This window comes from Bradyrhizobium sp. WSM4874, assembly GCF_055811835.1.
Window position 1 is genome coordinate 52,959 of the sequence record NZ_JBVVPR010000004.1, and the last position, 56,420, is coordinate 109,378.

54 protein-coding genes and 1 pseudogene (2 of these 55 cut by a window edge) are annotated in these 56,420 nt (G+C 63.4%); 25 read left to right on the forward strand and 30 right to left on the reverse strand.

The genetic code is table 11. The features are described from left to right. Both AC0L3P_RS05520 and AC0L3P_RS05525 read right to left on the reverse strand, forming a co-directional pair. On the reverse strand, positions 1-1,040 hold the 5' portion of the coding sequence (locus AC0L3P_RS05520; RefSeq protein WP_473301222.1) for a CaiB/BaiF CoA transferase family protein. It extends 220 nt beyond the left edge of the window; only the first 1,040 of its 1,260 coding nucleotides appear in the window; it begins with the start codon at positions 1,038-1,040; the stop codon falls past the left edge of the window. 9 nt (positions 1,041-1,049) lie between these two features. Beyond that, positions 1,050-1,844, reverse strand: coding sequence for an enoyl-CoA hydratase/isomerase family protein (locus AC0L3P_RS05525; protein WP_473301223.1), 795 nt, complete (start codon positions 1,842-1,844; stop codon positions 1,050-1,052). Between the two features lie 117 nt (positions 1,845-1,961). Between AC0L3P_RS05525 and AC0L3P_RS05530 the strand changes: the two genes are divergently transcribed. From AC0L3P_RS05530 to AC0L3P_RS05555, 6 genes are all read left to right on the forward strand, one after another. Continuing rightward, entirely contained in the window at positions 1,962-2,627 is a 666-nt protein-coding gene (locus tag AC0L3P_RS05530) for a GntR family transcriptional regulator (protein WP_354129773.1), read from the forward strand. A 186-nt stretch (positions 2,628-2,813) separates the two neighbouring features. Beyond that, positions 2,814-3,785, forward strand: coding sequence for an MBL fold metallo-hydrolase (locus AC0L3P_RS05535; protein ID WP_473301224.1), 972 nt, complete (start codon positions 2,814-2,816; stop codon positions 3,783-3,785). 209 nt (positions 3,786-3,994) lie between these two features. After that, positions 3,995-5,410, forward strand: a complete 1,416-nt coding sequence (locus tag AC0L3P_RS05540; RefSeq protein WP_473301225.1) for an L-lactate MFS transporter — start codon at positions 3,995-3,997, stop codon at positions 5,408-5,410. 26 nt (positions 5,411-5,436) lie between these two features. Further along, positions 5,437-5,592, forward strand: coding sequence for a hypothetical protein (locus tag AC0L3P_RS05545; RefSeq protein WP_473301226.1), 156 nt, complete (start codon positions 5,437-5,439; stop codon positions 5,590-5,592). A 7-nt stretch (positions 5,593-5,599) separates the two neighbouring features. Continuing rightward, positions 5,600-5,725 (forward strand): MFS transporter small subunit, encoded by a 126-nt coding sequence (locus AC0L3P_RS05550; RefSeq protein WP_275171964.1) that lies wholly within the window; start codon positions 5,600-5,602, stop codon positions 5,723-5,725. 10 nt (positions 5,726-5,735) lie between these two features. Then, complete coding sequence (locus tag AC0L3P_RS05555; RefSeq protein ID WP_275171963.1) at positions 5,736-5,945, forward strand: hypothetical protein; 210 nt, start codon at positions 5,736-5,738, stop codon at positions 5,943-5,945. 27 nt (positions 5,946-5,972) lie between these two features. On the opposite strand, the gene AC0L3P_RS05560 is transcribed toward AC0L3P_RS05555, so the two are convergent. The 4 genes and pseudogenes from AC0L3P_RS05560 to AC0L3P_RS05575 form a co-directional block, all read right to left on the reverse strand. Then, positions 5,973-6,866, reverse strand: coding sequence for a LysR family transcriptional regulator (locus tag AC0L3P_RS05560; RefSeq protein ID WP_473301227.1), 894 nt, complete (start codon positions 6,864-6,866; stop codon positions 5,973-5,975). 74 nt (positions 6,867-6,940) lie between these two features. Then, positions 6,941-7,096: pseudogene (locus AC0L3P_RS05565) on the reverse strand (haloacid dehalogenase type II); the annotation flags it as partial. 52 nt (positions 7,097-7,148) lie between these two features. Further along, a complete protein-coding gene (locus tag AC0L3P_RS05570; RefSeq protein ID WP_473301228.1) occupies positions 7,149-10,298 on the reverse strand; it encodes an ATP-binding protein in 3,150 nt (1,049 codons plus the stop codon). Positions 10,299-10,468: 170 nt separating this feature from the next. Next, positions 10,469-11,833, reverse strand: coding sequence for an FAD-binding protein (locus AC0L3P_RS05575; protein WP_473301229.1), 1,365 nt, complete (start codon positions 11,831-11,833; stop codon positions 10,469-10,471). A 328-nt stretch (positions 11,834-12,161) separates the two neighbouring features. Between AC0L3P_RS05575 and AC0L3P_RS05580 the strand changes: the two genes are divergently transcribed. Both AC0L3P_RS05580 and AC0L3P_RS05585 read left to right on the forward strand, forming a co-directional pair. Continuing rightward, positions 12,162-13,982, forward strand: a complete 1,821-nt coding sequence (locus tag AC0L3P_RS05580; protein WP_275171959.1) for a peroxidase family protein — start codon at positions 12,162-12,164, stop codon at positions 13,980-13,982. Positions 13,983-13,984: 2 nt separating this feature from the next. After that, the gene (locus AC0L3P_RS05585) at positions 13,985-14,929 is read left to right on the forward strand and encodes a hypothetical protein (protein WP_473301230.1); all 945 of its coding nucleotides are present in this window, start codon (positions 13,985-13,987) and stop codon (positions 14,927-14,929) included. Here the strand turns inward: AC0L3P_RS05585 and AC0L3P_RS05590 are convergent. Continuing rightward, positions 14,926-15,654 carry a haloacid dehalogenase type II gene (locus tag AC0L3P_RS05590; protein WP_473301231.1) on the reverse strand — a complete coding sequence of 243 codons (729 nt, stop codon included), beginning with the start codon at positions 15,652-15,654 and terminating at the stop codon, positions 14,926-14,928. The two genes, AC0L3P_RS05585 and AC0L3P_RS05590, sit on opposite strands and share 4 nt — an antisense overlap. A 116-nt stretch (positions 15,655-15,770) precedes the next feature. Between AC0L3P_RS05590 and AC0L3P_RS05595 the strand changes: the two genes are divergently transcribed. After that, a complete protein-coding gene (locus AC0L3P_RS05595; RefSeq protein ID WP_473301232.1) occupies positions 15,771-16,115 on the forward strand; it encodes a hypothetical protein in 345 nt (114 codons plus the stop codon). After that, positions 16,112-17,011, forward strand: coding sequence for a hypothetical protein (locus AC0L3P_RS05600; protein WP_473301233.1), 900 nt, complete (start codon positions 16,112-16,114; stop codon positions 17,009-17,011). Before AC0L3P_RS05595 ends, AC0L3P_RS05600 begins: the two co-directional genes overlap by 4 nt. A 92-nt stretch (positions 17,012-17,103) precedes the next feature. Here AC0L3P_RS05600 and glpX read toward each other — a convergent pair whose 3' ends face one another. The 4 genes from glpX to AC0L3P_RS05620 form a co-directional block, all read right to left on the reverse strand. Further along, the gene (gene glpX, locus AC0L3P_RS05605) at positions 17,104-18,105 is read right to left on the reverse strand and encodes a class II fructose-bisphosphatase (protein ID WP_473301234.1); all 1,002 of its coding nucleotides are present in this window, start codon (positions 18,103-18,105) and stop codon (positions 17,104-17,106) included. 139 nt (positions 18,106-18,244) lie between these two features. After that, positions 18,245-19,561 carry a homoserine dehydrogenase gene (locus tag AC0L3P_RS05610; protein WP_275171953.1) on the reverse strand — a complete coding sequence of 439 codons (1,317 nt, stop codon included), beginning with the start codon at positions 19,559-19,561 and terminating at the stop codon, positions 18,245-18,247. A 29-nt stretch (positions 19,562-19,590) separates the two neighbouring features. Next, entirely contained in the window at positions 19,591-20,811 is a 1,221-nt protein-coding gene (locus AC0L3P_RS05615; RefSeq protein WP_275171952.1) for an LL-diaminopimelate aminotransferase, read from the reverse strand. Between the two features lie 215 nt (positions 20,812-21,026). Continuing rightward, positions 21,027-21,302 (reverse strand): hypothetical protein, encoded by a 276-nt coding sequence (locus AC0L3P_RS05620; RefSeq protein WP_473301235.1) that lies wholly within the window; start codon positions 21,300-21,302, stop codon positions 21,027-21,029. Between the two features lie 255 nt (positions 21,303-21,557). Here AC0L3P_RS05620 and AC0L3P_RS05625 point away from each other — a divergent pair, with 255 nt between their 5' ends. The 3 genes from AC0L3P_RS05625 to AC0L3P_RS05635 all read left to right on the forward strand — a co-directional run bounded on the left by AC0L3P_RS05625 (position 21,558) and on the right by AC0L3P_RS05635 (position 24,777). Continuing rightward, entirely contained in the window at positions 21,558-23,366 is a 1,809-nt protein-coding gene (locus tag AC0L3P_RS05625; RefSeq protein ID WP_473301236.1) for a PHA/PHB synthase family protein, read from the forward strand. Between the two features lie 64 nt (positions 23,367-23,430). Continuing rightward, positions 23,431-23,829, forward strand: a complete 399-nt coding sequence (locus tag AC0L3P_RS05630) for an MAPEG family protein (RefSeq protein ID WP_354054769.1) — start codon at positions 23,431-23,433, stop codon at positions 23,827-23,829. A gap of 180 nt (positions 23,830-24,009) precedes the next feature. Then, on the forward strand, positions 24,010-24,777 hold the full coding sequence (locus AC0L3P_RS05635; protein ID WP_473301237.1) for an outer membrane protein: 768 nt from the start codon (positions 24,010-24,012) through the stop codon (positions 24,775-24,777). A 282-nt stretch (positions 24,778-25,059) separates the two neighbouring features. Here the strand turns inward: AC0L3P_RS05635 and AC0L3P_RS05640 are convergent, their stop codons facing one another. The 5 genes from AC0L3P_RS05640 to AC0L3P_RS05660 all read right to left on the reverse strand — a co-directional run bounded on the left by AC0L3P_RS05640 (position 25,060) and on the right by AC0L3P_RS05660 (position 28,966). Further along, the gene (locus AC0L3P_RS05640) at positions 25,060-25,401 is read right to left on the reverse strand and encodes a class I SAM-dependent methyltransferase (RefSeq protein WP_473301238.1); all 342 of its coding nucleotides are present in this window, start codon (positions 25,399-25,401) and stop codon (positions 25,060-25,062) included. A gap of 14 nt (positions 25,402-25,415) precedes the next feature. After that, positions 25,416-26,462 (reverse strand): N-acetyl-gamma-glutamyl-phosphate reductase, encoded by a 1,047-nt coding sequence (gene argC, locus AC0L3P_RS05645; protein ID WP_473301239.1) that lies wholly within the window; start codon positions 26,460-26,462, stop codon positions 25,416-25,418. A 99-nt stretch (positions 26,463-26,561) separates the two neighbouring features. Further along, entirely contained in the window at positions 26,562-27,545 is a 984-nt protein-coding gene (gene argC, locus AC0L3P_RS05650) for an N-acetyl-gamma-glutamyl-phosphate reductase (protein WP_473301241.1), read from the reverse strand. Next, positions 27,542-28,210 (reverse strand): FMN-binding negative transcriptional regulator, encoded by a 669-nt coding sequence (locus AC0L3P_RS05655; protein WP_473301242.1) that lies wholly within the window; start codon positions 28,208-28,210, stop codon positions 27,542-27,544. Before AC0L3P_RS05655 ends, argC (AC0L3P_RS05650) begins: the two co-directional genes overlap by 4 nt. A gap of 225 nt (positions 28,211-28,435) precedes the next feature. Further along, the gene (locus AC0L3P_RS05660) at positions 28,436-28,966 is read right to left on the reverse strand and encodes a DedA family protein (protein WP_275171944.1); all 531 of its coding nucleotides are present in this window, start codon (positions 28,964-28,966) and stop codon (positions 28,436-28,438) included. Positions 28,967-29,238: 272 nt separating this feature from the next. Between AC0L3P_RS05660 and parE the strand changes: the two genes are divergently transcribed. From parE to AC0L3P_RS05680, 4 genes are all read left to right on the forward strand, one after another. Further along, complete coding sequence (gene parE / locus AC0L3P_RS05665; RefSeq protein WP_473301243.1) at positions 29,239-31,281, forward strand: DNA topoisomerase IV subunit B; 2,043 nt, start codon at positions 29,239-29,241, stop codon at positions 31,279-31,281. A gap of 434 nt (positions 31,282-31,715) precedes the next feature. Continuing rightward, the gene (locus AC0L3P_RS05670) at positions 31,716-32,498 is read left to right on the forward strand and encodes an outer membrane protein (RefSeq protein ID WP_275171942.1); all 783 of its coding nucleotides are present in this window, start codon (positions 31,716-31,718) and stop codon (positions 32,496-32,498) included. A gap of 273 nt (positions 32,499-32,771) precedes the next feature. Beyond that, positions 32,772-32,957, forward strand: coding sequence for a hypothetical protein (locus tag AC0L3P_RS05675; protein ID WP_007591540.1), 186 nt, complete (start codon positions 32,772-32,774; stop codon positions 32,955-32,957). 21 nt (positions 32,958-32,978) lie between these two features. Beyond that, entirely contained in the window at positions 32,979-33,749 is a 771-nt protein-coding gene (locus tag AC0L3P_RS05680) for an SDR family NAD(P)-dependent oxidoreductase (RefSeq protein ID WP_275171940.1), read from the forward strand. 109 nt (positions 33,750-33,858) lie between these two features. Here AC0L3P_RS05680 and AC0L3P_RS05685 read toward each other — a convergent pair whose 3' ends face one another. Beyond that, entirely contained in the window at positions 33,859-34,635 is a 777-nt protein-coding gene (locus tag AC0L3P_RS05685; protein WP_473301244.1) for an outer membrane protein, read from the reverse strand. A gap of 179 nt (positions 34,636-34,814) precedes the next feature. After that, the gene (locus AC0L3P_RS05690; RefSeq protein WP_473301245.1) at positions 34,815-36,071 is read right to left on the reverse strand and encodes an FAD-dependent oxidoreductase; all 1,257 of its coding nucleotides are present in this window, start codon (positions 36,069-36,071) and stop codon (positions 34,815-34,817) included. 119 nt (positions 36,072-36,190) lie between these two features. On the opposite strand from AC0L3P_RS05690, the gene AC0L3P_RS05695 reads away from it, so the two are divergent. Next, a complete protein-coding gene (locus tag AC0L3P_RS05695) occupies positions 36,191-36,325 on the forward strand; it encodes a hypothetical protein (protein ID WP_275171937.1) in 135 nt (44 codons plus the stop codon). Between the two features lie 134 nt (positions 36,326-36,459). Here AC0L3P_RS05695 and AC0L3P_RS05700 read toward each other — a convergent pair whose 3' ends face one another. Further along, a complete protein-coding gene (locus AC0L3P_RS05700) occupies positions 36,460-37,974 on the reverse strand; it encodes a caspase family protein (RefSeq protein WP_473301246.1) in 1,515 nt (504 codons plus the stop codon). A gap of 211 nt (positions 37,975-38,185) precedes the next feature. On the opposite strand from AC0L3P_RS05700, the gene AC0L3P_RS05705 reads away from it, so the two are divergent. The 4 genes from AC0L3P_RS05705 to fabA all read left to right on the forward strand — a co-directional run bounded on the left by AC0L3P_RS05705 (position 38,186) and on the right by fabA (position 42,891). Further along, positions 38,186-39,151, forward strand: coding sequence for a helix-turn-helix transcriptional regulator (locus AC0L3P_RS05705; protein WP_473301247.1), 966 nt, complete (start codon positions 38,186-38,188; stop codon positions 39,149-39,151). Between the two features lie 298 nt (positions 39,152-39,449). Beyond that, the gene (locus AC0L3P_RS05710; RefSeq protein WP_354054797.1) at positions 39,450-41,018 is read left to right on the forward strand and encodes a DEAD/DEAH box helicase; all 1,569 of its coding nucleotides are present in this window, start codon (positions 39,450-39,452) and stop codon (positions 41,016-41,018) included. Between the two features lie 166 nt (positions 41,019-41,184). After that, positions 41,185-42,252 carry a GGDEF domain-containing protein gene (locus AC0L3P_RS05715; protein WP_473301248.1) on the forward strand — a complete coding sequence of 356 codons (1,068 nt, stop codon included), beginning with the start codon at positions 41,185-41,187 and terminating at the stop codon, positions 42,250-42,252. 108 nt (positions 42,253-42,360) lie between these two features. Continuing rightward, entirely contained in the window at positions 42,361-42,891 is a 531-nt protein-coding gene (gene fabA / locus AC0L3P_RS05720; protein WP_275171932.1) for a bifunctional 3-hydroxydecanoyl-ACP dehydratase/trans-2-decenoyl-ACP isomerase, read from the forward strand. Between the two features lie 2 nt (positions 42,892-42,893). Here fabA and AC0L3P_RS05725 read toward each other — a convergent pair whose 3' ends face one another. From AC0L3P_RS05725 to AC0L3P_RS05760, 8 genes are all read right to left on the reverse strand, one after another. Beyond that, positions 42,894-43,349, reverse strand: a complete 456-nt coding sequence (locus AC0L3P_RS05725; RefSeq protein WP_473301250.1) for a TfoX/Sxy family protein — start codon at positions 43,347-43,349, stop codon at positions 42,894-42,896. Between the two features lie 135 nt (positions 43,350-43,484). Then, positions 43,485-43,895: a HesB/IscA family protein gene (locus AC0L3P_RS05730; RefSeq protein ID WP_081747958.1), complete on the reverse strand. Its 411-nt coding sequence runs from the start codon at positions 43,893-43,895 to the stop codon at positions 43,485-43,487. An 85-nt stretch (positions 43,896-43,980) separates the two neighbouring features. Next, positions 43,981-44,352, reverse strand: a complete 372-nt coding sequence (locus tag AC0L3P_RS05735; RefSeq protein WP_007591551.1) for an SUF system Fe-S cluster assembly protein — start codon at positions 44,350-44,352, stop codon at positions 43,981-43,983. After that, positions 44,349-45,596, reverse strand: coding sequence for a cysteine desulfurase (locus tag AC0L3P_RS05740; RefSeq protein ID WP_473301251.1), 1,248 nt, complete (start codon positions 45,594-45,596; stop codon positions 44,349-44,351). Before AC0L3P_RS05740 ends, AC0L3P_RS05735 begins: the two co-directional genes overlap by 4 nt. Next, a complete protein-coding gene (gene sufD / locus AC0L3P_RS05745) occupies positions 45,593-46,897 on the reverse strand; it encodes a Fe-S cluster assembly protein SufD (RefSeq protein WP_473301252.1) in 1,305 nt (434 codons plus the stop codon). The genes AC0L3P_RS05740 and sufD overlap by 4 nt, the downstream gene beginning before the upstream one ends. Before the next feature lie 12 nt (positions 46,898-46,909). After that, complete coding sequence (gene sufC / locus AC0L3P_RS05750) at positions 46,910-47,662, reverse strand: Fe-S cluster assembly ATPase SufC (RefSeq protein WP_354054809.1); 753 nt, start codon at positions 47,660-47,662, stop codon at positions 46,910-46,912. A gap of 62 nt (positions 47,663-47,724) precedes the next feature. Further along, a complete protein-coding gene (gene sufB / locus AC0L3P_RS05755; RefSeq protein ID WP_027569858.1) occupies positions 47,725-49,221 on the reverse strand; it encodes a Fe-S cluster assembly protein SufB in 1,497 nt (498 codons plus the stop codon). A gap of 116 nt (positions 49,222-49,337) precedes the next feature. Continuing rightward, positions 49,338-50,477, reverse strand: coding sequence for a cysteine desulfurase family protein (locus tag AC0L3P_RS05760; protein ID WP_473301253.1), 1,140 nt, complete (start codon positions 50,475-50,477; stop codon positions 49,338-49,340). Between the two features lie 340 nt (positions 50,478-50,817). On the opposite strand from AC0L3P_RS05760, the gene AC0L3P_RS05765 reads away from it, so the two are divergent. Next, complete coding sequence (locus tag AC0L3P_RS05765; protein ID WP_007591562.1) at positions 50,818-51,465, forward strand: alpha/beta hydrolase; 648 nt, start codon at positions 50,818-50,820, stop codon at positions 51,463-51,465. 13 nt (positions 51,466-51,478) lie between these two features. Here AC0L3P_RS05765 and AC0L3P_RS05770 read toward each other — a convergent pair whose 3' ends face one another. From AC0L3P_RS05770 to AC0L3P_RS05780, 3 genes are all read right to left on the reverse strand, one after another. Then, a complete protein-coding gene (locus AC0L3P_RS05770; RefSeq protein ID WP_473301254.1) occupies positions 51,479-51,802 on the reverse strand; it encodes a DMT family transporter in 324 nt (107 codons plus the stop codon). A gap of 10 nt (positions 51,803-51,812) precedes the next feature. Beyond that, complete coding sequence (locus tag AC0L3P_RS05775; RefSeq protein WP_275171925.1) at positions 51,813-52,490, reverse strand: glutathione S-transferase family protein; 678 nt, start codon at positions 52,488-52,490, stop codon at positions 51,813-51,815. Between the two features lie 106 nt (positions 52,491-52,596). Next, positions 52,597-53,700: an anhydro-N-acetylmuramic acid kinase gene (locus tag AC0L3P_RS05780; RefSeq protein WP_275171924.1), complete on the reverse strand. Its 1,104-nt coding sequence runs from the start codon at positions 53,698-53,700 to the stop codon at positions 52,597-52,599. A 164-nt stretch (positions 53,701-53,864) separates the two neighbouring features. On the opposite strand from AC0L3P_RS05780, the gene tyrS reads away from it, so the two are divergent. Next, the gene (gene tyrS / locus AC0L3P_RS05785; RefSeq protein WP_473301255.1) at positions 53,865-55,118 is read left to right on the forward strand and encodes a tyrosine--tRNA ligase; all 1,254 of its coding nucleotides are present in this window, start codon (positions 53,865-53,867) and stop codon (positions 55,116-55,118) included. Positions 55,119-55,175: 57 nt separating this feature from the next. Continuing rightward, a protein-coding gene (locus AC0L3P_RS05790) for an MFS transporter (RefSeq protein WP_275171922.1) crosses the window boundary here: on the forward strand, positions 55,176-56,420 show its 5' portion. 27 nt of this gene lie beyond the right edge of the window; only the first 1,245 of its 1,272 coding nucleotides appear in the window; its start codon is at positions 55,176-55,178; its stop codon lies off the right edge, out of view.

A 56,420-nucleotide genomic window follows, 5' to 3' on the forward strand; every position in this document is an offset into this window, starting at 1 on the left:
ACGACCATCTCGCGCGCCAGCGTCTGCGGATCGCGAAGCGCCTCCAGCATGTCGTGCACGGGTCCGCACGGCACGCCCTTCTCGTCCAGTGCCGCTAGCCAGTGCGCCCGCGTGCGGGTGCGGAAGCGCTCGCTCAGGACGGCTTCGAGCTCCTTCAGATTGGCCATGCGGTCGGCGCCGTTGATGAAACGCGGATCGGCAGCGAGCTCGCTCGCGCCCAGGGCCTCCAACATCAACAGCCAGTGCTTCTTGTTGGCGCCGCCGACCACCAGCCAGCCGTCCGAGGCCTCGAAGGCCTGATAGGGTGCGTTGAGCGGATGGGCCGAGCCCATGGCGCGCGGTGCGGTACCCGCAGCCAGCGCGATGGTCGACTGCCAGTAGGTCTGCACCAGCGCGGCCTCATAGAGCGAGGTCTCGACCCACTGCCCTTCGCCGGTCTTGAGACGGTGCGTGTAGGCCGCGAGGATGCCCATGCTCGCCAGCAGGCCGGCGGTGATGTCGGACAGCGGCGGGCCGCATTTCACGGGCGGACCATCGGGACGTTCGCCGGTGAAGCTCATGATGCCGCTCATGGCCTGGGCGACCAGATCGAAGCCGCGGCGGTGCTTGTAGGGTCCGGTGCGGCCGAAGCCCGACAGCGAGCAATAGATCAGCGCTGGATGCTGCTTGTGCAGGTCTTCGTAGCCGAAGCCGAGGCGCTCCATGGCGCCCGGCGCAAAATTCTCGACCAGCACATCGGCGCCCGCGATCAGCCGCCGCAAGACCTGCTTGCCGCCATCGGTCTTCAGATCCAGCACGATGCCGCGCTTGTTGCGGTTCATCATCAGGAAGGAGGCCGCCTCGTCGCCGATCTTCGGCGGCACCGAATGGCGGGTGTCGTCACCGTTCGGCGACTTCTCGATCTTGATGACGTCGGCGCCCATGTCGGCCAGCATCAAGGTGCAGGTCGGCCCCGCCATGACATGGGTGAGATCGATGACCTTGAGGCCGGCGAGCGGCCCCGAACGGCGGGAGGTTGATTGCGAGCGATCGCTTTGCATCGGGGCGTCCTATCGGCCGCGCCAATGCGGCGCGCGCTTGGTGAGGAAAGCATCGAGCCCTTCGCGAAAATCCTGGCTCGTGTAGCACATCAGGATGAGGTCTTCGCCCTCGTCCGCCGTCAGCGGCCTTTGCAGGCGCGCCACGGCCTGCTTGGTCGCATTCAGCGTCAGCGGCGCGTGGCTGGCGAGCAATCGGGCAACCTCGTCCGCGCGCCTGTCGAGCGCGGCGAGATCCTCGACGACCTCGCCGAGCAGACCGACACTGGCGGCCTCCGTCGCGTCGACGAGGCGCGCGGTGAAGATCAGATCCTTGACGCGGGCGGCGCCGATCAGGGCGGTGAGACGACTGATATTGGACATCGACAGGCAATTGCCGAGCGTGCGGGCAATGGGAAAGCCGATTTTCGCACTTTGGGTGCCGATGCGGAGGTCACAGGCCGCGGCAATGCCCGCGCCGCCGCCGGTGCAGAACCCGCTGATCGCCGCGATCGTCGGCACGCGGCATTGCTCGAGCGTGGTCAGCACGCGATCGATGCGGTTCTCGTAGTCGATCGCGTCCTGCGGCGACTTGAAATCGCGGAACTGGTTGATGTCGGTGCCCGCGGCAAACGCCTTGTCGCCGGCCCCGCGCAGCACCAGCACCTTGATCGCGTGATCGTGGTTGATCTCCTCGCAGATCGCAGCGAGCCGCTCGTACATCGCGAAGGTGAAGGCGTTGCGGGCCTGCGGGCGGTTGAAGGTGATCCGCCCGATACCGTCCTGGCGCTCGAAAACGAGGTCTTCCGCCCCCACCTGCTGGTCCATTTCCTCATGTCCTTCTGCTTTTCTACATTTTTGAATGCAAAATTGTCGTTTTACAAGCTGGAACTTGCCTTAAACCGCATATATCTTTATTTTTGCATTCAAATGGACTTCAGACCCATGCTGCATGAGGACGTCGTCGGCCGCATCCGGGCCATCCTGCTCGACGGGGAAATCCCGCCGGGCGCGCGGATTCCCGAGCGCGAGTTGTGCGAACGGCTGCAGATATCGCGCACGCCGCTACGCGAGGCGCTCAAGGTGCTCGCCGCCGAAGGGCTCGTGCAGCTCCTGCCCCATCGCGGCTCGCGCGCGGCGAAACTGACCGACAAGGACATGCGCGACCTGTTCGAGGTCTGCCAGGGTCTCGAGGCGCTCGCCGGCGAGCTCGCCTGCGAACGCATCACGGACGCCGAGATCGACGCGATCGCCGCCGCGCACGCAGACATGGTGCGGCATTATCGCGAGAGCGATCTGATCCAGTACTATCGCGGCAACCGCGCCATTCACGAAGCCATTGTCGCTGCGGCCGGAAACCCGGTGCTTGCGGGGCTGTATACGTCCGTGACCGCGCGCATTCGGCGCGCGCGTTACGTCACGCCGATGACACCCGAGCGCTGGGCGGTCGCCGTGCAGGAGCACGATGCCATCTTGAACGCACTGCAGAGGCGGGACGGCGTCGGCCTCGCCCATATCCTGCGCGCGCATCTGCGCCACAAGCGCGAAGAGGTTTTGCAGGCAGGCTTTGCCGAAACGGAAGGCAGTGACCTGGTGCCGCGGATTGCGTGAGACGGCATTCGCGACGAAGAAACTTGCGGTCCCGCTACAACGCGCAGTCAAGAGACACAATCGCGACACAATCATTGACTGCATTCGGCCGTACGATCCGATCGTGCTGACGCGAGGCGATCGGCGCAGGCCGAATGTAACGCGCAAACAATTGCGCAAAACAAAAGACAAAAGCGGAGGAAACGCATGACAATCGATGTCTCACGTCGGTCCTTGTTGGCCCTTGGGGCCGGCCTTGGAGCCAGCGCAATGCTCGGCAGCAGCGCGATGGCGCGCGCTCCCAAGCTCGGCACCCAGACGCCCTACTGGCACCGCTTCGTTCTCGGCGATGCCGAAGTCACCATCGTCTCCGACGGACCGCTTCCGCTCGGCGATCCCTCCGGCACCTTCACCGGCGTTCCCAAGGAAGAGGTGAAGAAGATGCTCGCCGACAATTTCCTGTCGCCGGACAATGTCGTGCTCGAGCAGAACTCGCCGATCGTCAACACCGGCGACAAGCTCATCCTGTTCGATACGGGCATGGGCAGCTCGAAGATGTTCGGCGCCACCACCGGGCGGCAACAGAAAAGCATGACCGAGGCCGGCATCAAGCCCGGGGACATCGATGCGGTGGTCTGTTCGCATGCCCATATCGACCACATCGGGGGCATCGTGGACGACGGCGGCAAGCCGCTGTTTCCGAACGCGCAGATCTACATCTCGCAGACCGATTTCGACTTCTGGACCGACGAAGGCAAGCTCGGCAGCGCAGCCAAGGATTTCGTCGTTCACGCCCGCAAGAACCTGCTGCCGGTGCGCGACCGCATCGTGTTCTTCAAGGACGGCCAGGAATTTTTGCCCGGTGTGCAGGCGATCGCGGCCCCCGGCCATACCGTCGGCCATACCATCTTCATGGTCTCGTCGGCCGGCAAGTCCTTCGCCTTCATGGGGGACCTCTCGCATCATTCGGTGCTGCTGCTGGAGCGGCCGCGAATGGAATTCTCCTACGACACCGATCCCAAGCAGGCGGCCGAGTCACGCGTCAAGCTGCTGACCATGCTCGCCGCAAACAAGGTGCCGGTGATGTCGTATCACTTCGCCTGGCCGGGCTATGGCCATGTTGCCAAGGCCGGCGAAGGCTTCCATTATTATCCCGAACCGATGCAGATGACTTTGTAGGTCGTCAAAGTCCGGGCAGCGCCTGCCGCCCGGACTTTTTGCTTCCCGTCTCAAAGCGCTCACTTCGCCTTTGGTATCTAAGATTCCGATTTAATCGGCCAATATTATTCGTTTGTCAAAATCGTCCTCCTGCGTAGCTTACGCAGAGCGGCTATCGCCCGCGGCCGAACGGCCGCCACCAAAAATGGCGAAGCACGAGGAGGATGAAGATGACGACGACGCTCGACGCATCGGGAATGCCTGCACGCTCGCTACTGCGGTTCCTCGATCGCGAGCATACGATCGCAAGGCCGGGCTATAGCCGATGGATGGTGCCGCCCGCGGCGCTTTGCGTGCACCTCTGTATCGGGCAGGCCTACGCCTTCAGCGTCTTCAACCTGCCGATGACCAAGCTGATCGGCGTCACGCAATCGGCGCCCGGCGACTGGAAACTGACCGAGCTCGGCTGGATCTTTTCCATTGCGATGGTGTTCCTCGGACTGTCGGCCGCGGTGTTCGGACGCTGGGTCGAGGAAGGCGGCCCGCGGCGCGCGATGTTCACCGCCGGCGTCGCCTGGGCGAGCGCGTTCCTGATCTCGGCACTCGGCGTCTCTCTGCACAATCTCTGGATCATCTATCTCGGCTACGGCGTCGTCGGCGGCTGCGCGCTTGGCATCGGCTACATCTCGCCGGTTTCGACGCTGATGAAGTGGTTTCCTGACCGGCCAGGCATGGCGACGGGCATGGCGATCATGGGCTTTGGCGGCGGCGCACTGATCGCCTCCCCCTTCTCCGTCTGGCTGATGAGCAAGTTCGCCAGCGCGACCGACGTCGGCGTGCTCGGCGCCTTCATCACGCTCGGCTGCGTCTATTTCGTCTTCATGATGGTCGGCTCCGCGATCGTGCGCGTGCCTGCGCCGGGCTGGAAGCCGGAAGGCTACGTGCCGCCCACAACCGCGACCAAGCTGATGACGAAGAACGACGTGTTCGTCTACCAGGCGATCAAGACGCCGCAGTTCTGGCTGATCTGGATCGTGCTGTTCTGCAACACCGCGGCCGGCATCGGCGTGCTCGGGCAGGCCTCGGCGATGAGCCAGGAGATGTTCCCGGGACAAATCACCGCGGTCGCGGCCGCGGGTCTCGTCGGCCTGATGAGCCTGTTCAACATGGGCGGACGCTTCAGCTGGGCTTCGTTGTCCGATTTCATCGGACGCAAGAACACCTATTTCGTCTACATGGTGCTCGGCTTCGCGCTTTACGTCACCGTGCCCTATGCCGACGGGAGCGGCAATGTCGTGCTGTTCGTGCTGTGCTTCCTGATCATCGTCAGCATGTATGGCGGCGGATTCTCCACGGTGCCGGCCTATCTGCGCGACATGTTCGGCACCCGCTATGTCGGAGCCATCCACGGCATCCTGCTCACGGCCTGGTCGATGGCCGGCATCGCCGGGCCGGTGCTGATCAACTACATCCGCGAATACAACGTCACCCACGGCGTGCCGAAGGCGCAGGCCTACAACACCACCATGTACATCATGGCCGGACTGCTCGTGGTCGGCTTCCTCGCCAACCTCTGCGTCCGTGCCGTCGACAAGCGCCATCACATGAAAGACGACAACGCAGGTCTCGAGCCGGCGCGCGCTTGAGCCGCGACGGAACAGAAGGAGCGACCATGACAACGACATCGCGAAGCGAAGCGTCATTCTCCCAGTTGCTGCTGAGCTGGATCACCTATCGTGTGTCCCAGATCACGGCGATCAAGCCGTCCCATCGCGCCAGCGAGATCGCTGCCGCCGCCGCGGCGAGCAACAACCCCTCGGGAGCGTGACATTATCATGCATCATGCCCAGACCGTAAAAACCACGCCGCTGCAATTGGCACTGGCCTGGAGCTTCGCAGGCATCCCCTTGCTTGCGGGTGTCATCCAGACCCTGCTCAACGCGATGAAGCTGTTCCAGTAGGCACGACCCCATGCGCTCGACGGACAGGCCCGCAACGCGCGTCGGCGGCGCGCGGCAATTGATCGCCGATGAGGGCTTTACCTTCTGCATGCTTGCCGCGGTGGTCGCCGCTGCGGTTCTTGCATTCGGCTTCGATGCGACCCCGGACACCGTCGTCGCCATGCTTGCGATCGGCGCGGTGACGGCCGTTGCCGAAACCCGCTTGCACCGCCGGCGCTAGGCCCGTCCGGCCGCTGCGAACCTGATGTCAGCGGCGTTTGCGCGCGCTCCGCGCCGGCGTTTCCATCACGCGCCGCGCTTGCTCGGCGGCGAGGTCGCGCATGATCGCGATCGCGCTCTGTACATGGTCGTCCGACTGGTCGACCGAATAGACGACATAGGCCGGCATGGAGAACTTCGGCGCGCCGGCCACCAGGTGCAGGTGCCGCGCCTTCAGCAGCGGTTCGACGATCCGGTGCGCGAAGTAGCCGGAGCCGCCGTTGGCCAGAACATGCTGAAGCCCGAGCCAGCCGATATTGGCAGTCAGCGCGGGTCCTGCGAAATTGGGGAAGACGGCGCTGTGGCGGGCATAGAACTCCGGTCCCCAGTCGACATAGACGTAGCCCTCCTGCGGCTCGGGGTCGCTTTTGGGATTGGTCGAGACCAGCACCAGCTGCTCCTCGATCAGCAGCTCGACTTTCAGGCCGGGCCGACTTTGCGGCGTGTACATCACGCCGATGTCGATGCGACCTTCGACCAGGCCCTGCATCAACTCCGGCTCCAGCGCGCTCTCGGCGCGGATGGAGATTTGCGGATTGGCCTCCTGCATGCGCGGCAGCCAGAGCAGCAGAAACTCCTCCCACAGCCCGATGCGGCCGCCAATCACCAAGGCCCCGCTAAAGCCCTTGGGAACGCCGACGTCATGCCGGGCCTGCTCGACGGTGCGCACCAGGGTCGAGGCGTGGCGCTGGAATTGGCGTCCCGCTGCCGTCAATGCTGCGCCGGCCTTGTTGCGCACGAACAGCGTGCAGCCGAGCAGTTCTTCGAGGCTCTGGATCCGGGTGCTGACGGTGGACTGACTGACGTGAAGCCGCTCGGCGGCCGTAATGAAATTGCCCGTCGCGACCACCGTCAGGAATGTACGCGCAAGCTCGGTATCCAAGGGAGCGGCCTCACATCGACATAGTCGATATGAAAGGCGCTCTCTTGAGGGATGTCAAACCGTAGAAAGGCTGCCTAGCACCCGAGCTTGACGGCGATTCCGCCAAAATCCTTGGCGACGATGTCCCAATTGCCCGTGGCCTCGAAATCGACTTTCTGGAGCGGACCGTATTCGGTCGGCCGCGCCACGAAGGCCGTCAACCCGATCTTCTGCGCGGCGGCGATATCGCCGATGCCGACCGTCTCGCCGGCCGATGTCCTGATCGACCCCGGGTCTGAGCTATCAGCGCGACCGCTCCTGGAGGTAGCGCAACAGCCTGCTGGCCTCCGGACGATCACCACCGTCCGGCTGACCGACAAAAAATTGCAGTTCGTGATGCAGGAGCGTCCGGGCGCGCTCGGTCTCTCCTTTGGCGGCGAGCAGGCGCGCAAGACCCTCCGCGGCACGCAGGCCAAATCCGTGCTGGCCACGACGCTTGGCAAGCGCGAGCGCCAGCTCGAAGTTCCGCTCGGCCAGCGAAGTGTCGTTGATCTGCGCATGTGCGGCAAATCGCCCTTCGATACGCAGGCATTCAGCCTCATACCAGTAGTTGCCGCCCCGCCCGAAGACGTTGCGCGCCTGATCGAGACAACGCCGTGCGTCCGCCAGATGGTCGGCGCGGACATAGGCCTCTGCCAACCAGCAGAGATAAGTGGGCAGCCAATAGACGAGGTGCGCCGTCTGCAGGAAATCGCGCTGCTTCTCAAGCAGATCGATGCCTTCCGTGAGGCGGCCGCTTTCAACGTCAGCCCAACCGAGAAATGTCCGTGCCACCGAGACCCAGAGCGGCAGCTCCCGTCTGATCGCCCCATCGAGCGTCCGCTGGGCGAGCTCCCGCACCGTCTGCACGTCCCGCTCCAGCGTGTAGAGCATGCAGGCATGGGCATAGGCGTAACCGAGGGTATGGGCATGCGACAATTGCTGCGCGTGTCGAAGTGCCTCTCGGCCGTGCGTGACCGCGTCGGCAACTCGGCCCACCAGCCAGTAGCAGATGCACAGGTTGGACAGGCTCGTGATCTGCACGTCGGTGCCGTATGTCACGGCCGTCGCTCGGTCGGCGGCAGCATCGTAGAGCTTGGCGGCCCGATCGAGATGGACGCACGCCTGCTCGGTCTCCCCGTCGAGCAGCGACGTGCCGAGCAGCCGGTGGCCCACCATCCGATCGGCCCTCGTTCCCTTTTGCTCGGCGAGCGTCAGAAAATCCCGCGCCAGCGTGCCGGCCTCCCGCACGTTGCTTGCAACACGCAAATAAGACCATCTTGCATACAGCGCCGGAAAGATGCGCGGATCGTTGTCGAGGGCACGGCAGAGCTCGATGGCGCGGCTGCTGACGTCAGCGACCGCATCGGCGCCGAATCCCTGCAGCGCGATCGTGGGCCCGATCAGCGCGATCTGGGCGTTCAGCTCCAGATTGTCCCGTTCAAGTCCCGCCGGAAGCTTCCTGATCTCCTCCAGCGCCATGTTGAGCTCGGCGACCGCTTCCAGATTAGCCGAACGTTGTGCTGCCTGCTGGGCCGCCTTGAGCCGCATCTGTGCCGCGCGGGAGGTGCGCCCGGCCTCGGACAGGTGCTGCGCAAGATAGCCGGGTTCGGTGATGGCAACCTCCGGCAGATGGAGCTCGATCTCCGCAGCCACGCGGTCGTGAATCTCTCGTCTCTGCCGTTTGAGAAGCGAATAATAGGCAACGTCCCGGACCAGCGCATGCTTGAAGGAGTAGACCTTTTCGTCGTCGTTGCGTTCAAATCCTATCAGCCCAGACGCTCGCAGCCGCTCGAGAGCCGGTTCGAGGCTATCTTGAAGCTCGCCGGCGACGGCAGCAAGAAGCCGATGCGGAAAGCTTCGGCCAATCACCGACGCGAGCTGCGCGACGGCCTTGGCATTGCCGAGGCGCTCGAGACGCAGCATCAGAGAGTCGTAGAGCGCCGACGGCACTTCTGAAGGTCCGCCGGCGCCAGCCGTTCGGACGCCCGGATCGACCTGGCCCGTTTCGAGGGCCGCCGCCGCCAGCTCCTCCACGAACAGCGGCACACCGTCCGATCGCGCCACAATCTGCTGGATCAGCTGACTTGATAGCTGTTTGTCGCGCACGACCGATCCGGCAAGATGGCGGCAGTGCTCATCGTCGAGGCGCTGAAGCACTATACGCAGGATCGTCGGCGACACGTCACCAAGCACGGATGCCCGGCTGGTGAACACTAGGAGATTCCGCGTACCGCCGATCTGGCCGGCAATTCGCTCGACGATCTCGATTGTCGATGGATCGGCCCAGTGAAAATCCTCAATCAGGATCAGGCTGGCTTCGCCGCGCGTTTGCGAGATCAACAGCCGCACCGCCGCATCACGCGTCTTTCGACGCTGCTCCTGCGCGTCGGGAATGATCGCGCCTGACGCCGCCGGCACCGCCAAGCCGAGCATCTGGCCGATCAGCGTCAACTGCTCCTCGTCGCCGCCGGACGTCGCGGCCACGAAATCACGCAGACGCGCTGAATTCGCGTCGGCGTCTCCATCCCTGCCGATGCCGATGCGCTGCTCGAGTGCCCTGATGATCGGGTAAAGCGGCGTGCTCTGATGCGGGGCGGAAGCTTGGATCGCCAGAATCAGGTCGTCGGGCAGCGCGGCCCTTTCGATCAGCTCCAATGCCAGGCGCGATTTTCCGATCCCGGACTCCCCAGTGATCTCCACCGTACGCCCCTGCCCGGTCCGCGCCAGCTCCCACGCTTGCAGCAGCTGCCCCATTTCAGCGACCCTGCCCACCAGGGGCGAGGCATTGCGACGGCGTGCACGATGGCCAGCGCCATCTTCCAACGCCTCGCCCTCGACGAGAAAGACCTCGACTTTTCGCGACAGTCCCTTGAGCGAACACATACCGAGCGATTGCAGGGCGAATTTGCCGCGGAGGAGACGCCTGGTCTCACCGCTGATCACCAGCGAATTGGGCTCGCCCATCTCCAGCAACCGGAATGCAATGTTGGGCGTATCGCCGACGATCTCGGTTGCATCGTGCACGTGACCCAGCCTCGCCTTGCCGATCACCGCTACGCCCGTATGGACCCCGATCCGAACGCGCAGCGGTTCCTGGATCTCCGCAATGGCGCGCTCACTCAGTTCGTGGAGTGCCCGCAACAACACCAGGCCGGCACGGACCGCGCTCTCGGCTTCGTTCTCCGATGCGAGCGGATAGCCGAATTCCGCACGAATGCCGTCGCCGATATAATTGACGACGCTGCCCCCGGCATTAGTGATGCATTGCGAGCTTATCGCCTGGAATTCCAGCAGGATCTCTCGCAAATCCTCTATGTCACAGCGCTCGGACAGGCCTGTTGAGTCGACCACGTCGCAGAACAGAACTGTCAGCTGGCGGCGTTCGGTTGCTCTGTCGTGAGGGTCATCCATCACTCATCCCGGAATTCTGAAGCATGTTGCCCGGTTCGACGTCACGGCTCGAGTTGGCTCCGCTGCCTCTTCGAAAGCGTGACGCAGATTGGCCATTGCCTCGGTAGAAGTCCACGACACGTTACGCGAGTAATTGGTCAATCCCGCTGCCTCAATCGCGAGCCCGATCCTCACGGACTCAGCAGATCGGCAAAGAACGGATTCAGCATTCGTCCTCGCGGATCTTCCCTTCTCACATGCGCCGAGAAGTCGATCCATCTTGTCCCGTACGCTGCCTCGACGTGGTCCCTGGTGATGAATGGACTCTGGTTCAACAGGGGAATGCCGCCCCTCTTGCTCGCAAATTCATTGAACGCCTTCAAAAACCCGTCCCAAGCCGGCCGGTCCGTATAAGCGTGGATGGGGTCGACCGAAAACACGTCTCCGTCATGCGAGTAGGACAGCAACGAGTGCTCATCCTTCCGGATGAAATAGGAGCCGAGCGCCATGTTGCAGCGGAAGTCATGGTCCTTGAAATATTTTTCGCTGAAGTCCACGTAATCGCGCAGCACATGCAGCCATTCAGAGCGCGGAAATGCCCAGAACGTAAACGCATATCGCGCCGACGGCCGCGTATTGCTGTAGTCGATCGTCTTGTCGGGATTGTATAAGGTCGCTCCGCCGATCAGGTGCAAGAACGACATCAACAGCCGGTTGCCAATGAACCACGTGTCGAGCAACGCATCCCTGAGAGGCTTGGTCGGGATGCTACTGTCGATGAATCTGCCGACGCGGGCTTCCGCAAAATTCCAGAGGTTACGGCGGCTGGCGGCGAACAGCGATCCCAACGGTCCAATCCTGTCGATGAGACGTCGCGTCTGGAAGTACGCCTTTCGTCCGACCGTCCAACAGATCAGGCCTCGCGACGCATCGATGATCCCGTCCACTTCCTTCTCGGTCAGTTCGCCGATCCGGCGCGGCAAATATCTGAAGTGGATCGCTTCCAGCGGCTTGATGCGAAACGTCACCTCGTAGATGACGCCGCACAGGCCGTAACTGGAGCGCATCAGGTACATCAGATGCGGGTCCTTCTCCTCCGATGCTTCCGCCAGCCCGCCGCTGGGCGTCACCCATTTCATCGCTGTGATGTACGAGCCGACCTGTCCGAACTCGCCGCCGTCCAGGCCGTCCTTGGTGTGGCAGCAGGCCGCCGCACCGAGCGTCATGTTCCCGATCTCGATATTGGTCAGAAACTGGAGGTTCATCGCCCGCAATAGCCGCGATGCAGCAATGAACTGGAGACCGGCCTCGGCCGTGAACGTCATGCTGTGTGGATCGATCTTGTGGATGCGGCTCATCCCGGACATGTCGATGATCGTCCCGTCGGAGGACGCGCAAGGCGTCAAGGAATGATAGCTGCCCATCGCCCGAACAGGGCTTGGGTAGCGGTCGGCATCCCTGAGGATCGATTGAATCTCGTCAACGGAGCGCGGTGACACCAATTGCGCGGGCGAGCTTGTGATCCCGCCGTCGTAATTGCGAACCATATTGCCCATCTGCGTCACCCCCTTGACGGCGAAACACGCAACTTAGGATGGCTTTTCGGTCTTGCCGGCGCCGGTGCCGGCCTGGTTCTCACGAGATTGAAGCGCTTTGTCGCGCAGCTTCGCCGCGCTCACGCAAATTCAGCCGGGTCGCCCGATGCACCCACGTGCTGTACGTTATCCTATCCGAGCAAACCTTTGGTCGACAGGGAAAATTGCATGCCCGGGCGACCGCAACCGCCGGAAAGCCGCGTTGGCAAACGGCTATTTTGGTGCTATTGAACTGCATTTACTAGTTGCAAATTGAGTTTATTTCACGCCATCGAGTTTGGGAGCGTCAATGTCCCGCGAGAACGATGGTTTTGCCTTCCATCGTGACCTGCTCCAGGCGGTCCTGGATGTTGTCTATCGGGCCATCAACTTCCTTGTCAGATGGGACCACCTGCCGACCCTGCTCGGAGCTGCCAATCTTTCGGTGTTCCGCGACCGGCTGCGCGAGCACAACCTCCACCATACCGGCTATGGCGCGACGTCGCCTGGCTGGAGCACCGGCAATGACCGGTGGCGTTCCGCTGACGGCTCGTTCAACAGCCTCGACCATCCGCGCATGGGCATGGCGGGCGCCCGGTTCGGACGCAATTTCCCGCTGCCGGAATGCGTGCCGGACGGCGTAGACGATCTGCTCGAACCCAGTCCGCGCGAAATTTCGACGGAATTGCTGGCGCGGGACCAATTTATTCCCGCGACCAGCCTCAATCTGCTGGCCGCCGCCTGGATTCAGTTCGAAACGCATAATTGGTTCAGCCATGGGGTGCCCGAGCCGGGAAACGAGTTCAAGATCCCGCTGAAAGCGGGCGACCAATGGCCCAAGAAGGAGCGGCTCGACGACTGCATGAAGATTCGTCGCACGGTTTGCGACGAGACATCGCGTGAGTCATGGCTCGGCGCCACACCGACATTTCGCAATTTCAACTCGCACTGGTGGGACGCCGGGCAGATCTACGGCAGCGATCGCGCGAGGCAGATGCAGATCCGATCCGGGGTCGATGGGAAGATCAGGGTCGGCGATGATGGGATGCTCCCAGCCGATCCAGTCCATCCGGGTGCCGATCTCACCGGCTTCAATGACAATTGGTGGGTCGGGCTCAGCCTGCTCCACAATCTCTTCGCGCGTGAGCACAATTTCATCTGCGATGGCTTGAAGACCCGGTATCCGGCCTGGAATGACGAAGAACTATTCCAGCGTGCGCGCCTGATCAACGCGGCCCTGATCGCCAAGATCCACACCGTCGAATGGACGCCAGGCATCCTCGACCATCCTGCGCTGGATTTCAGCATGCACGCCAACTGGTCGGGGATACCATACCGGGTGCTGCGCGCAGTGCTCGGCAAGAACAGCGAGGCCGCCTATGGCATCATCGGCTCTCCGACGGACCAGCACAGCGCGCCCTACGCGATGACCGAGGAATTCACCGCTGTCTACCGCCTGCACCCGTTGCTCCCGGACAAGATGGATGTGCGGCGGCTCGATACCACAGAGCCAAAATCTTGCGACTTGGTCAACATGCAGGGGCGCGTCTCCCGCGAGTTCATGCAGTCTCACGGCTTCGCCAACCTGATGTACTCCTTCGGCACCGCTCATCCCGGCGCCATTCGCCTCCACAATTATCCCAACTTCCTGCGCCAGTTCACGAAAGACGGCCAGCCGCTGCTGGACGTGGCCGCGATCGATATCATGCGTGATCGCGAGCGCGGCGTGCCGCGCTACAATCGTTTCCGCGAGCTGGTCGGCAAGAAGCGCGTCAAGACATTCGAGGAAATCACCAGCATCCCCGGTGCCGCCAAGAAGATGCGCACGATCTACAAGGGCGACGTCGACCGCGTTGATCTGATGGTGGGGCTGTTAGCCGAGGACCTGCCGGACGGCTTTGGCTTCAGCGATACCGCTTTCCGCATCTTCATCCTGATGGCATCGCGGCGTCTCAAGAGCGACCGCTTTTTCACCGACGACTACCGGCCGGAAGTTTACACCGACTTCGGTCTGGACTGGATCAACCACAACGGAATGAAATCGGTCCTGCTGCGGCATGTGCCGCAGCTCGGCGCGGCGCTCGAGGGCGTCAACAACGCTTTTGCCCCCTGGAATGTGCTGCGAGGCTAGTCATGGCCCTCATCATCACCATTCCGGGCCTCGTTCGTCTTGCCCTCGTGCGCGATCCGGACGAACTGCTCCGCGTCAACGATGCGGGCGTGGTCGCGCGCTCGCTGTCCGGCCGCGGCGGTCTGTTCAATCGCTCGATCGCGGCAAAGCTCGCGGTTTTCCGCACACGTGATGGTGACATCTGGCCGGCGTTTCGCGACCGGCGCGATGCATTCCGCGCGGCGCATCAGGCGGCGCTCGAATCCGCACTTTCGGATGTCAAGCCGCTGTTGCAGCGGATCGCGCCGGAGATCGCCGAACTCGGCAATTACATCCGCGACGGGCACGCACATCGCAGCATGGGCGTCGCTGTTCAGCAAGCGATAGGCCGGCTCTTCTTCGCCGACTATGTTGCTAGCGAGGAGTCCTACGCCGCCGCGCGCACGTTGCAGGCCTGGCTGTCGGCCTGGCCGCTGCGTGCATACTGGATCAGGCGCAGCGGCGCGTTGAAGGCTGCGCTCGATCGAATTGAGGCAGCCTCGCGCGGCGACATGGCTTGCGCGCATGCAACTGCGCTTGCGATGGACAACATCGTAAAGTCGATCGATCTGATGCGCGAGCTGGTGCTTCGCGGCGACAATCTGGCGAAGATCGAACCGCAGGATGCACTGCTTCGCACGCTGCGCGCGCCCGCACGCGTGATCCGCGAAGTGCGCGATGGAGACTGCGTTGGTTTGATCCGGCTGCGGTCACGGACGTTGGTGCTGCTAGCAGTCGAAGGCGCCCGCCAGCAACGTGCCTCCGACCCGGGATTCGCATTCTTTGCCGATGCGTGGAATCGTTGCCCCGCGCACAGCATTGTCCCCGCGTTGCTCATCGAGGTCTGGCAGGCGGCAAGGACCAACAAGAAGCACAGCGCGACGGGAACGCCGCCGCAAGGTGGAGGGCCAACGTCGCGGCCGGCCTAGCACCCGAGCTTGTCGGCGATTCCGCCAAAATCCTTGGCGACGATGTCCCAATTGCCGGTGGCCTCGAAATCGACTTTCTGAAGCGGACCGTATTCGGTCGGCCGCGCCACGAAGGCCGTCTTCAGCCCGTTCTTCTGCGCGGCGGCAAGGTCGCCGTTATGGGCTGCGACCATCATCACCTCTTCCGGCTTGAGGCACAGCAGGCGCGCGGCGCCGAGATAGGTTTCGGGATCGGGCTTGTAGTGCTCGAACAGCTCGGCCGACATGATGAGGTCCCAGGGAAGCCCTGCGAACTTCGCCATGTTGGTGAGCAGCGCGACATTGCCGTTCGACAGCGGCGAGATCACGAATTTCGTCTTCAGCCGCGTCAGGCCCGCGACGCTGTCGGGCCAAGGGTTCAGGCGGTGCCAACCCTTGGTGAGGTGATCGAGATCGGCTTCGGTCAGGCCTGAAATCGAAAATTGCGCGACCAGCTTTTCCAGCGAGCGGCGATGCAGATCATCTAACATGACATAGCCGCGCTCGGGATGTTTGCGCACGTCATCCATCGAGGCCATGTACATGCCGCGCCAGCCGTCGACCAAGGCGGTCCAGTCGGCGGAGATCCCGCGGCCCTTCGCCCACCACATGAAGTCCGTGATCAGGCTGGTGCGCCAGTCGACGACGGTGCCGAACACGTCGAACACCAGGGCTTTGACGGCGGTGAGGTCGGATGTTGTGGTCATGCTTGGCTTCGCGGATAGCCCGCGCTCCGGGTGGCTTCGTCTCAGATGAAGGGCTTTAAAGCATGATCCTTTCCATGCAACAACAGCGCTAGTCCGCCACACCAGACACGCGCAAGATGAACAAGGTGACGGGCCTCAACCAGTCGGAGTGCAGCGGATTTGTCATGACCAACCCTGTTGCATTTGTCTTGTTAGAGAGCGCCGGCCTTCCAGAAAAGAAGGTCCTCATCGAGACGCTACGCGACCGTCATCCAGGCTTGCATTGGGACATCAGCACAGCCGCAGCACATGCGGAAGCCGACGATCTGCTCCTGATCCGCATCGGCGATCATCTGGCGGGAGTCCTTTTGATGCGCGCGCCAACGCCGATCAATCAATCGGCGTGGCAACAGGCCTCCTCGGATGGCCGGAGGCATCGCAGGCACTGGGGAAGCACCGTGCGCACCTGGTCGTCTCGATGACGGGCTCTGCTGCGAAGGGGGCGGAAACCGCGAAGCCCAGGGTGATAGAAAGCACCCGCATCGTCACTGCCGTCGTCGGTAGCTTGATTGAGGCCCAGCCTGGCTGTCTGGGCATAGCCTGGAACGGACAATTCGGACGCTCTCCCGAACAGTGGCTAGAGCAGTCACGCCGATCGTTCGATCCGTTTCCGAATCATCCATACAGCCTATGGATCGAGATTGTTCACTTCGTGAGCGGCAAGACGATTGGGGCTTACACGAAAGGACTATCCGCATTCATCGGACGCGAGATCGAATTTGAGGTAGACGGGCTAGATGAACGCACCGTCACAGCCCGAGTTGCCGGCCTTTCATCCTACCTGATCGCAAACGGCATTGAGGCCGGGCCCAAGAGCGGTGCCGTGTTCGAAGCCGACTCCGAGGTCGATCATCACGTTGCGGTGCTCCACCGCAATTCGCGCTTTCGGATCGGGCCAGTCATTTCGTTCTTTTCTCTTCAAGACCGAGCTGGAAGGTTGAAGACCTACCAGATCATTCCGTCATCTCTCGCCCGAGATCACCCGCTTCTGGTCATGCTGGGCAAGGTCGGGCTATTCGATCTGACGAAGTCAGAAAACCTGATAGAGCTGCGGCCAGATCACTACGTTTCCGAAACTCGCCTGGAGAGCCTCGATGGCGGCGTGTCGCAGGAGCTGTCCAAAATGCTCGCGACCGACGCCTATGCCGAGGCGGACACGAACGCGCGCCGCGCGCTCGCGAGCGGAGACATTGCGTCAGCCAGGTCTTTTTTGCAGCCTTGGGCTGAGGAAGTTGGCCAGCTTCAAGAGGTGCTCCAACTCGCTCTGACCTTGTGCGACGCGTTCATGTTCATGCCGGCCGCACCGCGCAGGCCTTAGCGGACACGCGATGGATCAGGTCCATCGAGGTGCCATACACGGCGACGTCCGGCTGAACTGGCCGAACGATCGCACGCGGGACGGTCGCGGACTTAGTCCAGGTGGAATTTCGCCAGCTCGCGGTGCTCGGCCTTGATGTAGCGCACGGTGCCGGTGACGGAACGCATCACCACCGTCTCGGTCTCGATCACCCCGTCCTTGCGGAATTTGACGCCTGACAGCAGTGAGCCCGTGGTGACACCGGTGGCCGCGAACAGGCAGTCACCGCGCGCCATGTCCTCGATGCCGTAGATCATCTTGGGATCATTGACGCCCATCTTGGCCGCGCGCTCGCGCTTCTCGTCGGAGTCGAGGATGAGACGGCACTGCATCTGGCCGCCGATGCAGCGCAGCGCAACGGCTGCGAGCACGCCTTCGGGTGCGCCGCCGGTGCCGAGATACATGTCGACGCCGGTATTGTCGGGGTCGGCGCAGTGGATCACGCCGGCGACGTCGCCGTCGGTGATGAGGCGCACGGCGGCGCCGGTCGAGCGCACGCTCTCGATGATGCTGGCATGGCGCGGACGGTCGAGCACGAGAACGGTGATGCCGTCAGGCTTGACGCCCTTGGCCTTGGCGAGGCGGTGGACGTTTTCGGCTGGTGTCGCATCGAGCTCGACGACGCCCTTGTCGTAGCCGGGACCGATCGCGAGCTTCTGCATGTAGACGTCGGGGGCGTGCAACAGCGTGCCGCCGTCGGCCATCGCCATGGTGGCGATCGAGCCCGGCATGTTCTTGGCGCACAGCGTGGTGCCTTCGAGCGGATCGACCGCGATGTCGACCTGCGGGCCGGCGTTCATGCCGACCTTCTCGCCGATGAAGAGCATCGGCGCCTCGTCGCGCTCGCCCTCGCCGATGACGATGGTGCCCTCGATCGGGAGCTTGTTGAGCTCGCGCCGCATCGCGTCCACCGCGGCCTGATCGGCCGCCTTCTCGTTGCCGTGCCCGCGCAGACGCGCCGAAGACACCGCCGCCCGCTCCGTCACACGCACGATCTCCAGCGTGAGAATGCGCTCGAGCAATGCATGCGGCGGGACTGAAATATGGGTCGACATCGGCTCACTCCTTCGAAACAGTTTTGGACGGACATCTCCGCCCGCATCAACTCGTAACACCCACAGTTCGTTCGAACCGTGTCTTATTCTTGGAGCATGACCTTTCCGGAAAACCGCTTCACACTTTTCCGGGTCATGCTCAGTTCTTCTCGATCCTGATGACCTGCGGCCGTCCGCTGATCACCTTGTCCTTCTGCACGGCCGCGAGCGCGCGGCGCACGGCGTCCTCGTGCGTGGCATAGGTGATGAGGATGACGGGCACCGGGACCGCCTTGCCGTCTGCGGGCGCAGCGCCGCCATTGGGATGGCGCTGCACGATCGACTCGATCGAAATCTTCTGTTCCGCGAGCCGCGTCGCGATCGCAGCCGCGGTACCCGGGAAATCGCGTGCCAGAAGGCGGATGTAGTAGCCGCCCTCGTGGCGCTCCATCGGCGCCTTCTTGGTATCGCGCAGCTGCGAAATCGGCCGGCCGAACGGATTGGCGCGAATGCCGCGCGCGACGTCGGCGATGTCGGCGACGACGGCGGATGCGGTCGCAGCGCCGCCGGCACCGGGGCCCACCAGCGTGATCGGCGGGATGCCCTCGCCATCGATCGTGACCGCATTGGTGACACCCATCACCTGTGCGATCGATGAGGATTTCGGAACCATGGTCGGATGCACGCGCTGCTCGATGCCCTTGGCGGTACGAACGGCGACGCCGAGGAGCTTGAGCCGGTAACCGAGATCGTCAGCGGCACGGAGATCTTCCGGCGCGATGGAGGAGATACCTTCGACATACACCGCGCTTTGAGCAACTTTCGTGCCGAAAGCGAGGCTGGCGAGAATGGCGAGCTTTTGCGCGGTATCGTGGCCGTCGACGTCGAATGACGGATTGGCCTCGGCATAGCCGAGCCGTTGCGCGTCCTTCAGGCACTCGGCGAAGGACAGGCCCTCCAGCTCCATCCGGGTCAGGATGTAATTGCAGGTGCCGTTGAGGATGCCGTAGACCCGGTTGATGCCGGTTCCGGCGAGACCTTCGCGTAACGTCTTGATGACAGGGATCGCAGCGCCGACGGCTGCCTCGAAATTCAGCGCGCCGCCGTGCTTTTCGGCGGCCTTGGCCAGCTTGAGGCCGTGCTTTGCCAGCAACGCCTTGTTGGCGGTGACGACGGATTTGCCGGCACCGAGCGCGGCCTCGACCGCCGACAGGGCGGGATCGCCGGAGCCACCCATCAGCTCGACGAAGCAGTCGATGCCGGGATGCGTGGCGAGGGCAAGCGGATCCTTGACCCATTCGATGCCGCGCAGATCGACGGCGCGCTTCTTGGCCTTCGAGCGGGCGGTGACGGCGACGACGCGAATGCCGCGGCCGCTGCGGCCGGCAAGCACGCGCGCCTGCGTTTCGATCAGACGAACAACTTCGGCGCCCACGGTGCCGAGCCCCGCTATGCCCACTTTCAGGGGTGCAACCATGATGCCTTGGAAAGCCTGCGGAAGAGAACTTAACGCCGAGTGGCGAGCGGAACGACGTTGTGCAACGTTTCGATGCCGCTTTCAAGGAAGCGGCGCACGCCGCGCGCGGCCTGCCTGATCCGTTGCTCGTTTTCCACCATGGCGATGCGGACATATCCTTCACCATGTTCGCCGAAGCCGACGCCCGGCGAGACCGCGACACCGGATTTCTCCACCATCAGGGTCGCGAACTGCATGCTGCCGACGCTGCGGAAGGCTTCCGGCAGCGGTACCCAGGCGAACATCGACGCTTCCGGCGGCGGAATCTCCCAGCCGGCACGGCCGAAGGATTCCACCAGCGCGTCGCGCCGCTTGCGGTAGGTGTCGCGCATCTCCTTGATGCAATCGTCCGGTCCGTTCAGCGCGGCGGTCGCTGCGACCTGGATCGGCGTGAACGCACCGTAGTCGAGATAGGATTTGACGCGGCCGAGTGCCGCAATCACGCGCTCGTTGCCGACCGCGAAGCCCATGCGCCAGCCAGCCATCGAATAGGTCTTCGACATCGAGGTGAACTCGACGGCGACGTCCATCGCGCCCGGCACCTGGAGCACCGAGGGCGGCGGGTTGCTTTCGTCGAAATAAACCTCGGCATAAGCGAGATCGGACAGGATCAGGATCTCGTGCTTCTTCGCGAACGCGACCAGGTCCTTGTAGAAGTCGAGGCTCGCGACATAGGCGGTCGGGTTCGAAGGATAGCAGACGACGAGCGCCAGCGGCTTTGGGATCGAATGCACGATCGCCCGCTCGGCCGCCTCGAAGAATTGCGGCGTCGGCTCCGACGGCACCGAGCGGATCACGCCCCCCGCCATCAAGAAGCCGAAGGCGTGAATCGGGTAGCTCGGATTGGGACAAAGGATGACGTCGCCGGGCGCGGTGATCGCCTGCGCCACGTTGGCAAACCCCTCTTTGGAGCCGAGCGTCGCCACCACCTGGGTGTCGGGATTGAGTTTCACGCCGAAACGGCGGGCGTAGTAGCCGGCCTGGGCCCGGCGCAGCCCGGGGATGCCGCGGGAGGCCGAGTAGCGGTCGGTGCGCGGCTTGCCCAGCGTCTCCTTCAGCTTCTCCAGCACATGCGCTGGCGCCGGCAGGTCCGGATTGCCCATGCCGAGGTCGATGATGTCGGCGCCGGCGTTCCGCGCGGCTGCCTTGGCCCGGTTGACCTGCTCGAACACGTAAGGCGGAAGGCGGCGGATGCGGTAAAACTCTTCCATGGCTCTCTCGGCTCCGGGCAACCGGTCAGGACAGAATCGACAGGCCAAAACGGCCATGCGGAAAGGCGCCCGCTTCCCTCGCGAAAATTACTCAAGATCAAATACTTAGAGCAATCATCGACGACGGCGACTGAAGTCGTTCGCCCTGACTCTCGGCTGAACTAAGCTCTTTTAGCACGGCGAGGCGGAGGCGCCAGAGATTACCTTGCAGCGCCCTATTTCGCGTCCTTGGTGGCAACCGCCTGGCGGTCGCGCGCGGCAGCAAGCTCGGCCTCGATCTTGGCGCGTTGGTCCGGCGGCATGACCGCCTGATCGCGATCCGGCGGCAGATCGTGCACCGGCAGATAGCTACCGGCCTCCCTGGGATGCGCTTGCGCATCGGCGGGCGTCATATCCGCAAGCTGGCTCGAGCAGCCACCCAGGGCGAGCGCCGCCACCAGCAGCACACCACAGATCCACCGCGACTTTCGCAGGTCCCTCAACGCCAACACCAGGGAAATCCCCTACCCGTCCCAAAGCACGGCCCCGGGCAACCTTTACCCAAGTCCGCGCCCAAGCTCAAACCATTGCTGCCCAGATGGTGCGAGCGAGAAAACAACCCCGGGTCCACCAAGCCGAGCGGTGCGGCTCGATTGTGACGGAACCAAGAAAATTTGTCGCACTGCAACACATCTTCGAGAGTGTTTAACGCCAAACATGCGAGCTTCGCGGTGACGAATACGGAATGAATCGTTACTGTTCTGCTCATGAGTATGGCCACGACCGATACGCCCAAACCCGAGACGAAGTTCGATGCGGAAGCCTTCGCGATGAATGTCGCGCGGGCGATGGAAAGCGGCGGCAAGGCGCTCGCGGCGTACCTGAAGCCGCGGGAGAGCGGCGAGGTGCAGGATCGTCCTCCCGCGGAGCTTGCCGAAGTCGTCAAGACCTTCACCACCGTCGCCGAATACTGGCTGTCGGATTCGTCGCGGTCCTCCGCGCTCCAGACCAAGCTCGCCAAGGACTATCTCGATCTCTGGGGCTCGGCAGCGCGCCGCATGGCCGGTCAGGACGCCCCGCCCGCGATCGCGCCCTCGCCGCGCGACAAGCGCTTTGCCGATCCGGAATGGAAGTCGAACCAATTCTTCGATTTCCTGATGCAGCTCTATCTGCTCACGACCAAATTTGCGCAGGAGCTTGTGCGCGACGCCGAGGGGCTCGATCCGCTGACCCGCCGCAAGGCCGAGTTCTACGTCCAGCAGGTCACCAACGCGATGTCGCCCTCGAACTTCGTGCTAACCAACCCGGAAGTGCTGCGCGCGACGGTGGCCAGCAGCGGCGAAAATCTCGCGCGCGGGCTGAAGATGCTGGCCGAGGACATCGCCGCCGGCAAGGGCACGCTGAAGATCCGTCAGTCCGATCCGGATAATCTCGTCGTCGGCGTGAACATGGCGACGACGCCGGGCAAGGTGATCTACCAAAACGAGATGATGCAGCTGATCCAGTATGCGCCGACGACGGAGAACGTGCTGCGCACGCCGCTCCTGATCATCCCGCCCTGGATCAACAAATTCTACATCCTCGATCTCAAGCCGGAAAAATCCTACATCAAGTGGTGCGTCGATCAGGGCATTACCGTGTTCGTGATCTCATGGGTCAATCCCGACAAACGGCTCGGTGCCAAGAGCTGGGAAGACTACATGAAGGAAGGCCCGCTCACGGCGATGGACGTGATCGAGAAGGTCACCGGCGAGATGAAGGTGCACACCGCCGGCTATTGCGTCGGCGGCACCATGCTCGCGACCACGCTGGCCTGGCTCGCCGAGAAGCGCCGCCAGCGCGTGGCGTCCGCGACGTTCTTCGCGGCACAGGTCGACTTCACCCATGCTGGTGATCTGCTCGTTTTCGTCGACGAGGAGCAGATCGCATCCCTCGAGCAGGACATGAAGGCGGCGGGCGTGCTCGAAGGCTCGAAGATGGCGATGGCCTTCAACATGTTGCGCTCCAACGATTTGATCTGGTCCTATGTCGTCAGCAATTACCTCAAGGGCCAGCAGCCGAGCGCGTTCGACCTGCTGCACTGGAATTCGGACGCGACGCGCATGACGGCGTCGAACCATTCGTACTATCTGCGCAATTGCTATCTGGAGAACCGGCTCTCGACCGGCACGTTGGTGCTGGACAACACCTTGCTCGATCTCTCCAAGGTCATGGTGCCGATCTACAATCTCGCGACCCGCGAGGACCATATCGCGCCGGCGGAATCGGTGCTGTACGGCTCCCAGTTCTTCGGCGGCCCGGTGAAATACGTGCTGTCCGGCTCGGGCCATATCGCCGGCGTGGTCAATCCGCCTGCCTCGAACAAATACCAGTACTGGACCAACGACAACGTGAAGTCCGGCAACGTCACCGAGTGGATGAAGGGCGCGGTCGAGCACAAGGGCTCGTGGTGGCCGGACTGGCGGCAATGGCTGGGCGCACTCGATCCCGAGGAAGTCCCGGCCCGCACGGTCGGCAGCGAGGCGTTTCCCCCGATCGAGGACGCGCCCGGCAGCTATGTCAGGGTTCGCGCATAGCAGAATCTTCCGCGCTTTCGTATAAGCTCCACCCTGCGGCAGAAATTGATGAGGGGACCGGGTTATGACGCGTGAATTGTTCTGGCTGACACTGACGGTGGTCCTGACCGGAATCCTCTGGATTCCCTACACCATCAACCGCTGCCAGATACGCGGTCTCGGTGGCGCGATGGCCAATCCCTCGCGCGCCGACAAGCCGCAGTCGGAATGGGCAAACCGCCTGATGTTCGCGCATGACAACGCCGTCGAGAACCTGGTGCTGTTCGCGCCGCTGGTGCTGATCCTGAACGCGATCGACTATTCCTCGAAATGGACGGTGCTTGCCTGCGCCGTCTATTTCTGGTCGCGCGTCGCGCATCTGATCGTCTATGCGCTCGGGATCCCGGTATTCCGCACGCTGGCCTTCACCGTCGGCTTCATCGCGCAGGCCGTGCTGGCCGTCGCGATCTTCAAGGTGGTTTGATCGCATCTCCGATGGCTTAGCGCCTGCAACAAAGGGGTGAAATCCTCGAAAGCCTGCCCGGCTGCTGGTGTTGCCAAAGGATGACAGCGCGACAAAAACAGGGATGCCATCCGTGGGAGAGACGAAGGATCGCCAATCCACAGGTATATTTGGCCATCTCATTGATGATTCGGGGCAGACATGAATTGGAAGATTGCATCCGCGCTCGCCGGACTCTCGCTCGCAGCCGTCACGACCCAGGCCAGTGCCGCCGATCTCGCCGCACGTCCCTACACCAAGGCGCCGCCGATGATCGCGGCGATCTATGATTGGAGCGGCTTCTACATTGGCGCCAACGGCGGCTATGGCTCGTCGCGCAATTGCTGGGACCAGACGGTTGGTTTCGCGCCAGGCGTTGCGGAAGGCTGCCATGACGCGACGAGCGCCGTCGCCGGCGGCCAGATCGGCTATCGTTGGCAGAGCAGCGCCTTCGTGTTCGGCCTCGAAGCGCAGGGCGACTGGGCGGATCTCTCCGGCCGGAGCGCCAGCACCGTGGCCGGCGTTGCGAACCGCACCCGTGTCGATGCTTTCGGTCTGTTCACCGGCCAGGTCGGTTACGCCTGGAATAGCGCACTGCTTTACGTGAAGGGCGGCGCCGCCGTCACCCGCAACCGCTACCGCGGCATCGGAACGGGCGGTCTGGCCGGAGCCGAGTTCGACGGTGCCGACGATACCCGCTGGGGCGGCACGGTCGGCGTCGGCATCGAATACGGCTTCGCCCCGAACTGGTCGGTCGGCCTCGAATACGACCATCTGTTCATGGGCCGCCACGACGTCACGCTCACCTCCAACGGCGCGCTGGCGCCGGTCGGCACGTTCTCACGCACCGACCGCATCGGCCAGGACGTCGATTTGATCACCGCCCGCATCAACTACAAATTCGGCGGCCCGATCATCGCGAAGTACTGAGAAAGCCCCTCGCAGCCGTCATGCCCGGGCTGGTCTCGCCTGTGCGGCTGAAGTCGCTTCGGCCAGGCGAAGGCCCCGGCATCCACAGTCTTCCTCGACTGCGGCGACGTGGATGGCCGGGACAAGCCCGGCCATGACGAGCAGTGAATGTTGCTCCTACGCCTTCACCGTCCGCTTCATCGCGCAGGCCGCCGCGATCTTGAAGGTGGTTTGAGATCAGACCTTGTAGCCCAAAATCAGGCCTTGCGAACGACGAGATGCAGCATGTTCGCCGGCGTCTCGTCAAAGCTCTGGATCACGTTCCTGTCCGAGGACAGCGTGATCCATGGACCTGCGCTGGCGTAGGTCGCATCGATCCTGGTCGAACCGCATCGCCTCGACGGCATGACCGAGCCGCTGCGATGCGATCTCGGCCATTTCAGGCGAGCCGTCGGTGGCGCGCACCGAAAAACCTTCGGCCAGCATCACTGCCGAATGATTGCCGGCACCACAGCCGAGCTCGAGGATCGAGCCGCCGGACGGCAGCAGGGCCAGAAAACTCCGCAGCCGCGTCGAGGGCGCCTTCGCCCAGTCCGCATAGGACTTGGCGTTGCTCCGATAGAATTGCAGAGTCGCTTCGTCCACGGCGAACACTCCGATCAGGGAAACAGCGCGATCTGCTCCAATCCAGCGGTCTCGGGGAATCCGAACATCAGGTTCATGTTCTGGATCGCCTGACCGGCCGAGCCCTTCACCAGATTATCGAGCACCGAAATCACGATGGCACGGTTCTTGATCCGGTCGGCGATGACACCGATCTGGACGTAGTTCGAACCGCGTACGTTCTGGGTTTGCGGCAGCACGCCCTTCCCGACGACATGCACGAACGGCTCGTTCGCGTAGGCTTGCTCGAGGGCAGCCCGTAAATCGTCCGGCGTCGCGCCGTTGAGCTTGACGTAAGACGTGCAGAGTTCGCCCCGCGACATCGGTATGAGATGCGGCGTGAAATTGATCGTCACCGCGGAACCGGCGGCGACGCCGATCTCCTGTTCGATCTCCGGCGCATGCCGGTGCGTGCCGACCGAATACGGCGAAATCCCCTCGCCCGCCTCGCTGAACAGCGTGTTCTGCTTCAGGCCGCGTCCGGCGCCGGTGACGCCTGACTTGGCGTCGATCACGATATCATCGACGTCGATCAGTTTTGCTTTCGCCAGCGGCACCAGCGCCAACAGCGCTGCCGTCGGATAGCAGCCGGGACAGGCGACCAGCCGCGCCGCGGTAATCTTCTCCCGATAGAATTCGGTCAGGCCGTAGACGGCTTCGCCCTGCAGCTCGAGCGCCTGATGTTCGTGGCCGTACCACTGCGCGTAGGTTTCCTTGTCGCGCAGCCGGAAATCGGCGGACATGTCGAGGACCTTGATCTTCGGGTTGGCCTTCAGCACGGCCGCGATGATCTGCTGCGTGGTGCCGTGCGGCAGCCCGCAGAACACCGCGTCGAGTTTGGTCCAGTCGACCTTTTCCCATTCCACAAGTTTGGGCAAATCCAACATGAAGAAATGCGGAAACACCTCGCTCATCGCCTTGCCGGCATGGGTGTTGGCGGTGAGTGCCGTGATTTCCGCATTCGGATGCCGCGCCAGCAGGCGCACCGCATCGGCCCCGGTGTAGCCGGATGCGCCCAAAATGCCGATCCTCTTCGAACTCATCACACGTTCCTTTCAGGCGTCGCTGGATCGTCTTGGCGGGGTAGAAGGTTGCCGGGTCGCTTCGTCCACCGGACTGGTTTCGCGGCAACGCTCGATCGGCTACTCGTCAGCAAGACCCAGCATCAGCCGCATGTTTTGCACGGCCGCGCCGGACGCGCCCTTGCCGAGATTGTCGAGCCGCGCGACCAGCACCGCCTGGTGGTATTTGTCACTGGCGAAGACGTAGAGCTCGAGCGTGTTGGTCTCGTTGAGCGCTTCCGGCTCGAGCTTGCCGCCCTTGGTCGCCTCGTTCTGCAGCGGCATCGCCGAGACGTATTTCGAGCCGGCGTAACGCTTTGCCAGTGCGGCCTGGAGATCGGCGCCGCTGGGCTTGCCGGGCAGCGTGTCGAGCTGGAGCGGCACGGACACCAGCATGCCCTGCCGGTAATTGCCGACCGACGGGATGAAGATCGGCCGCCGCGTCAGGTTCGAATAGAGCTGCATCTCGGGCAGATGTTTGTGCTCGAAGCCGAGACCGTAGAGCTCGAAGGACGGCGCACTGCCGTCCTCGAAGCTCGCGATCATCGACTTGCCGCCGCCGGAATAGCCGCTCACCGCATTGACGGTGACGGGATAGTCCGCAGGCAGCAGGCCGGCATCGACGATCGGTCGCAGCAGCGCGATCGCGCCGGTCGGATAGCAGCCGGGATTGGAGACCCTCTTCGCAGCCCTGATCTTGCCAGCCTGATCCGGCGTCAGTTCCGGAAAGCCATAGGCCCAGTCGGGCGCGACCCGGTACGCGGTCGAGGCATCCAGCACCTTCGGGCCCGACGGCCCCATGCTGTCGATGAGCGCAACCGTTTCCTTCGCGGCGTCGTCCGGCAGACAGAGGATGACGAGGTCAACCTCCTCCATCAGCGCCTTCTTGGCCGCGGGATCCTTGCGCTTGTCGTCGGCAATCGTCTTCACGACAACGTCGCTCTGCAGCTTCAGCCGCTCGTTGATGCCGAGGCCGGTGGTGCCGGAGCCGCCGTCGACGAAGACAGTCGCGGGCTTTGTCGCAGCGCCGGTCTTGGGGGCATTCTTGGTGTCAACGAGACTCATGGCGAGCTCCTTTCGAGCATGTTGGTTTCGGATGCGAAGGCCTCCGGCCTTACGTCCTGCATCAGTTGCGCGATCTCCCTGGCGTCGGCGTGGGCTTGCGCGCCAAGCGCGTTGGCGATGGCCGTATAGTCGGCATCGGACTTGTGCTGGTTGAGCTTGAAGCTGCCTTCGACCTCCTCAACCGTCATGACCAGACCCACGATCCCCTTCTTCAGCCCCTCGAGCCGCCCCGCCGTCATTTTGCCCGAGGTCCACGGCTTCTTCGGCAACAGCCAGTTCTCGAACTTGTCGCTGAGCGTGTCGATCTGCACCGCCAGCTCGTCATCCGACAGGAGCCTCACCGTCCCGCTCAGATGCACCGACTGGTAAAGCCAGGTCGGCACCTGATCCGGCGAGACGTACCAGTCCGGCGACACATAGGCATCGGGGCCGTTGACAGCGAGCAGCCAGCAGGTCGTCTCGTCCGCCAGCTTTAGCAGCGGATTGTGACGGGCGACGTGAAAGGCGGCCTGCGGCGTGCCATCGGCGGCATAGGTCAAATAGAACGGCAGCGGCGAGGCGACCGGTTTACGGCCGTCGAAGGCGCAGATGGTGCCGAAGCCGCGCGTGTCGGCGAATTTCAGGCTCGCGGCGCGGTCCTGCTTGAAAAAAGGTGGCGTGTACATCCTGGTCTCCTGCTGGCCTCTTTCGGGGGGCCGCCGGATCAGATCGCGCTGACAGGAGAGAGAATGCCGCGGACCGGATCCAGCGGCAAAGACGATGATCTCAAACGCGATCGACCGCCCAAACCGCTAAAGAGCGGCGGCGGCGACGGGCGAACAAAATGGTCGCGGCGTTGATCATGGCGCGGGGCTATAGGGCCAGTTGCGGTTGGCGTCAAGGTTCGCACGTCACACCACGCGCCAGATCCATTCCATGAACTTCGCGATCACGTCGCCGAACAGCAGGAGCGCCGCCGACCAGATCAGCGCCGAGACGAAATTGGCGGCCTGGAAGCTCCAATAGGGCATCTCGAAAATGCCGGCTGCAAGCGGCACGGAGGCGCGCAAGGGGCCGAAGAAGCGGCCGATGAAGATGCTCGGCACGCCCCAGCTGCGCACGAAGGCCTCGCCCCTGGGCAGGAGTTCCGGATAGCGCGAGAGCGGCCACATCTGGGCAACCTTCTCCTTGTAGCGATAGCCGAACCAGTAGGAGACCCAGTCGCCCAGCGCCGCGCCGATGCCGCCGGCGATCCAGACCGGATAGAAGCTGATGCCACTCGCGCCGATCAGCGCGCCGATAGCGACCAACGCGCCCCAGGCCGGGATCAGCAGCGAGATGAAGGCGAGCGACTCCCCGAAGGCGAGCACGAACACGATGGGAGCTGCCCACGTCTGATGCGCGCGCACGAAATCGGCCAGCGCGTGCGCAAACTGCTCCATTCAAAATTGCCTTTCCGCCTGCCCGAAGGTGCTGCTCGATGAAAAGGACTGGTAAGCCAAGGACTTGTGTGACATCAAGTCACAAAGTCCGGTCCAGACCGGACCGGACCGTCAAATTGCCGGGAATTGATGGGGCTGCGGCGTAAAATCGCCGGGATTGGCTCCCAACCACACCGCCCGGCCCGCCCTGCGATAACCTTTCCAGGTCAGAAGTGGCATAGTCGGCCCAACCGATTCGCCGCTCATGCGGCCCTCAAAACGCATAAAGATATATGTCCAAGCAGTTGAAACCAAAAGAAAAAGACGACTTTTTCGGTGGTGATGAGCCGAAGCCTCGTCCCGCCAAGGCGGCCCCGCGCGCGAGCGGCGCCGAGGCCGACTACACCGCGGCCGACATCGAGGTGCTCGAAGGCCTGGAACCGGTGCGCCGCCGGCCCGGCATGTATATCGGCGGCACCGACGAGAAGGCGCTGCATCACCTCTTCGCCGAAGTCATCGACAACTCCATGGACGAGGCGCTGGCAGGGCACGCGACCTTCATCGGAGTCGAGTTGAGCGCGGACGGCTTTTTGACCGTCACGGACAACGGCCGCGGCATCCCGATCGATCCGCATCCAAAATTCCCGAAGAAGTCGGCGCTCGAAGTCATCATGTGCACGCTGCACTCGGGCGGCAAGTTCGACTCCAAGGTCTACGAGACCTCGGGCGGTCTGCACGGCGTCGGTATTTCCGTGGTGAACGCCCTCTCCTCGCTGCTCGAGGTCGAGGTCGCGCGCAGCCAGAAACTCTATCGCATGACGTTCGAGCGCGGGCACCCGAAGGGGAAGCTCGAGGATCTCGGCAAGATCAACAACCGCCGCGGAACCCGCGTGCGGTTCAAGCCGGACACCGACATCTTTGGTGCGAAGGCCGCGTTCAAACCGCAGCGCCTGTTCAAGATGACGCGTTCGAAGGCGTATCTGTTCGGCGGCGTCGAGATCCGCTGGAATTGCGCGCCCGAACTGCTCAAGGGCGTCGACGACGTGCCGGCGGAAGCGACGTTCCACTTTCCCGGTGGCCTCAAGGATTATCTGGCGGCCGCGATCCATGCCGACACGCTGGTGCATCCCGACATCTTCTCCGGCAAATCGGGCCGCAACGGCGCCCATGGCGCCTGCGAATGGGCCGTCGCCTGGACCGCGGATGCCGACGGTTTTCTGTCTTCCTACACCAACACCGTGCCGACGCCCGACGGCGGCACGCACGAATCCGGCCTGCGCAGCGCGCTGCTGCGGGGCCTCAAGGACCACGCCGAACGCGTGGGCCAGGGCAAGCGCGCGTCGTCCATTACGTCTGAAGACGTGATGGTGGGTGCAGCCGTGATGCTGTCGGTGTTCGTGCGCGAACCTGAATTCCAGGGCCAGACCAAGGACCGTCTCGCCACCGCCGAAGCGCAGCGCATCGTCGAACAGGCGATGAAGGATCCGTTCGACCATTGGCTGTCGGGCAATCCGAACCAGGCCAACAGGCTGCTCGACTTCGTGGTCGATCGCGCCGAGGAACGGCTGCGCCGCCGGCAGGAGAAAGAGACCGCGCGCAAGACCGCCGGCAAGAAGCTGCGTCTCCCGGGCAAGCTCGCCGATTGCAGCGATGCCGGTCTGGACGGCTCGGAACTCTTCATCGTCGAGGGAGACTCGGCCGGCGGCAGCGCCAAGCAGGCGCGCGACCGCAAGACCCAGGCCGTACTCCCGCTGCGCGGCAAGATCCTCAACGTCGCGTCCGCCGGCAAGGACAAGCTAACGGCGAACACGCAGCTCGCCGACCTCGTGCAGGCGATCGGCTGCGGGATGCTCGCGCAGTATCGCGAAGAGGATCTGCGCTATCAGCGTATCATCATCATGACCGACGCCGATGTCGACGGTGCCCACATCGCTTCGCTGCTGATCACCTTCTTCTACCGGCAGATGCCGCGGCTGATCGACGAAGGCCACCTCTTCCTCGCTGTGCCGCCGCTCTACAAGCTGACCAACGGCACGAAGTCGGTCTACGCCCGCGATGACGCGCACAAGGCAGCGCTGATCAAGAGCGAGTTCAACGCCAACGCCAAGGTCGAGGTCAATCGCTTCAAAGGCCTCGGTGAAATGATGCCGGCGCAGCTCAAGGAAACCACCATGGATCCGGCCAAGCGGACCATGCTGAAAGTGGTTCTGCTTGCCGACGACCGCGACACCACGGCGGATTCGGTGGAGCGCCTGATGGGCACCAAGGCCGAAGCGCGCTTCGCGTTCATCTCGGACAAGGCCGAATTCGCCAATGACGACCTGCTGGACGTCTGATCCCGCAGGCGCCGCCCGGTCGTATCCCATCCAGAGCCCCGGCATGAAGCCCGGGGCTCTTTTGTTTTGGGGACGACAACCGTCCTACCCCACCTCGACTCGCTGATTCCCGGCCTCGTCGCATCGCGAGTCGGCCAACGACTCACCGGGCCATGCTGATGCAGGATTGCCTCCATTTCGGACAAAGCCGGATTTGCTAACGAGAAGTTACCAAAACACAGATAGGCGAAATTCTTAGTAACACATTGATAATGCAGGATTATTGTATATTTCGACAACGACACTCAGAATCCCTGCCGTGCAGCGTTTCCCGGCGACTGTGCCTGCTCTGCAACAGCATTTCGGAGAGAAGCAGTTATAGTCCGGGGCATCAGATCACACGGACTTCAGTGCGCTCGCGCCTGCCAGACAGACCAAAGCTTGGGGATTTTAAAATGAAGAAGATTTTGCTCGCACTGACTGCGGTTGCCGCGATGACCGGTTCGGCCTCGGCCGCTGACCTTGGCGCCCGTCCCTACGTGAAGGCGCCGATGGCGGCTCCCGTCGCCAGCTGGACCGGTTTCTACATCTTCGGCGGCGCCGGCGGCGGCCTCTCGGCCTCTGACCAGCGCGTGCAGACCACGGTCGGCGCAGTTCCCCTGACGATCGATCAGCGCCAGGGTGGCTCGGGCTGGTTCGGCACGGTCGGCCTCGGCTACGACTGGCAGTTCAGCGGCACCTGGGTCGCCGGCGTGTTCGCTGACGGTCAGTTCGGCAGCATCCGTGCCACCATTCAGGATCCGACCCTTGGCCTCACCGGCAACCAGAAGCTGGAAGACTCCTGGGCCGCTGGTGTTCGCCTCGGCTGGCTGGTCGCCCCGAACGTTCTCTCCTACGTCAACGGCGGTTACTCTGGCGCCCATTTCGGCCAGACCAACTTCATGACGCTGGGTGGCGTTCCCGCTGGTGTCCACCTGGGCAGCTACAACCGCAACGGTTGGTTTGTTGGCGGTGGCGTCGAGAACAACCTGAACATCTTCGGCATCCAGTCGCCCGGCTGGTTCATGAAGACCGAGTATCGTTCGGCCTTCTACAACGCCAAGACCTCGGACATCGTGACGGACGTGGGCAATCTTCCGATCGGTAACAGCATCCGTGCCAACAGCTGGAACCAGACGATCTCGACCTCGCTGGTCTACCGCTTCAACTGGACCGGTCCGGTCGTCGCGAAGTACTGATCCGAACGCAAGTTCAGACGTCAAAGCCCCGGCATCGTCCGGGGCTTTTTCGTTGTGCGGTGCTTCAGCGGCTGATGCCCGCTTTCAGCATTGGTAGGCGTATCCAAAGCTGGCTTTCCGGCGATCTTGCGTATGGACATGCATCCGCGCTGCGGCCTGCATCAGCAGCCATTGTATCCCAACCACGGCTACGGCTAGTCTCCCGCCAAGTTTTCGGGCCGCGGCAATCGGCTTGTCGCGTCCCGACAGAAGCGGACCAATGGGGAGGAATGCATGCGCAGATTTCTGCTTGTAGCAGGCCTGTTTGCCCTCGCCGTCGGGCTGCTCTGGATCGGACAGGGCACGGGCACCGTCGCGTGGCCGCGATCGAGCTTCATGGTCAACCAGTTGCAATGGGCCGGCTATGGCGCAGCCATGGCCGGCTTCGGGCTGGTGCTGATCTGGCAGAGCAACCAATAGAAGAAACCAGGGAATAGCAGCATGACAACCAGTCGGTTCGATCTCCGCGGCAAGGTCGCGATCGTCACGGGAGGCAATGGCGGCATCGGGCTCGGCATGGCCCGTGGCCTCGCAGATGCCGGCGCCAACATCGCCGTGGTCGGACGCAACGAAACCAAATCCGCCGCCGCCGTCGCCGATCTCAGTCAACGCGGCGTGAAGGCGATCAGTGTTGCCACCGACGTCACGGACAAGGCGGCCATCGCAGCGATGGTCGAACGTGTCGTCGGAGATCTCGGCCGCATCGACATCCTCGTCAACAATGCCGGCATGAGCATCCGCAAGCCGCCGCACGAGCTCGAGCTCGACGAGTGGAATACGGTGATCAACACCAACCTCACCAGCGCCTTCCTGTGCTCGAAGCTGGCCTACCCGGCGCTGAAGGCGTCCGGCAACGGCAAGGTGATCAACATCGGCTCGATGATGTCGATCTTCGGCGCGAGCTTCGCAACGGCCTATGCGGCGAGCAAGGGTGGCATCGTTCAGTACACGCGCGCCTGCGCCAATGCATGGGCGCCCGACAACATCCAGGTCAATGCCATCCTGCCGGGCTGGATCGACACCGACCTGACCCGCGGCGCGCGGCAGCAGGTATCAGGATTGCATGAGCGGGTGCTGGCACGCACGCCTGCGGGGCGGTGGGGCGACATCGACGACTTCGCCGGCATCACCGTGTTCCTTGCCTCGTCCGCTTCCAACTTCGTCACCGGCACCGCGATCCCCGTCGATGGCGGGTTCTCGGTGATGGCGTAGGCCGTACGCGAAAGCGCTGCACACAAAAAAGAAGCCCCGGACAATGCCGGGGCTTTTAAATTTGGGCAGTGATCGTCTTTTATGGCTGCTTGGTCGTTCGTTGACGCACTCAGTAGCGGGCGATGACCGGCGCGTCGAACTTGTAGCTGGCGCGCACGACGGCCCACTGGATGTCGCGCGGCTTGGCATCGAAGCTGTAATTGCCCGAGGTGCCGCCAAGTTGATAGGTCTGGCTGGCGAAGGCTGCGTAGTTGTACTCGAGGCCGACGATCCAGTTGCGGGTGACGCCGTATTCCCAGCCGGCGCCGACGGTCCAACCGTTGGCCCAATGGGTCTGACCGCCAGAGCCGGTCGACGGATTCGGAACGGTGTCGCTCACCGAGAGACGGTTGTTCACGCCGGCATAGCCGCCCTTGATATAGAACAGATTGTTCTGCACGGCGAAGCCCGCACGACCGACGACGGTCGCGAGCACGTTGGCGCGCCAGGAGAACACATCGTCGAGGCCGACGCCGAACGTGTTGTTCCTGCCCGAGCCGTGGTTGTCGAGGCCGGAGATCGTACCTTCCATGCCGAACACGTAGTTGTTGGCCTGCCAGTTGTAGCCAATCTGGGCGCCGCCCATGATGCCGGCGCCGCGCTGACGAAAGCCCTCGCCCGGAGCGAGGTCACCAAAGGGCGTTGTGTTCGCGGTGTTGTTCCAACGCTCGTTGGTCCATGCGCCACCGATGTGACCGCCGACATAGAAGCCGGTCCAGTTGAACATCGACTCCATATAGGCCGGCGCCTTTGTGTAGGGCCGCGCACCGAGATCGGCGGCGGAAGCGGCGCCGGTCGAAACCAGAGCGGTCGTGCAGGCGAAGGCGGCAATCAATTTGTTACGCATGGTACACCCCGTGTCCTTTGATGGGTGCACGCTCACATGCAGTTCTTACTCAAATTTGAATCAAGACAGTTAAGACGTGGGATTGGCAAGCAGCGCGCCTTCAATCCGTTTGCGCTGTTGCACGCAGGCAACGCGCCGAGCGCGATTTAACGCAGCGTTATCCCTACCGGGTTCTTGCGCTACCGTGCCGGCGCAGCCTTCGACCGCACGTGCTCGGGCCGGACGCCGAGCGCGAGCAGGCGCGCCGGAATGCCCTGGAGCCACGGCAGCGCGGTGATGAGGCGCACGACCAGCGGCACTTTCAGCGGCCGGTCGCCGCCCTGCAAGGCGCCGCTGATGATGTTGTTCTGCACGATCATCTGCATTCGCTGCGTCATTTTCACCGGGAATTCGCGGCGACGGCGCACGGCATCGAGTTCGTCCTCCGACGGACAGCCGTTTTGCAGCTTGTCCGCCAGCAGATTTGCGGTCGCAACCGCATCCTGCACGGCGAGATTGACGCCGACGCCGCCGACCGGCGACATCGCATGCGCGGCATCGCCGATGAGAAGTAGCCCCGGCCGTGTCCAGCGCGGCAGGCGGTTGATCGCGACGGTGAGCAGCTTGAAATCGTCGAAGCTCTTCACATCGGCAATGCCGCTCTTCAGGATCGGCGCCATGCGAACGACGTCGTCGAGCAGCGCCTGCAATCCCCTCGCCTTCACCGCGTCGTATTGTCCCTTGGCGATGACATAGGCGCATTGCCAATAGTCGCCGCGGTCGAAGGTGATCATCATCTTGCCGGGCTCGACGCGCGCGAACACGTTCTCGGTCTCGTTCGCCTTGCGGCCGACGCGGAACCACAGCACGTCCATTGGCGCGCCAATCTCCTCGACCTCGAGACCGGAACGCTGACGCACGGTCGAATGCCGGCCGTCACAGGCGATGGTGAGATCGGCTTCGATGTCCACGATCCCGTTCGGCGTATTCGCCCGCACGCCGGCGATGGTCTCGCCGTGGCGGATCAGATCGACGGCCTCCGTGTTCATCATCACCTTCAGCGAGGCGAAGCGCTGGCCGGCCTCGCGCAGGAAATTCAGGAAATCCCATTGCGGCATGAAGGCGATGAAGGGGTACTTGGTGCGGAGGCGGCTGAGATCGGCGATGCGAACGGGGGTACCGCCGAACAGGCCGTCCATCTTCTGCAAGCGCTGATGCGGCAACTTCAGGAATCCGTCGATCAGGCCGAGCTCGTCCATCACCTGAAGCGTCGAGGGATGCACGGTGTCGCCGCGGAAGTCGCGGAAGAAATCCGCATGCTTCTCCAGCACCACGACATCGATCCCGGCGCGCCCCAGGAGATAGCCGAGCATCATGCCCGCCGGTCCGCCGCCGACGATGCAACACCGCACTTTTACCGCGGAGCCCTGGGGATGCTGCGAGGTATCGGGTTTCACGGCCGGGTCCTCATCCACCAGCTGAGCTTTCTGTGCAGTGCAGCAAGCAAGATTCATTTGCCGCAGTTGTGAATGGCCGTTAGCCTTGCTGCCAATTCCGACTCATTCAGGAAATTGCAGTGCAGACAATCCTCATACTGCTCGGCGTCTGGATCCTGATCAACGTGCTTTTCGTCGTGATCATGATCACGCCGCGGAGGCCCGGGCTGGCGCCGGTGCGCATCGAACAGAACGGCTATACGTACGAGGAGTAGGAGAGCTCCTGCTGCGCCGCGCTCGATCGCGATAGGCGCGTTCTTCTCGCTGACTGCGCCCTTGATTGAGGCCGTCAAGCGATTCATCAGGATGCGCCGCGAATAGTTGCGGCGGACGCGGCCTGCTCGACACCTCAGTTGTTGCTGCGGTTCGCGCTGCGGAAGCTCTTGATCTCCGACACGCTGCCGTCGCGATAGGCCAGCTCCACCGAGATGAACTGCGTTGCCGGCGCGAGCTTCATGTAGAGCGGCATGCCAGCGCTGATCGCGCTGGGATCGCGCATGTCGCAGCCCGGCATCTTCAACACCTGGTTCGGAACGGCGGTGTCGATGCCGATGCGCACCTCGCGGATTGCGCAGCGGTAGGACACGAGGTGCGTGTAGTAGACCAGCAGCCCGTTGAACTCGCGGAATGACAGCCAGCTCGTCGCGGTCATGTCGAGGATCTTGCGCTGGTCGCGAATGAGCGCGGCTTCGGGATCGAACCTGATCGGGAACGGCCCCTGCATGTCACCGGACTGGTCGACATAGCGGACCTCGATGGTGCCGGCCTGCGCGTCCGGCGGCAATTCAATCGATGGGTTCGGCATTCTCTTGCGCGTGCGCGGGTCGAGCGTATCGATGAAGCCGGTTTCACGGAAGTCGCCATTGCCGGCCATGCGCCAGGAAACGCCGAGGGTCGGGTCGGCAAAGGAGAACACTACGCTCCAACCGCCATTGTGGCGCGAGAAGCTCGCGATCGGCGCGTTGGTGGTCTCCTCCTTCGGCACGCGCGGCACCGACACCGGTGGCAGCGCCGCGAGCTTCTGCGCAGGGGGATCGGCCGGGCGCGCGGCGACGTCCTTGGCGATGCCGCTGAGGAAGACGTCGTCGACCATCTGATCGAAATAGACCGGCACCTGCCTGTGCTTGACGGTGTCGGCCATCTCGGCGACGAGACGGCGCGTACGCTGCGCCACCTGCACCAGGTTCTCGCCGGGCTGGAGCAGCTCCTTGGCGAAGGTGCGCGTGAACACCGAATTGGGATTGGCGTCGTCGTTGGAGAGGCGGTCGAGCGCGGTCTGGCGCGGGCCCGCGGAGAAGACCGAGAACACGCCTTCAGGCAGCTGCACCATCGGGGCAAGCCCGCCACCACCTGAGACGGCGCGGGTGCCTTTGCGCTCGAACGGATTGTTGCGGCAGGCGTCGAACACCAGGATCGAGGTTCGCGCCTTCTTGTTCTGGAGACGCTCGACGATGCGATCGGCCAGGATGGAGGCGTCACGCACCAGCTCTTCCTGCCCTTCCGTCGCCGCCGGCACGTCGGTCGGCAGCAGATAGTTCTGGCCGGCGATCTCGAAGCCGTGGCCGGCATAGAAGAAGAACGCGGTGTCGCCGGGCTCGATCGTCCGATCGAACGCGAGCAGCGTTTCCGAAAATTGCTGCCGGCTCTGGTTTTCGGCAACCATCACCGAGAAGCCGAGCTGCTTCAGCGTATCGCCCATGGTGCGGGCGTCGTTGACCGCCTTGAGCAGCTTCGGAACGTTCCTGTAGTCGTTTTTGCCGACGACGAGCGCAACGCGCTTCTCGGCACAGGCGGGGAGCGCGAAACCGCTGAGGCCGACGGCGAGGCCAAGCGCCGCCAGAACTCTGAAAAGCCGACGCGTCATCGAAAATCCCTCACGAACGGCCCACGCCGGTTCCCTCGAACAGCGGTTCATGGGAACCGCGCCGTTGATGTGATAGTCGGCCCAGCCATAGCGCTGGTTCAACAGCCCCGAGGACTCAGGTTTTGTCGTCTAGCCTATGGCAGATCCCGCTGGAATCTGCTTTTTCTCAGTCAATTCTTGTGGGCAATTCCGCTGGAAGCGAGGGGCTGCCGTGTATCGCTGGTGCACCGACGAGGTCGAGCCGCACGACCGCTTCGACTTTTGGCGCGAGGTGCGCTCCAAGGGCCTGTTCGGCGTCACTGCCGAACTCGAGCGAGAACGCCGCGCGGACTTCTTCGGCGAATTCTCGCTGCGCCAGCTTGGCGGCGCCGGCCTCGTCGAACTGAAGGCCTCGCACTACAGTGTCGAGCGCAGCATGACCGACATCGCTGACGCGCCGAGCGACAGCATCTGCGTCTATCAGCAGCTCGGCAGCGGCGGCTGGTTCGGCGGCATGCGCAGCAGCGACTTCACCATCGCCAATGGCAGCTTCGCCACCAGCCATACCGACTTGCCCTATCGCACGACGCCGCTGGGTGCAGGAGGCTTCCACCTGCGGATCCTGAAGGTCCCCCTGAGCGGCCTCTCCACGCAAGACAAGCGCATGCGCGAGCTTGCGCCCCGGACGTTCGACGATTCCACCCTGGCGCCTCTGCTCGGCGCCTGCTTCGCCGATCTCGGTGAAGTTGCCGCGGGTGATGACGGCGCCGCCGATGCCGCTTCCCTCGTCCAGGCTTTAGCCCATCTGGCGCTGATCGAGCGCGGCATCCTGCGGCCCGGCGGCCGCCTCGGGCAGGCCGCGCTGCGGACCGCCCGGCTCTCGCAGGCACGGCGCCTGATCGCGCGTCACCTGCAAGACCCGAATCTGGCGCCGACCATGGTGGCCGATCTGCTCGGCATCTCCGTGCGTCACCTGCATATTCTGTTCGAAAGCACGGCCAAGAGCTTCTCGCAAACCGTTACGGAGGAACGCCTGAACCAGAGCCGCCGGCTGATGCGCGAAGCCCCGGACCGGCTGATCGCCGACATCGCGACCTCCTGTGGCTTCGATAGTCTCGCGACCTATTATCGGGCCTTCAACGCCGCCTACGGGATGGCCCCCGGCGACTTCCGCGCGCAGGGGCCGCAGGGGCGTTAGCCGACGTTTGGGCAGCTCCGGCCGATCGCCGGATTGGGCGGAAAACCGCAGCCGCGCCCGCTATTTGGGCGAAAACCTCAGGTTTTTTAGGGCCTTCCCGCGCCTGCTCCATTGACTTTGGCCGATTCCCGCCTATGTTCCGTGGCGACGCGGCTCAGATCGAAGAGCGATTCCTGAGCCTGGCGCTTTGTTCGCGTGAGTCAGCACCCCCAGCTTCTTTGAGAGCGCGCCGTTTCGGGGTGGAACGCGACAGCCTTATTACCCTCGATTCCGAACGGCGGTTTCGACCAGAGGCTCAATGTCTTTTACCCATCTCGGACTATCCGAAAAAGTCCTCGCCGCAGTGGCGGCCACCGGTTACACCACCCCCACCCCCATTCAGGAACAGGCGATCCCTCACGTCCTCGCTCGCAAGGACGTGCTCGGCATCGCCCAGACCGGCACCGGCAAGACCGCGGCCTTCGTGCTGCCGATGCTCACCATCCTCGAAAAGGGTCGCGCCCGGGCGCGCATGCCGCGCACCCTGATCCTCGAGCCGACCCGCGAACTCGCGGCGCAGGTGAAGGAAAACTTCGACCGCTACGGCGCGGGTCAGAAACTCAACGTCGCCCTCCTGATCGGCGGCGTTTCCTTCGGCGACCAGGATGCCAAGCTGACGCGCGGCGTCGACGTGCTGATCGCCACTCCCGGCCGCCTGCTCGACCACACGGAGCGCGGCGGCCTGCTGCTCACCGGCGTCGAGTTGCTCGTCATCGACGAAGCCGACCGGATGCTGGACATGGGCTTCATTCCCGACATCGAGCGCGTCTGCAAGCTCGTCCCGTTCACCCGGCAGACCCTGTTCTTCACCGCGACCATGCCGCCGGAGATCCGGCGCATCACCGAAACCTTCCTGCACAATCCGCAGAAGGTCGAGGTATCGAAGCCCGCCACCACCGCTGTCACCGTTACGCAGTGTCAGGTCCCGGCCGGGCGTGAGGCGCACGAGAAGCGCGAGCTGCTTCGCCGATTGCTGCGCGAGGCCAAGGATCTCCAGAACGCGATCATCTTCTGCAATCGCAAGCGCGAGGTCGCCGTCGTTCACAAATCGCTGCAGAAGCACGGCTTCAGCGTCGGTGCGCTGCACGGCGACATGGATCAGTCGGCCCGCACCGCGGCACTCGAACAGTTCCGCAAGGGCGAGCTGCCCCTGCTGGTTGCATCCGACGTCGCCGCCCGCGGCCTCGACATCCCAGAGGTCAGCCACGTCTTCAATTTCGACGTTCCCCACCATCCCGACGACTATGTCCACCGCGTCGGCCGCACCGGTCGCGCAGGCCGGTCCGGCATGGCGATCTCGCTCGTCACGCCGCTCGACCAGAAGTCGATGGTGGCGATCGAGAAGCTGATCGGCCAGAGCATTCCGCGCGCCGAAGGCGATTTCGAAGTGCGCACCGATGCTTCCGATGCGAGCGAGCGTCCGCGCGAGCAGCGCGGCCGCGAACGTTCACGCGGCGGGCGCGGCAAGCCGCAGCGCGGTCGCGATCGTGAGCGCAGCCACGAGCCGCGCGAAGCGCGTGGCGAGGCACAGCCTTCAGCCGAAGCACGGCCCGCTCCCGAGGCAACGCCCGCTTCCGAAGCAAGGCCCGCACGCGAGGCCAGGCCTCCGCGTGAAGCCAGACCTTCGCGCGAAGCCAGGCCTGCGCGTGAAGGCAAGCCATCATCCGAGCCGCGTGACGGTGCGCGCCAGCAGGCCAATCCGTCGCATGTGCCGTCGATCGGTCGCCCCGAGCCGCGCCGCCAACGTGAGGCCGACAGTGAGCCGGGCGACCACTCGCATCTGCCGGCATTTCTGCTGCGTCCGGTTCGCTCCCCCGCCGGCGCCTGAAGCGCGATGCGCGCCCGGCTTTGGTTGAAGTAAAGCTGGCGCGCACTTTTTTGGACGCATTCGTGGACGTATATTTACGGGGCGTTCACGATCGTCCGTTAGCCTACGAACATAATTTAAGTATTGCTGCGGTCGACGGCGCGCCGATCGCTGTGGGGTATGTTCCGTGGTCAAGGTGCTCGACGAACACGAACGCACGATGGCGTTCGCTGAGGTTGCGCTCGGTCAAATCCGATCGCTACGACAGACGGCAATTCCCCGCAATTACGAGATCTGGTTCGTCTACGCCACCGGCTACAACGCCCCGCTCAACAAGATCATCAACGAGACGCTGGCGCGGAGCGGCAAGCTGACCGAAGCCGATCTCGATCAGATCTACGAGACCTACCTCTCCCACATCAAGACCACCGACCGCATCGACAAGGTCGGCGCGCGCGTCATCGGCGAGATCGACGACGTCATGAAGGTACTCGGCGACGCACTCGAGATGACCGGCTCCTACGATGCCAGCCTGTCGGGCGCGACCGAAAAGCTGTCATCGGCCGAGAGCCGCGAGCAGATCAAGTCGATCGTCGAGACGCTGCTGCATTCCACCAGCGAGATGCGCGAGACCAACAAGGCGCTGGAAGATCGGCTGACGCTCTCGAAGAGCGAGATCAGCAATCTCCAGCAGAGCCTGGAGGCAATCCGCGCCGAGAGCCTGACCGATCCGCTGACGGGGCTCGGCAACCGCAAATATTTCGATCGCATGATCGACATGGCCGTGCAAAGCGCGCTCGCCTCGGGCGAACCGCTGTCGCTGCTGCTGGTCGACATCGATCATTTCAAGTCGTTCAACGATTCCTACGGCCATCTCACCGGCGACCAGGTGCTGCGGCTGGTCGGCCTGTCGCTGAAGCAGACCATCAAGGGCCAGGACATCACCGCGCGCTATGGCGGCGAGGAATTCGCGGTCGTGCTACCCAACACCGCGCTGCGCCAGGCCCTCACGGTGGCCGATCACATCCGCCGCGCGGTGATGGCAAAGGAATTAAAGAAGAAGTCCACCGGCGAAATCCTCGGCCGCGTCACCATCTCCGTCGGCGTCTCCATGCTCAAGCAGGGCGACGACACCGATGCGCTGATCGAACGCGCGGATGCTTGCCTGTACGCCGCCAAACGCAACGGCCGCAACCGCGTGATCTGCGAGGCCGATCCGGAATTCGCGGTAGAGACGCACAACCGCGTGGCGTGACGCCGAAGCCGCGCACCGCCGCCCGCGCTTGACATTCTGACCTGACGAACGACATCTCCCTCGCCGTCTCGAGGCGCCCGACTGCGAGCATCCGGAGGACTTATCGTCTTGCCCAACCCGCATGATTTTCACACGCCGCAACCGTCCTACACGAGGGACGACTTGTTGAAATCGAGCGAGGGCGGCTATTTCGGCCCGGGCAATGCGCAATTGCCGGCGCCGCCGATGCTGATGATGGACCGCATCACGGAGATCAGCCTGGACGGCGGCGAGTTCGGCAAGGGCCATATCGTCGGCGAGCTCGACATCGCGCCGGCCCATTGGTTCTTCGATTGCCACTATCGCGGCGATGCGACCATGCCGGCCTCTCTGGGGCTGGATGCCATGTGGCAGATGGTCGGCTACTGGCTCGGGTGGTCGGGCTCGCCGGGCAAGGGCCGCGCCATCGGCGTCGGCGAAGTCGCGTGCACGGGCGAGGTCACACCGAACGCGCAACGCGTGCGCTACGAGGTCGCCATGCGGATGGTCCGGCGCGGCAAGCTGGTGCTCGGAATTGCCGACGGCCGCGTGCTTGCCGACGGCATCTGCGTCTTCACCGCCAAGGACATGCGGGTTGGTCTGACCAAGGCCGTGGACTGAGCTTACCCCAGTCGCTTGGCGCGCTTCCCAAGCGAGCTCTTTTTGCTCGCCTTCTTCGGCGCTTTCGCAGGCTTGGCCACCTTCTTCGCCGGCTTGTTCGCCGCTTTCTTCGGTATCTTCTTGGCTTTGGGCCGCTTCTTCACCTTGGCGCGCTGGGCGGCGGCGAGCGCGGCCCTCGCCCATTGCGCGAGTTCCGCGGAATCGTCGAACAGGCGGGCCGGCAGCTCCCAGTAGGAGTTCACCACCACGGTCTTGGCGCGGGTCGCGTATTGGAACGGCTTTGAGCCTTCCGCTTCAAAATCCGGGATGGTCATCTCGTCGGCGCGGAAAAACAGGCCGGCGCGCAACGCGAGCGCGAAGTTGATGCCGTCGGCGGAGATGCCGTAGCCGGAGAACATTTTTCGGATGGAGACGGGGCCGAAATCGGCGAACAGGTCGATCAGGAATTCGCGGTCCATGGCAGGCTTCCCGGGGCGAGCAGGCCAGCCTTCATACCACCGCCGTCATTGCGAGCGAAGCGAAGCAATCCAGACTGTCGCCGCAGAGACAGCCTGGATTGCTTCGTCGCAAGTGCTCCTCGCAATGACAGGAAACTACCCGTCGATCTGCGCGGGACGCAGCTCGACCGACTCGCCGCAGCCGCAGGCGGAGATCTGGTTGGGGTTGTTGAAGACGAACTGGGCCTGCATCTTGTCGGCCTTGTAGTCCATCTCGGTGCCGAGCAGGAAAAGCACGGCCTTCGGATCGACCAGGATCTTGACGCCCTTGTCCTCGACGACCTCGTCGGTCGGGCGGACGTCATGAGCGTATTCGACAGTGTAGGACTGACCGGCACAGCCGCCGTTCTTGACGCCGACACGCAAGCCCACGATCTCGGAATCGGCCCGCTGGGTCAGCTCGTTAATGCGCTGGGCAGCAGCGTCCGTCAGCCGCATCACCTGCGGGCGGGGCCGCCGCGGCTTCGGAGTGGATGCTGGTGTCGAGCCTGACGAAATCTGTGTCATGTCAGTGATGTGGTCCGTTGCCGAGCGAATTCAATGCCAAGGATCCAACAAGGATCTTCTAAGTATCTAAAGCCGAGGTTACGCGTCACCACATGTTGAGCACGAGGCGGGCCTCGTCGCTCATGCGTTCCGGCGTCCAGGCCGGCTCCCAGACCACCTTGACGTCGACTACGCCGACGCCGGGGACGCTGGCGACCGCGTTCTCGACCATGGTCGGCAGCTCGCCGGCGGCCGGGCAGTTCGGCGTCGTCAGAGTCATTTGCACGTCGACGGAACGATCGTCCTTGATCTCGACCTTGTAGATCAGGCCGAGCTCGTAGATATCAGCCGGGATTTCCGGGTCGAACACGGTCTTCAGCCCGGCGATGATCTCGGTGGTCAAACGCTCGGTCTCCTCAGGCGGCAGCGCCGACTGGGTTTCCATCGGATTGGCTTTGATTTCGGCCGTGTCACTCATGCGAACAAATCCCGCGCCTTCAGAAGCGCCTGTGCCAGATGATCGACTTCTTCCCGCGTATTATACATGCCGAACGACGCCCGGCATGTGGCTGTGACGTTGAACCGCTCTAAAAGCGGCATCACGCAATGGGTGCCGGCGCGCACCGCGATGCCCTGACGGTCGATCACGGTGGCGACATCATGGGCGTGCGCGCCCTTGAGCTCGAACGAGATCACCGGGCCCTTGCCCCGCGCCGTGCCGATCAGCCGCAGCGAGTTGATCTCGCGCAGCTTGTCCTGGGCGTAGGTGACGAGATCATGCTCGTGCGCGGCGATACGCTCCTTGCCGATCGAATTGACGTAGTCGATCGCGGCGCCAAGCCCGACCGCCTCGACGATCGCCGGCGTGCCGGCCTCGAATTTGTGCGGGGGATCGCCATAGGTGACGATGTCGCGCGAGACCTCGCGGATCATCTCGCCGCCGCCGTTAAACGGGCGCATCGCGACGAGGTGGTCGTACTTGGCCCAGAGCACGCCGATGCCGGTCGGACCGTAGACCTTGTGGCCGGTGAAGACGTAGAAGTCGCAGCCGATGTCCTGGACATCGATCGGCAGATGCACGGCGCCCTGGCTGCCGTCGACCAGCACGGGGATGCCGCGGGCGTGGGCGATCTTCACGACGTCCTTGACCGGAACGATGGTGCCGAGCGCGTTCGACATCTGCGTGATCGCGACCAGCTTGGTCTTCGAGGTCAGCAGCTTCTGGAATTCGTCGATAAGGAAATTGCCCTCGTCGTCGACTGGCGCCCATTTGATCACGGCACCATGGCGTTCCCGGAGGAAATGCCAGGGCACGATGTTGGAGTGGTGCTCCATGATCGAGATGACGATCTCGTCGCCTTCTTTGATGTTCGGTTCAGCCCAGGACGAGGCGACGAGGTTGATCGCCTCGGTCGCGTTGCGAGTGAAGATCACTTCCTCGGTCCGCGGCGCGTTGATGAACTGCGCCACCTTGGTGCGGCCGCCCTCATAGGCCTCGGTCGCGGCGTTGGCGAGATAATGCAGGCCGCGATGTACGTTGGCGTATTCGGAGGTGTAGGCCTGCGTCATGCGATCGAGCACGGCACTCGGCTTCTGCGCGGAAGCCGCGTTATCGAGATAGACCAGCGGCTTGCCGTAGATCTGCATGGCCAGCGCCGGAAAATCCTGGCGCACGCGCGCAACGTCATAGGCGCCGTTCTTGACTGCCGGATGGGTGCTCATTGGCGCCGCTCCAGCCAGCGCTCGGCAATGCCGATCACGTGCTCGCGCAAATCATCATCGGCGATCTGCTCGATCGCCTCGCCCACGAAAGCCTGGATCAGCAGCGCCTGGGCCTGCTTCTCCGGCAGGCCGCGCGCTTTCAGATAGAACAGCAGGCTGTCATCGAGCGCGCCGGCGGTCGCGCCGTGACCGCAGGAGACGTCGTCAGCAAAGATCTCGAGCTCGGGCTTGTTGTCGGCTTCCGCCTCGTCCGACAGCAGCAGCGCGCGGATCATCATCTTGCCGTCGGTCTTCTGCGCATCTGGACGAACGATGATGCGGCCCTGGAACACCGAGTGCGCACGATCGTCGATCACGGCCCGGAAGACTTCGCGGCTCACACAATTCGGCACGGCATGGTCGACCACCAGCGTGGTGTCGCCATGTTCGGTCTTCTGCAACAGGTTCACGCCGTTGACCGAGAGTTCACTGCCCTCGCCTGCGAGCGTGATGAAGCCCTGGAGGCGGCTGACCGCAGCACCGGTGGTCATGTTGAAGAAATTGAGCTTTGTATTCGCGCCGACGGTGACGAATTGCGAGGTGATGTTCACCGCATCCGGCGAATCGTCCATCAGGCGGATATGCGCGACGTCGGCGTTGTCGCCGACCGAGAGGATGACGGCATCGTTGACCTGGTAGGCCTTGGCGTCGGCCGCGACAAAGCTCTCGATGATGGTGGCACGAGCGCCCTTCCCGACCGCGACCTGCGAGCGGGTGAAAGTCGACGCGGAAGGCGCGGTCGCAATGTGGATGATCTGGATCGGCGCGGACAGCTGCGCGCCGTCGGCGATATCAAGCACAACACCGTCGGTCGCCATTGCCGCGTTCAGCGAGATCACAGCATCGGTAGCTGCGATCTTCAGCAGCCCGGAATCCTTCTCCAGCGTCTCCCGCAATGTCTTAAAGCCCGCCTCGGAGGCCAGCGCCTTGATGTCCGAGAGATCGGGAGCGAACACGCCGTCGACCAGCACCAGCTTGCGGGCGCCCGCGATCGCGTGCGCTTTCACCGCGTCCGCGGCGCGCTTCAACCCAGCCGCATCGGGCGCCGCCGCCAGCGGCAGCACCTCGCCGACCAGCGCGCGCAGATCGGTGTACTTCCATTCCTCGATCCGGCGGTGCGGCAGGCCGAGACGCTCATAGGTCTCGAACGCCTCGCGGCGCGCCGCGATCACGGAAGGCGAACCCGGCAGGCGGCCTTCGGCGCTGGCGAAGAGATCGCTCACCGCGCGGCCGTTTCCGGTCTTTGCCACAGCAACGTTCATCTCAAACAATCCTTACGCGGCGTCCTCGAACTGGGCGTAGCCCGACGCTTCCAGCTCCAGCGCCAGTTCCTTGCCGCCGCTCTTCACGACACGGCCCTTCGACATCACGTGCACGATGTCGGGCACGATGTAGTTGAGCAGCCGCTGATAGTGGGTGATCACGACCATCGCGCGCTTGGGCGAATGCAGCGCGTTGACGCCGTCGGCTGCGATGCGCAGCGCGTCGATGTCGAGGCCGGAATCCATCTCGTCGAGGATGCACAGGCTCGGCTCGAACAGCGCCATCTGCAGCACCTCGTTGCGCTTCTTCTCGCCGCCGGAAAAGCCGACATTGACGCCACGCTTGAGCATGTCCTGCGGGATATTCAGCGACTTCGAGACTTCACGAACCTTCTTCAGGAAGTCGGGCGTCGAATACTCGCTCTCACCGCGCGCCTTGCGCTGCGCGTTCAGCGCGGTGCGCAGGAAATTCATGGTGGCGACGCCGGGAATCTCGACCGGATACTGGAACGCCAGGAACACGCCCTTGGCGGCGCGCTCGTTCGGGGCCATCTCGAGCAGGTCTTCGCCCTTGAACAGAATCTGGCCGTCGGTAACCTCGTAGCCCGGCTTGCCGGCAATGACGTGGGACAGGGTCGACTTGCCGGAGCCGTTCGGCCCCATGATCGCGTGGATCTCGCCCTCGTTCACGGTCAGTGTCAGCCCGTGGAGGATCTCACGTTCCTCGACACGAACCTTGAGGTCTTTCACTTCGAGCAAAGCCATCTTGGTGTCCAGTTTATTCAAATGATGCATGGGGCGCGCGATGCGCGCCGCGAGGGTCGGCGCTAGCCGACCGATCCTTCGAGCGAGATCGAGATCAGCTTCTGCGCTTCCACCGCGAATTCCATCGGCAGTTGCTGCAGCACGTCCTTGACGAAGCCGTTGACGACGAGGCCGACCGCCTCCTCCTGGGTGAGGCCGCGCTGGATGCAGTAGAACAGCACGTCCTCGGAGATCTTCGACGTGGTGGCCTCGTGCTCGAACGTCGCCGACGAGTTCTTGGCTTCGATGTACGGCACGGTGTGCGCGCCGCATTTGTCGCCGATCAACAGCGAATCGCAGGCGGTGAAGTTGCGCGCGCCGGTCGCCTTGCGATGCGCCGTGACGAGCCCGCGATAGGTGTTCTGCGACTTGCCGGCGGCGATACCCTTGGAAATGATGCGGCTCGACGTGTTCTTGCCGAGATGGATCATCTTGGTGCCGCTGTCGACCTGCTGATAGCCGTTCGAGATCGCGATCGAATAAAACTCGCCACGCGAATTGTCGCCCCGCAGGATGCAGCTGGGATACTTCCAGGTGATCGCCGAACCGGTCTCGACCTGGGTCCAGGAGATCTTGGAATTGTTGCCGCGGCAATCGCCACGCTTGGTGACGAAATTGTAGATGCCGCCCTTGCCTTCCGAATTGCCCGGGTACCAGTTCTGCACCGTCGAATATTTGATCTCGGCGTCGTCGTGCGTGACAAGCTCGACCACGGCCGCGTGCAGCTGGTTCTCGTCGCGCTGCGGCGCGGTGCAGCCCTCGAGATAGGAGACGTAGGAGCCCTTGTCGGCGATGATCAGCGTGCGCTCGAACTGGCCGGTGTTGCGCTCGTTGATACGGAAGTACGTCGACAGTTCCATCGGGCAGCGCACGCCCGGCGGCACGTAGACGAACGAGCCGTCCGAAAACACCGCCGAGTTCAGCGTCGCATAGAAATTGTCCGACGTCGGCACCACCGAGCCCAGATATTTCTGAACCAGCTCGGGATGCTCGCGGATCGCTTCCGAGATCGGCATGAAGATCACGCCAGCCTTCTTCAGCTCGGCCTTGAAGGTGGTCGCAACCGAGACCGAATCGAACACCGCATCGACCGCGATCTTGCGCCTGTTAGGGTCTTCCTCGCCGGGCTTCGGCTCGACGCCTTCGAGCATGGCGACTTCCCGCAAGGGGATGCCGAGCTTCTCGTAGGTCTTCAGGATCTCGGGATCGATCTCGTCGAGCGAGGTGATCGTCTTTTTCGGCTTCGGGGCCGAATAGTAATAGAGGTCCTGGAAGTCGATCTTGGGATAATCGACGCGCGCCCAGGTCGGCTCGGTCATGGTCAGCCAGCGCCGATAGGCTTCGAGCCGCCACTGGAGCATCCAGGCGGGTTCGTTCTTCTTCTCGGAGATGAACTTGACGGTCTCTTCCGACAGCCCCTTGGGGGCCTTGTCGGACTCGATCAGGGTCTCAAACCCATAACGATACTGATCGACGTCGATGCGCTTCACGCGCTCGACCGTCTCTTGCACGGCTGGCATTCTATCCTCCGCTCGCGGTTTCAAGGACCGCGGTGGATCATCAAACTCGGACGACTATTACGATGTTTCTTGGCGGGACGCACGCGCTTAGAACCGTTCAAGCCGTGTTTCATCGCTTATCCCTTAAGTAGGGTATTACCGAGCTTTCGCCAAGCCTCTAACGCCCTGTTGATGTCATCCGGCTCCGTGGACCAGCCCAGACTGAGACGCACCGCTCCCTGGGCGACGGTGGGATCATACCCCATCGCCGACAACACATGGGACGGCTGGACCTTGCCCGAGGAACAGGCAGATCCCGAGGACACTGCGACACCTTCGAGGTCGAAACCGATCACGGCGATCTCGGCCTTCAAGCCAGGGGCCGTGAAAAGAACGGTATTAGGCAACCGCTCAACGTTGTCTGAGAAGACCGTTGCGCCGGCCATGGAGCGAATGCCGTTTTCCAAGCGATCTCTTAGACTTGCCATCCTCTCCGTATCCTCCGGCAAAGCCTGAAGGGCAACGCGCAGCGCTGCCCCGAAGCCGGCAATGCCTGCGACATTCTCGGTTCCCGCGCGCCGGTTCAGCTCCTGCCCGCCGCCCCGCAGCAACGGCTCAAGTCCGGCCACGCCCTCGGCCACAACCAGCGCGCCGATCCCCTTGGGGCCGCCGATCTTGTGCGCAGAAAAGGTCACAAGGTCTGCGCCAATCACCTTGATATCGAAAGGGATTTTTCCAAGCGCCTGGATTGCATCGACGTGCAGGAGGCCGCCCGCCCCGTGAACGACTCCCGCGGCATCGGCGATAGGCTGCTGCGCGCCCGTCTCGTTGTTGGCGGCCATGACGGAGACCAGCGCCGGCGGGCCATCGCCGAGCAGCGCCTTCAAATGGTCGAGGTCGATCACGCCAGAGCGCGTGACCCGGATCTGACGGATCTTATCGGCCGGGAACCGGCCGCCTGCCAGCACCGAAGCATGCTCGACGGCCGAGACCAGAAGCCGCTCGACAGGTCCGCCAGACGGGCCCCGAAGGCCCGGCGACAGCCCCAGCGCGTTGGCCTCTGTTCCCGCCGAGGTGAACACGACATTCCGCGGCAGCGCCCCTACGGCTTCGGCAAGCGTGGACCGGGCCCCCTCAACGAGCCGCCGTGCCTCCCGCCCCTCGGCATGAACCGAGGACGGATTGCCGATCAGCTCGTAGGCTGCAAGCATTGCGCTTCGCGCCTCGGGGCGAAGCGGCGTGGTCGCGTTCCAGTCGAGATAAACACGGCTCGGCATGACGTATTATATTACCATGAGTCAGGCTGCTTCGCCCGCTGGTACCCGACATGGGCCCGCAGGGAGCACTTGGCAATCTCGATTCCCAATCGCCATCGCGCGATGACGGCCATGACACGCTAACGTCTTGAGCCGATTGCGGGATGTTCAAGATGCTTGCTTTTTGACCCTCGCCTCATGTTAGAACGCGCGCGTCAGTTCGCCGCGCGCCGCTCGCGCATCATCCGAGGGCGCCGCTCCACCCTTCCATTCGCGGCTTGATCGGCCCAGCAGCCGATGAAATCCGCACAATCGGTTGATTGTTGAAGAGCGTCTTCAAGGGATCAATCAAGAGATCATCATGCCTGAAGTTATTTTCACCGGCCCCGCCGGCCGTCTCGAAGGCCGCTACCATCCGGCCAAGCAGAAGAACGCGCCGATCGCGATGGTCCTGCATCCGCATCCGCAGTTCCACGGCACGATGAATCATCAGATCATCTACCAGTGCTACTATGCGTTCGCGCATCGCGGCTTCTCGGTGCTGCGATTCAATTTCCGCGGCGTCGGCCGCAGCCAGGGTTCGTTCGACCACGGCACCGGCGAATTGTCGGACGCGGCCGCGGCACTCGACTGGGCGCAGACCATCAATCCCGAAGCGCGCGCCTGCTGGGTTGCCGGCTTCTCCTTCGGCGCCTGGATCGGCATGCAGTTGCTGATGCGCCGCCCCGAAGTCGAGGGCTTCATCTCGATCGCGCCACCCGCCAACCTCTACGACTTCTCGTTCCTCGCGCCCTGCCCGTCCTCGGGCCTGATCGTGCATGGCGAGAAGGACGCGGTGGTGCCGCCCAAGGACGTCAACACACTGGTCGAGAAGCTGAAGACCCAGAAGGGCATCGTGATCGACCAGCAGGTCATCCCCGGCGCGAACCATTTCTTCGACGCCAAGCTCGAGCCGCTGATGGAAACCATCACCGCCTATCTCGACATGCGCCTCGCCAACGTGCGCTAAGGGGCGGCACCGCTCAAGCCAGCTTGAGCGCGACGATTCCCATCAAGACGAGCGCGCTGCCCGCAAGTTTCATCGCGCTCAGGGCCTCGCCGAACAGCGCGACGCCCATGACGAAGGTGCCGGCGGCGCCGATGCCGGTCCAGACCGAATAGGCGACGCCGACCTCGAGCACCTTCAAGGCGCGCCCGAGCAGGACAACGAAGGCTACGAGCAGCACGAGCGAAACGACGCTCCAGCCAGCGCGCGTGTAGCCCTCCGCATATTTCATCGAGATCGCCCAGCCGACGTCGAGGAGGCCGGCGATCACCAGCATCAGCCAGGCCATGGATTGCGACATCGGCGTGGGCTCAGGCCGCAAGCTTGAGCAGATGTGCGTCGTGGCGCACGAGGAAGGCGCGCAGCAATTGCGAATAGTCCGCGCCCACGGCAGTGCGGACGCTCGGACGCTTCGCCAGCTCGGCGCGCCACGCCCGGACCTTCGGCACATCGCGGAAAATGCCGTGCTCAGTCAGCTCGTCGAACAGATCGAAATAGCGGAAGACGGGAGCGAACACGGCGTCGACCAGACTGAACGCTTCGCCAGCAAAATAAGGACCGGCACCGAGCGCCGCTTCGACCCGCGCAAATTTCGCCACGAGCGCCTGGCGCTTGCTCTCGAACGTCGCCGGATCGGTCGTGGTCTCCAGGCCCCAGAGGTCGCCGAGCACTGCTGAACCGAACTCCATCCAAGCCCGGTGCTCGGCACGCTTCAAGGCATCCGCCGGATGCAGCCTCACCCCGCCTTGCGTCTCCTCGATGTATTCGCAGATCACGTTGCTCTCGAACAAAGCGACCTCGCCCTTCTCGCTCGTCACGACCAGCACCGGCACCTTGCCAAGCGGTGACAGTTTGAGAAACCAGTCGGGCTTGTTGGCGAGATCGATGTCGACCCGCTCGAACGGAACGCCCTTCTCCTTGAGCGCGATCACTGCGCGCTGCACGTATGGACAAAGCTTGTGGCTGATCAGTTTGAGGGAAGCGGTCATGGCAACGATCCCGGCGGTTGGATGCAACTGCATCCAACATAAATGCATTTGCATACACTCGTCAAGTTCAATGCATTTGCATGGACGGCGCCGATCTATTAAGGCCTCAAGGCCGCGCGATCACCCCGCCCGTCATCGGCATCGGCACGCCCGTGGTAGTGGGATACGACAGCGGCAGTCCCTTCAGGCCGCGCGCGGCGAGGAAGCCGAAGGCCTGCGCCTCGATGGCGTCGGAGGCCCAGCCGACTGTCTCGGCGGCCTCGACCGTGGCGGACCCGACGCGCTCCCGCAGCATCTGGAGCATGGTCCGGTTGCGCGCGCCGCCGCCGCAGACGATCCAGCTCCGCGGCCTGCGAGGCAGCAGCGGGATGATGCGGGCGATCGCCGCCGCGGTGAAGGCGGTGAGAGTCGCGGCGCCGTCGGCCGGCTGCACCTCGCCGAGCTTCAGGGCGGCAAAATCGTTGCGATCGAGCGATTTCGGCGGCGGGCTTGCGAAGAACGGCAGCTCCAGCGCTCGCGCGATCCAGGCTTCGTCCGCCTTGCCAAGGGCTGCGAACTTTCCGTCCGCGTCGAACGCCTGATTCATGGTGCGGTACATGAAATCGTCGAGCAGCGCGTTGCCGGGCCCGGTATCGCAGGCAATCAGCGTGTCGTTGCCGTCGATATAGGTGATGTTGGAGACGCCGCCGATATTGACGACAACGATCGGCCCTTCGCGCTCCAGCGAATGGACGAGCGCCCGGTGGTAAACCGGCACGAATGGCGCGCCCTGCCCGCCGGCCTCGACGTCGGCGGCGCGGAAATCATGCATCACGGGGATATGGATTGCCCTGGCCAGCGCCGGCGCATCGCCGATCTGCACCGTCAGCCGCTTCTCGGGGCGATGCAGCACGGTTTGGCCGTGGAAGCCGACGATGTCGATGTCTTCCGGTTTCATCCGGTTCTGGGCAACGAAAGCGGCCACCGCCTCGGCATGCGCGAGCGTCACCGCGCGTTCGGCCTCGGCCAGAACTCCCGGCCGGGCATCGCGTTGCGACAGCTGCACGGCCTCGCTCAGCGCCTGGCGCAGCAGGTTGCGCTCCGCCGGGCTATAGGGCCGATAGCCGGACGGCCCGAACGCCTTCACCTGCTTTCCGTCGGTTTCGATCAGCGCGACATCCACCCCGTCCAGCGAGGTGCCGCTCATCAAGCCGAGTGCCGTCAACATCATGGATCAGCGTCCTCAAGAGCCCCCTCCGGCATGCCGATCTTGTGCCAGAGGGACACATCTTATAATGCCACAGGCCAAAGTGGCGGGCGGCAACCGAGTTCCCACGGAAGACCCTTAAATTGCTCCCAAAACAGTAAACCAAGAATTGTCAGGCGCGCCGACAAATGACTGCATTCAAATCGGATTTCCTCAATACGCTGCAGGAACGTGGATTCGTCCATCAGTGCTCCGATTTCGAGGGGCTGGACGCACTCGCCGCCAAGGGCGAGGTGACCGGCTATGTCGGTTACGATTGCACCGCTCGCTCGCTGCACATCGGCAATTACCTGACCATGATGATGCTGCACTGGCTGCAGGAGTCCGGCAACAAGCCGATCACCCTGATGGGCGGCGGCACCACCATGGTCGGCGATCCCTCCGGCAAGGACGAGACGCGCGCAATCCGCTCCGTCGCCGAGATCGAGGCCAACAAGGAATCGATCCGAGGCGTGTTCGCAAAAGTGCTGCGCTATGGCGACGGCAAGAGTGACGCCATCATGCTCGACAATGCCGAGTGGCTGACAAAGCTCAACTACATCGAAATGCTGCGCGACGTCGGCCGGCACTTCTCGGTCAACCGCATGCTGACCATGGACTCCGTGCGGCTCCGCCTCGAGCGCGAGCAGGAGATGAGCTTCATCGAGTTCAACTACATGATCTGCCAGGCCTATGACTATGTCGAACTCGCCAGGCGGACCGGCTGCAACTTGCAGATGGGCGGCTCCGACCAGTGGGGCAACATCATCATGGGCGTCGATCTCGGCCGCCGCATGGGCACCCATCAACTGTTTGCGCTGACCACGCCGCTGCTGACCACGGCGTCGGGCGCCAAGATGGGCAAGACCGCGCAAGGCGCGGTCTGGCTCAACGCCGACCAGTTCTCGCCGTATGATTTCTGGCAGTACTGGCGCAACACCGAAGACGCCGACGTCGGCAAATTCCTGAAGCTGTTCACGACGCTGCCAATGAGCGAGATCAGGAAGCTCGAGGCGCTCGGAGGCTCCGAGATCAACGAGGCCAAGAAGGTGCTCGCCACCGAGGCGACCGCGCTCTTGCATGGTCGCGACGCAGCGAACGAGGCGGCCGAGACCGCGCGCCGCACCTTCGAGGAAGGCGCGCTGGCCGAGAGCCTGCCGACCGTGGAAATTCCGCGCGGCGAGTTCGACGCCGGCCTCGGCGTGCTCAACGCCTTCGTCAAGGCGGGTCTCGTTGCCTCCAACGGCGAAGCACGGCGCCAGATCAAGAGTGGCGGCCTGCGCGTCAACGACGAGCCCGTCACCGACGAGAAGATGGCGTTGTCGGCGGCCGACCTGACGCCGGAAGGCGTGGTCAAGCTGTCGTTCGGCAAGAAGAAGCACATCCTGCTCAGGCCTGCATAGGCGTATGAGCTTTTCGCTGCTTGTCAGGGGGCGCTGAAGCGCGCTCCCTGATTGGCAATGGACCAGAACACGCTCGAGGAACAGTCCAAGCAAGCGACCAGGGAAGGCGTCACGGCGACGCCGCAGGGCGTCGTGCGCACCGCGCTCGTGGTGCTCGCGCTCTGCTTCACACTCGCCGTGCTCGGCCGCGGCCTCAGCGAAAGCTTTACCGTCTTCCTGAAGCCGATCTCGGAAAACTTCGGCTGGGATCGCGCCCAGGTGGTCTCGATCTATTCGCTGACCTGGCTCGTCAGCGGACTGATGGCGCCGTTGGTCGGACGCCTGTTCGATCATTCCGGCCCACGCATCGTCTATGCCCTCGGCCTCTTGCTGCTCGGCTCGGCCTTCCTGATCGCAAGCCACGCGCAGTCACTCTGGCAGTTCCAGCTCTCGATCGGACTCTGCGTCGGCATCGGCGTCGCCTTCATCGGCAATGTGCCGAACTCGATCCTGCTGGGCCGCTGGTTCGGCCCGAAGCTGCCGACCGCGATGGCGGTGGTCTACTCGGCCATGGGTGGCGGCGTGCTGGCGCTGCTGCCGGCCTCGCAGCTTTTGATCGATCATCTCGGCTGGCGCGAGACCTACCAGCTGTTCGGCTTCGCTGCGCTCGGCCTCCTGGTGCCGCTCATGCTGCTGCCATGGCGGCTGTTCGCCTCGGGGTCGCCGCGTATCGCCAAGAAGACCGATCCGCATTTCGTCGATCACGGCTGGACCCTTCCGAGCGCGATGCGCCATCACGCCTTTTGGGCGCTGTTCTCGACATTCTTCTTCACCGCCGTCGGCATGTATGCGATCGCCGCACAGATCGTGGCCTATCTGATCGATGCCGGCTTTCCACCGCTGCAGGCCGCCACCGCCTGGGGCTTCTCCGGCGTCGTGCTGGTGTTCGGCATGCTAGGGGTATCAGCGCTCGACGGCCTGATCGGACGCCGGCCATCCGTGCTGCTCAGCTACGCGATCTCGATTCTCGGCATCTTCCTGCTGTGGCTGTTGCAGTACGATCCGAACATCCTCCTGCTCACCGGATTCGTGGTCTGCTTCGGCAGCATGATGGGCTCACGTGGACCGCTGATCACGGCGACCGCAATGAAGATCTTCGGGGGCAAGCGCGTCGGCACCATCTACGGCACCATCTCGATCGGCAGCGGGCTCGGCTCGGCGTTCGGCTCCTGGAGCGGCGGCCTGATCCATGACGCGACGCATGGCTACAACGCGCTGCTCGCCTTCGCGCTTGGGAGCGTGGTGCTCGGGATGATCCCGTTC

Coding starts and splice junctions, on each gene's coding strand:
- argC (WP_473301241.1), bottom strand. CDS start 27,545: ATGAGTCTCGTTGACACCAAGAATGCCCCCAAGACCGGCGCTGCGACA.
- AC0L3P_RS05550 (WP_275171964.1), top strand. CDS start 5,600: ATGCATCATGCCCAGACCGTAAAAACCACGCCGCTGCAATTGGCACTG.
- AC0L3P_RS05670 (WP_275171942.1), top strand. CDS start 31,716: ATGAAGAAGATTTTGCTCGCACTGACTGCGGTTGCCGCGATGACCGGT.
- AC0L3P_RS05765 (WP_007591562.1), top strand. CDS start 50,818: ATGCCTGAAGTTATTTTCACCGGCCCCGCCGGCCGTCTCGAAGGCCGC.
- sufC (WP_354054809.1), bottom strand. CDS start 47,662: ATGGCTTTGCTCGAAGTGAAAGACCTCAAGGTTCGTGTCGAGGAACGT.
- AC0L3P_RS05535 (WP_473301224.1), top strand. CDS start 2,814: ATGACAATCGATGTCTCACGTCGGTCCTTGTTGGCCCTTGGGGCCGGC.
- AC0L3P_RS05545 (WP_473301226.1), top strand. CDS start 5,437: ATGACAACGACATCGCGAAGCGAAGCGTCATTCTCCCAGTTGCTGCTG.
- AC0L3P_RS05580 (WP_275171959.1), top strand. CDS start 12,162: ATGTCCCGCGAGAACGATGGTTTTGCCTTCCATCGTGACCTGCTCCAG.
- AC0L3P_RS05625 (WP_473301236.1), top strand. CDS start 21,558: ATGAGTATGGCCACGACCGATACGCCCAAACCCGAGACGAAGTTCGAT.
- AC0L3P_RS05730 (WP_081747958.1), bottom strand. CDS start 43,895: ATGACACAGATTTCGTCAGGCTCGACACCAGCATCCACTCCGAAGCCG.
- AC0L3P_RS05680 (WP_275171940.1), top strand. CDS start 32,979: ATGACAACCAGTCGGTTCGATCTCCGCGGCAAGGTCGCGATCGTCACG.
- sufB (WP_027569858.1), bottom strand. CDS start 49,221: ATGCCAGCCGTGCAAGAGACGGTCGAGCGCGTGAAGCGCATCGACGTC.
- AC0L3P_RS05675 (WP_007591540.1), top strand. CDS start 32,772: ATGCGCAGATTTCTGCTTGTAGCAGGCCTGTTTGCCCTCGCCGTCGGG.
- AC0L3P_RS05760 (WP_473301253.1), bottom strand. CDS start 50,477: ATGCCGAGCCGTGTTTATCTCGACTGGAACGCGACCACGCCGCTTCGC.
- tyrS (WP_473301255.1), top strand. CDS start 53,865: ATGACTGCATTCAAATCGGATTTCCTCAATACGCTGCAGGAACGTGGA.
- AC0L3P_RS05655 (WP_473301242.1), bottom strand. CDS start 28,210: ATGTACACGCCACCTTTTTTCAAGCAGGACCGCGCCGCGAGCCTGAAA.
- AC0L3P_RS05540 (WP_473301225.1), top strand. CDS start 3,995: ATGACGACGACGCTCGACGCATCGGGAATGCCTGCACGCTCGCTACTG.
- AC0L3P_RS05770 (WP_473301254.1), bottom strand. CDS start 51,802: ATGTCGCAATCCATGGCCTGGCTGATGCTGGTGATCGCCGGCCTCCTC.
- AC0L3P_RS05780 (WP_275171924.1), bottom strand. CDS start 53,700: ATGATGTTGACGGCACTCGGCTTGATGAGCGGCACCTCGCTGGACGGG.
- sufD (WP_473301252.1), bottom strand. CDS start 46,897: ATGAACGTTGCTGTGGCAAAGACCGGAAACGGCCGCGCGGTGAGCGAT.
- AC0L3P_RS05740 (WP_473301251.1), bottom strand. CDS start 45,596: ATGAGCACCCATCCGGCAGTCAAGAACGGCGCCTATGACGTTGCGCGC.
- AC0L3P_RS05555 (WP_275171963.1), top strand. CDS start 5,736: ATGCGCTCGACGGACAGGCCCGCAACGCGCGTCGGCGGCGCGCGGCAA.
- AC0L3P_RS05590 (WP_473301231.1), bottom strand. CDS start 15,654: ATGACCACAACATCCGACCTCACCGCCGTCAAAGCCCTGGTGTTCGAC.
- glpX (WP_473301234.1), bottom strand. CDS start 18,105: ATGTCGACCCATATTTCAGTCCCGCCGCATGCATTGCTCGAGCGCATT.
- AC0L3P_RS05530 (WP_354129773.1), top strand. CDS start 1,962: ATGCTGCATGAGGACGTCGTCGGCCGCATCCGGGCCATCCTGCTCGAC.
- parE (WP_473301243.1), top strand. CDS start 29,239: ATGTCCAAGCAGTTGAAACCAAAAGAAAAAGACGACTTTTTCGGTGGT.
- argC (WP_473301239.1), bottom strand. CDS start 26,462: ATGAGTTCGAAGAGGATCGGCATTTTGGGCGCATCCGGCTACACCGGG.
- AC0L3P_RS05775 (WP_275171925.1), bottom strand. CDS start 52,490: ATGACCGCTTCCCTCAAACTGATCAGCCACAAGCTTTGTCCATACGTG.
- AC0L3P_RS05660 (WP_275171944.1), bottom strand. CDS start 28,966: ATGGAGCAGTTTGCGCACGCGCTGGCCGATTTCGTGCGCGCGCATCAG.
- AC0L3P_RS05685 (WP_473301244.1), bottom strand. CDS start 34,635: ATGCGTAACAAATTGATTGCCGCCTTCGCCTGCACGACCGCTCTGGTT.
- AC0L3P_RS05570 (WP_473301228.1), bottom strand. CDS start 10,298: ATGGATGACCCTCACGACAGAGCAACCGAACGCCGCCAGCTGACAGTT.
- AC0L3P_RS05735 (WP_007591551.1), bottom strand. CDS start 44,352: ATGAGTGACACGGCCGAAATCAAAGCCAATCCGATGGAAACCCAGTCG.
- AC0L3P_RS05725 (WP_473301250.1), bottom strand. CDS start 43,349: ATGGACCGCGAATTCCTGATCGACCTGTTCGCCGATTTCGGCCCCGTC.
- AC0L3P_RS05630 (WP_354054769.1), top strand. CDS start 23,431: ATGACGCGTGAATTGTTCTGGCTGACACTGACGGTGGTCCTGACCGGA.
- AC0L3P_RS05575 (WP_473301229.1), bottom strand. CDS start 11,833: ATGGGCAATATGGTTCGCAATTACGACGGCGGGATCACAAGCTCGCCC.
- AC0L3P_RS05525 (WP_473301223.1), bottom strand. CDS start 1,844: ATGGACCAGCAGGTGGGGGCGGAAGACCTCGTTTTCGAGCGCCAGGAC.
- AC0L3P_RS05710 (WP_354054797.1), top strand. CDS start 39,450: ATGTCTTTTACCCATCTCGGACTATCCGAAAAAGTCCTCGCCGCAGTG.
- AC0L3P_RS05585 (WP_473301230.1), top strand. CDS start 13,985: ATGGCCCTCATCATCACCATTCCGGGCCTCGTTCGTCTTGCCCTCGTG.
- AC0L3P_RS05700 (WP_473301246.1), bottom strand. CDS start 37,974: ATGACGCGTCGGCTTTTCAGAGTTCTGGCGGCGCTTGGCCTCGCCGTC.
- AC0L3P_RS05595 (WP_473301232.1), top strand. CDS start 15,771: ATGAACAAGGTGACGGGCCTCAACCAGTCGGAGTGCAGCGGATTTGTC.
- AC0L3P_RS05615 (WP_275171952.1), bottom strand. CDS start 20,811: ATGGAAGAGTTTTACCGCATCCGCCGCCTTCCGCCTTACGTGTTCGAG.
- AC0L3P_RS05600 (WP_473301233.1), top strand. CDS start 16,112: ATGACGGGCTCTGCTGCGAAGGGGGCGGAAACCGCGAAGCCCAGGGTG.
- AC0L3P_RS05635 (WP_473301237.1), top strand. CDS start 24,010: ATGAATTGGAAGATTGCATCCGCGCTCGCCGGACTCTCGCTCGCAGCC.
- AC0L3P_RS05610 (WP_275171953.1), bottom strand. CDS start 19,561: ATGGTTGCACCCCTGAAAGTGGGCATAGCGGGGCTCGGCACCGTGGGC.